General features: G+C 40.8%; 20 protein-coding genes and 1 pseudogene (2 of these 21 only partly in view). All 21 read left to right on the forward strand.

Annotation, left to right across the window (positions count from 1 at the left end; genetic code table 11):
• Window positions 1–955, forward strand: the 3' portion of a protein-coding gene (locus AC2TDL_RS15390) for an acyltransferase domain-containing protein (protein ID WP_484696953.1). It extends 62 nt beyond the left edge of the window; 955 of the gene's 1,017 nt are visible here — the last part of the coding sequence; its start codon lies off the left edge, out of view; its stop codon occupies window positions 953–955.
• Between the two features lie 70 nt (window positions 956–1,025).
• A complete protein-coding gene (locus AC2TDL_RS15395; RefSeq protein WP_484696954.1) occupies window positions 1,026–2,414 on the forward strand; it encodes an MATE family efflux transporter in 1,389 nt (462 codons plus the stop codon).
• A gap of 114 nt (window positions 2,415–2,528) precedes the next feature.
• Window positions 2,529–3,383 (forward strand): sugar phosphate isomerase/epimerase family protein, encoded by an 855-nt coding sequence (locus AC2TDL_RS15400; protein WP_484696955.1) that lies wholly within the window; start codon window positions 2,529–2,531, stop codon window positions 3,381–3,383.
• 15 nt (window positions 3,384–3,398) lie between these two features.
• Entirely contained in the window at window positions 3,399–4,064 is a 666-nt protein-coding gene (locus AC2TDL_RS15405; protein WP_484696956.1) for an O-methyltransferase, read from the forward strand.
• Between the two features lie 15 nt (window positions 4,065–4,079).
• On the forward strand, window positions 4,080–14,519 hold the full coding sequence (locus AC2TDL_RS15410) for an SDR family NAD(P)-dependent oxidoreductase (protein WP_484696957.1): 10,440 nt from the start codon (window positions 4,080–4,082) through the stop codon (window positions 14,517–14,519).
• The gene (locus AC2TDL_RS15415) at window positions 14,497–24,795 is read left to right on the forward strand and encodes an SDR family NAD(P)-dependent oxidoreductase (RefSeq protein WP_484696958.1); all 10,299 of its coding nucleotides are present in this window, start codon (window positions 14,497–14,499) and stop codon (window positions 24,793–24,795) included. The genes AC2TDL_RS15410 and AC2TDL_RS15415 overlap by 23 nt, the downstream gene beginning before the upstream one ends.
• A gap of 2 nt (window positions 24,796–24,797) precedes the next feature.
• Window positions 24,798–33,218 (forward strand): SDR family NAD(P)-dependent oxidoreductase, encoded by an 8,421-nt coding sequence (locus AC2TDL_RS15420; protein WP_484696959.1) that lies wholly within the window; start codon window positions 24,798–24,800, stop codon window positions 33,216–33,218.
• Window positions 33,215–40,594, forward strand: coding sequence for an amino acid adenylation domain-containing protein (locus AC2TDL_RS15425; protein ID WP_484696960.1), 7,380 nt, complete (start codon window positions 33,215–33,217; stop codon window positions 40,592–40,594). The genes AC2TDL_RS15420 and AC2TDL_RS15425 overlap by 4 nt, the downstream gene beginning before the upstream one ends.
• Window positions 40,581–44,519 carry a beta-ketoacyl synthase N-terminal-like domain-containing protein gene (locus AC2TDL_RS15430; RefSeq protein ID WP_484696961.1) on the forward strand — a complete coding sequence of 1,313 codons (3,939 nt, stop codon included), beginning with the start codon at window positions 40,581–40,583 and terminating at the stop codon, window positions 44,517–44,519. The genes AC2TDL_RS15425 and AC2TDL_RS15430 overlap by 14 nt, the downstream gene beginning before the upstream one ends.
• Before the next feature lie 185 nt (window positions 44,520–44,704).
• Complete coding sequence (locus AC2TDL_RS15435) at window positions 44,705–47,143, forward strand: excinuclease ABC subunit UvrA (RefSeq protein WP_484696962.1); 2,439 nt, start codon at window positions 44,705–44,707, stop codon at window positions 47,141–47,143.
• Between the two features lie 13 nt (window positions 47,144–47,156).
• Window positions 47,157–48,164 (forward strand): serine hydrolase domain-containing protein, encoded by a 1,008-nt coding sequence (locus AC2TDL_RS15440; protein WP_484696963.1) that lies wholly within the window; start codon window positions 47,157–47,159, stop codon window positions 48,162–48,164.
• A 16-nt stretch (window positions 48,165–48,180) separates the two neighbouring features.
• Window positions 48,181–49,020 (forward strand): annotated as a pseudogene (gene fabD, locus AC2TDL_RS15445) (ACP S-malonyltransferase); the annotation flags it as partial.
• A gap of 765 nt (window positions 49,021–49,785) precedes the next feature.
• Window positions 49,786–50,310, forward strand: coding sequence for a DUF420 domain-containing protein (locus AC2TDL_RS15450; RefSeq protein ID WP_484696964.1), 525 nt, complete (start codon window positions 49,786–49,788; stop codon window positions 50,308–50,310).
• A 177-nt stretch (window positions 50,311–50,487) separates the two neighbouring features.
• Window positions 50,488–51,840 carry a glucose-6-phosphate isomerase gene (locus AC2TDL_RS15455; protein WP_484696965.1) on the forward strand — a complete coding sequence of 451 codons (1,353 nt, stop codon included), beginning with the start codon at window positions 50,488–50,490 and terminating at the stop codon, window positions 51,838–51,840.
• A gap of 135 nt (window positions 51,841–51,975) precedes the next feature.
• The gene (locus AC2TDL_RS15460; protein WP_484696966.1) at window positions 51,976–52,608 is read left to right on the forward strand and encodes a YigZ family protein; all 633 of its coding nucleotides are present in this window, start codon (window positions 51,976–51,978) and stop codon (window positions 52,606–52,608) included.
• Between the two features lie 204 nt (window positions 52,609–52,812).
• On the forward strand, window positions 52,813–53,322 hold the full coding sequence (locus AC2TDL_RS15465; RefSeq protein WP_484696967.1) for an SH3 domain-containing protein: 510 nt from the start codon (window positions 52,813–52,815) through the stop codon (window positions 53,320–53,322).
• Window positions 53,319–54,008, forward strand: coding sequence for an AIM24 family protein (locus AC2TDL_RS15470; protein WP_484696968.1), 690 nt, complete (start codon window positions 53,319–53,321; stop codon window positions 54,006–54,008). The genes AC2TDL_RS15465 and AC2TDL_RS15470 overlap by 4 nt, the downstream gene beginning before the upstream one ends.
• A gap of 195 nt (window positions 54,009–54,203) precedes the next feature.
• Window positions 54,204–55,007: a molybdate ABC transporter permease subunit gene (gene modB / locus AC2TDL_RS15475; RefSeq protein ID WP_484696969.1), complete on the forward strand. Its 804-nt coding sequence runs from the start codon at window positions 54,204–54,206 to the stop codon at window positions 55,005–55,007.
• On the forward strand, window positions 55,007–55,804 hold the full coding sequence (locus AC2TDL_RS15480) for a sulfate ABC transporter permease subunit (protein ID WP_484701216.1): 798 nt from the start codon (window positions 55,007–55,009) through the stop codon (window positions 55,802–55,804). Before modB ends, AC2TDL_RS15480 begins: the two co-directional genes overlap by 1 nt.
• Before the next feature lie 3 nt (window positions 55,805–55,807).
• Window positions 55,808–56,872 (forward strand): sulfate/molybdate ABC transporter ATP-binding protein, encoded by a 1,065-nt coding sequence (locus tag AC2TDL_RS15485; RefSeq protein ID WP_484696970.1) that lies wholly within the window; start codon window positions 55,808–55,810, stop codon window positions 56,870–56,872.
• Window positions 56,873–56,926: 54 nt separating this feature from the next.
• Window positions 56,927–57,671: the 5' portion of a sulfate ABC transporter substrate-binding protein gene (locus AC2TDL_RS15490; protein WP_484696971.1), read on the forward strand. Its footprint extends 314 nt past the window's final position; 745 of the gene's 1,059 nt are visible here — the first part of the coding sequence; its start codon is at window positions 56,927–56,929; its stop codon lies off the right edge, out of view.

Raw genomic sequence — 57,671 nt, forward strand, 5'->3', positions numbered from 1 at the left:
AGTGTTTATGTTTGGCGGTCAAGGCTCGCAATATTATCAAATGGGCATTGAGCTTTATCGTACTAATTCTGTATTCCGATTTTGGATGCAACGTCTAGATAAGGTGTTATCTGAAATTGCTGGTATATCTGTACTAACTCATTTATATGACGAACGCAAAACGTACTTATTACCGTTCGATAACTTGACTTATTCCCATCCAGCGCTGTTTATTATCCAATATTCACTTGCCCAAACTTTGATTGAGCAGGAGATATATCCCGATATAGTGCTAGGTCTCAGTTTAGGCGAATATGTTGCCGCGGCTATAGCAGGAGCAGTTGAGCCAGAGGAGATGCTAGAATGCTTAACGTTTCAATCTCATTGGGTTCAAATGTATTGTGAGAAGGGAGGAATGATTACCATTTTGGCTCCGCTGGATGTTTATAGAAACTCGAAGGAGCTACAAACATTGTCAAATCTCGTTGCAACAAATTATGATGGACATTTTGTTGTAGCTGGAGTAGAGCCAGCCTTGTCTACAGTAGAACAATGGTTGAAAGATAATAATGTGTTGTACCAGCGATTGCCGATTACGTATCCTTTTCATTCAACAGAGATCGAGCCAATTAAAGATGTTTATTTGCATCATCTAAGTAAGTTAACATACAAAAAGCCTGCTATACCAAGTTTATCATGTTCAATAGCAGATTTTTATTATCAACTGACACCACTCCATCTTTGGCAAGTTACACGAGGTTCAATCCGCTTAGCAGATGCACTAGAAAAGTTGGATGAGAAGCGGGAATATACGTTTATCGATTTAAGTCCCTCTGGTACGATGATGGCATTATTAACAAACATTTGGAAAAATGTAGATAGAGAATTCCAGGTGTTTCCGATCATTACTAGATTTAATCGTGATTCTACTAATTTAAGCGCAGTTATCGATCAGTATCGAAGCATTCAACATTAATAGCTATGAGATTACTTTTCAGGATAAAGAGAGGTTATATTTGGAGAAACCTACTAGTGGAGGCGATTGAATGAAAGCACAAGCACAAATGCTGAATAGTATTTACGAAGGTCCGATTGTACCGATGTTGATTAGAATGGGACTTCCTATTCTTATTGGGAACTTAATGAACTATGTCTATCTGGTAATTGATACCTATTATATTGCAATGTTAGACCGTAATTCATCTGCGATTTTAGCTGGTACAGGATTGCTATTTCCATTGTTTTTTGTGTTTGAAGCGATTGCTTCTAGTTTAGCTGTCGGTCTCAGCACAGTGACAGGCAGATTAATTGGGGAGCGTAAATTTGAACAATGCCATAGTTTGGGCATCAGCGGTGTTATTGTTGCTTTAATTATCGGCATTCCATTTATTCTTTGCTGTTACTTATTTGGCACTGAGTTAATGAACTTGCTTGCTGGAAATGAGTTAAGTGCGGAAGCCAAAGGCTACGGACTAGAGTTTCTATATGCATTAGCGCCGGGCTTAATCTTTATGATATTAATCCAAGTTTATGGAGGAATTTTACTAGGAGAAGGTCTTACTCATGTTTTAGCAATCTCCTTAACGTTTATGACGGTTTTAAATCTAATCTTAGATCCTATTCTTATCTTTGCTTTAGATATGGGAGTTGCTGGAGCAGGCCTGGCAACAACGTTCGCAATGTTTTTTGCTTTGGTTTACGTCATTCGCTTTTTACAAAAAGGGAAATCTCGTATTCCATTATCTTTTAATATTTCTAAGTTTAATAAAAGAATTGTTAAGGAAGTTATTCGTATCGGCTTACCACAATTGCTTATGACCGTTTCAATCTATGCAATTACGATTGTTTACAATCGCATTATTACATCAAGCTTTAGTGAGCATACGATGAATGCATGGACATTAGTAGGCCGAATCGACCAAATACTTATAATTCCGGTTATAGCGGTTGCCGGAGCAACAACGATTTTTGTAGCGCAAAATTTCGGACGCAATCAATTAGAGCGGATAAGGCAAGCATTTAAGGTAAGTACTTCATTAGTATTTGCTATGTGTATCATTATTGCTGCTATTTATATTTTGATAGCTCCGTGGTTATTTGCTCAATTTACGAACATTGATGAAGTAATTAAGCTGGCGACACGTCAAGCACTTATTATTTCATTTACATTTGGATTTATGGCTGTTACATGGATATGCGGTTCATTTTTCCAGGCAACTGGTCGTCCGATGCCTGCGGTTAACATACTCTATATTAGAGTAATCTTAATAATCGCTTTATGCTGCACCTTAGTTTATGGGCTGAAGATGGGCGAAGATGGACTATTTATCGCAATGGCGACAGGAAATGTTCTCTCTTTACCAATAGCCTACTTATGGATTAAACGTCATTTGAGAAATGTAAAATTTATTTCTGTTTTTGATCAACAAGCCTAATAACAATGCTAAAGCCTATGCGTATACGTATAGGCTTTTTATTTTATATATTTTGAAAACTGTTTTCAAAAAGTAGAAGGGTATTCGTTTTAATCATACTGAGGAGGAAGGTATATGAAATTTAGTTTTTGTACAATCGCTTGGAGACATCGAACATTAAAGTTAGATGACATGATTCATATTATCGGATTGCTTGGCTACGATGGAATTGAAATTTGGAGCAAACATTTGTTTGAATATCAAGCTGCTTTGCCTGAATTAAAGCAGCTGCTTGAGCAAAGCAAGCTTAAAGTGCCTATGATTACCCCGTATTTTGATTTTACATCGTCACAAAAAAAATGGCGTGAAAGTATTTTAGAAGCTGAAACTTATATTCATTTGGCTAACGAAATTCATTGTCCGATTATTCGATGTTTTACTGGTCGAGTTGGCAGTGAATTTGCTACGCAGCGCGAGTGGGAAAATGGTGTAAAAGGTATACAAGTAATTGCTGATAAAGCTGCTGAATTTAATATAAAAATCGCAATTGAAACTCATGTGAATACTCTTGCGGATCGCCTGGATTCTATTCATAAGCTTTTAGCTGAGGTGAATCGTGATAATGTCGGTTTAGTGCTTGATTTTTATAACCTATATGAAAATGAAAAAGGAATTGATCCATTGTTGTTAATTGAAGAGTTATATCCATATACATTTCATGTGCATGCCAAAAATGCAGAAAGTAATTTAGGACTTATTACACCTTTCAATTATGTTATGGACAAAGATAGAAAAATCCAAGGAATTCGAAATTTGGATGATGGCGATTTGGATTATCGCTCCATCTTAAATGAACTATACCGTAGAGGCTATGAAGGCTTTGTTTCAATTGAATGTTTTGAAACGAATCGCAATCCGATTGTTGTAGCGATGGAGGAAATAAAATTTCTAAACGAAATTAAGCAGCGACAACTTCAATCAATTCAATAATAAAGGGTGGTATAGATGGGGAAAAGAGCACTGCAAGTAACAGATGAATTGTATGATTATATTTTATCAAATTCACTGCGAGAGCCATTAGTAGCACAGGAACTTAGAGAGCATACGAATCGTATGCTGATGTCTGCTATGCAAACTCCACCAGAGCAAGGGCAGTTTTTGGGCTTGCTTGTAGAATTATTGAATGCCAAAAGAATTTTAGAAGTCGGGACATTTACTGGCTATGGAACATTGTGGATGGCTTTATCTATGCCTGAGGGCGGGAAAATTATTACGCTCGACGTAGACCAAAAATGGTGTGAGATAGCAAGAAGCTATTGGAGAAAAGCAGGAGTTGAGGAAAAAATCGAGTTGCGCCTAGCTCCTGCAATCCAGTCTATGCGTGAGCTGCTGCGAGAAGAAAAGGCAAATACTTTCGACATCATTTTTATCGATGCAGATAAGGAAGGATATCTTGATTACTATGAACTTGCACTGAAGCTGGTGAAAATTGGCGGGTTAATACTCATTGATAATGTGCTATGGAACGGCAGTGTCATTAATGAACAAAACCAAGGACGCGATGTACGTGCAATTCGAGAAGTAAATCGCAGAGTGCATCTAGATGAACGAGTTACGATGAGCTTAATGCCAATCGGTGATGGTTTAACCTTTGCCATTCGTAGAGAATAAGGGAGGAACTGCGTGATGGAGTCTACCAAACTATTCAATAAGCTAGCAAACTCCAAAGTACATTTTGGAGTAGAAAAGAAATCTATATTTTTTGTTGGCACAAGTAATGGAAAAGAGTTAAGTAGTGAAATAAGCGATGAGCAAGCTGAAATTATAGCTTATTTGCAACATCATCAACTTTTACAATGGCCGAAATCCCTTTCTGATCATTTTACAGGCATGAGTAAAGGCGGAGGGGGCTTAGATTTTCTCTTCGTTGAGCAAGATTTTGCAGAGCTCTCTACAGAGTTATACCGCAGCTTTATGACTCCTTATGAAAAGACTCAAGCTACGTTTGTTCACTATATAAGCGTTTTGCTAGCTTTATTTATTCGCTATACCGATAGCGATGCCATGGTTTGGACAATAGCCTGCAATGGGAAGGAGTTGACACTTGATACGAGCAAGTGGTCAACGCAATCAACATTTGCCGAGCTTGCTAAGGACTTTACGGCATTATTACAAGATGTACATTCGATGATGGAAACGATTGAAAGTGTAAATCTAGCTCTTCATGATTACGAGTCAAAATCTGTCCTGCTAGCAATTCATTTGTCACTAAATAATGATAATGTGTGGGGGATGGTGAAATATCATTCTCAATTGATTGCAGGCAATACTATCGATCGTATCGTAGACCATTATTGCATATTTTGCCAAAGAGCAATCGCTAATTTGGAACAGCCAATTGCTTCCTATTCTTACTTATCTACAAGCGAAATAAGTCAGTTAAAACGTTGGGGAGGATCAAAGGCTCGATATGTCTTAAATAGAACAATATATGATTTATTTGAGCAGCAGGCTAACGAGACTCCAAACGAAATTGCTGTAATTTATGAGGATGGCAGTGACAATATCGCATATATCTCTTATCTTGATTTACTTTACTCCGTAGATAACCTTGCTCAAAAACTGTCAGTAAATGGAACTAAGCAAGTTATCGGTTATTATGGCGAGCGATCTATTTATACCGTTATTGCGATGCTTGCCGTTTGGAAGTCAGGAAATATTTATGTTCCGTTTGATATTTCATATTCAGAGGAGCATTTACAATTTATACTTGACGATGCACAGGTGCAAACGATTATTACAACAGAGCAGCATGTAAAAAAAGTATCGTGCGGTAAATCCATTGTGATGGATAGCAGTTACTTAATTGAGGCTGCTTACTCTAAAACCAAACTAACTGCAAGCAAAAGTTTGCTAGATCAGGATTGCTTAATTATGTACACATCGGGTTCAACAGGGAAGCCAAAAGGTGTTATTCATAAGCAATTACAATTATTGAATCGCTTTAATTGGCTTTGGTCAAAATATCCGTTTAAGTCAACATCATGTATGGGGCAACGTACGAGTATGAACTTTATGCCGTCTATGTGGGAGTTATTAGGCGGATTGTTAAAAGGTGTACCAACGGTCATAATGGCAGATGCTATAGTAAAAGATCCTAATCTATTAAATCGAGCGATTGCTCGCCATCAAATCACACATCTTACGGTAGTTCCTTCCTTGCTTAAGCGCATGTTAGAAGATCGTGCAGCTAAAGCAAACTTATCTACGCTTGAACTTTGCATTACGGCGGGGGAGCCGTTGACTGTAGAACTATGGCAGAATTTCCGAGAAATAGTTCCTAATTCCATACTATTAAATGACTTTGGTGCAACAGAGGTTAATGGCATTTTATATGCTGATTCTCGTAGCAATATTGACAAGCCAGATCGTCTGCCTGGATTTAAGCCGATTCGTAATATTAAAGTATATATTCTTGATTCCAACCTTAATTTCACAGGAATTGGCGTACCTGGAGAATTGTATGTTGGAGGAGTCGCCTTAGCAACTGGATATTTGCATGATGAGGAAAGTAATCGCAGCAAATTTATTAATAATCCATTCAGCGATAATGCAGGTTCTCGACTATATAAAATGGGGGATTACGCTCGTTATTTGCCTGATGGAACGATTGAGTTATTAGGTAGACGTGACAATCAAGTAAAAATAAGAGGAGTAAAGCTTGAGCTAACCGGCATTGAACAGACGATTGAGCAGCATGCAGCAATTCATGAAAGTGCAGTCTTTGTTAAAGAAATTCGTCAAGGGGTTAGCAGACTATACGCTGCGATCGTCTTGAAGGAAGGGCATACTGTCACTGACGAACAATTATATCAGTTTTTGAAAGCAAAGCTATCTGAATATATGATTCCTTCGGCATTTATTCGTGTAGATCAGTTGCCAAGAACACCAAATGGGAAAATAGCACGTCAAGCGCTACAAAGTCTTACAGAAGCTGTATCATTAGCTCCGGCGCAGCAAAGATCACAAATAGCACAAGCGCAGCAAAGCTCGCAAATTGTCTCGGAGCAGGAGATCAAGGATAAACTTATTTTTCTTGCTAGTCAAACGTTAGCAGTAGACTCATCACTTATTGAAAGTCATAAAAAGTTTTATGCGCTTGGCTTTGACTCTCTTACGATTGTCGATTTTTTAAACGCAGTCAAAAAAGTATTTGGCATTGAGCTTGCTGTGACAGATCTATATGACCATGCAAGTTTAGATGAGCTGACAATCTTCCTTCAAGCAAATGACTCGTCTCATACAAATTCATGTAAGGCAGTTAACAATGCAGCGTTTCAACCTGATCAAGCAGTCTTTTATGGAGCAGAGACAAGCAACGAAGTATTAAGCAAAGCAGAAACCGATCATTTAGTTGTTATGCAACATCAGCTAGCTATTATCGCAGCAGACGTGTTGCGTATAGACCGAGCATATATAGAATACGAGAAAAAATATTACGCTTTAGGCTTTGATTCGTTAACTATTGTAGATTTTCTTAATGAAGTGAATCGTCAATTTACGACTGATTTAATTGTAAGTGATTTGTACGATTATGCTAGCATTGCTGAGCTAAGTGAATTTCTTATAACAGTAAAAAAGGTGCTGCCTCAACAGGAAATCAATCAAGTGTCAACTGACAAGAAGCAGGAAATAACAGAGCAATCAGCGCCGTTTGCAACTGAGATTGTAGAACATGAAAAGAGCCAGAATCCGATAGCTGCAAACTTACAATTTAAAACAGAAGCGGTTAAAGAAAATCATTTGAAAAAAATAGCGATCATCGGCTTAAGCTGTAAATTTGGCGGTGCTAACAACGCTGATGAATATTGGCAGAATTTAAAAAATGGTGTTGATTCTGTAAAACTTGTTCCTGAGCACCGTTGGTCAGTGGAAAAATATTATGATCCTGATATGAAGGCCGACTATAAAACGACAAGCAAGTGGGGCGCATTTATTGAAAATATCGACCGTTTTGATGGCGACTTTTTCTCACTGACACCAATCGAAAGCGAGAATATGGATCCTCAGCAGCGTATTTGTCTTGAAGAATGTTATCATGCGCTGGAAGATGCGGGATATTCGGAGTCAGAGCTAAGTAATAAAAAGGTTGGCGTGTTTATTGGGGCAAGACCAGGAGATTATAACAATCTTATTCGAGAAAATGGGCATGCACCAGGGCCATATAGCTTGCTGGGCAATGATTTTGCGATTTTGGCTGCGCGAGTTGCCTATTTTCTTAATCTAAAAGGACCTGCTATAAGTATTGATACTGCCTGCTCCTCCTCATTAGTGGCAATCCATCTTGCTGCGGAAAGCCTACTAAAAGGAGAATGTGAAATGGCTATAGCAGGTGGAGTTAGTATTATGTCGACCCCTGATCTGTATTTGACCTCTACTAAGCTAGGTATGCTGTCACCTGACGGAAAATGTAAAGCCTTTGATAATCGAGCTAACGGTTTTGTTCCAGGCGAGGGAGTAGGAATTGTTGTGCTTAAGGAGCTGGAGCAAGCCATTGCAGATCAAGATCAGATTTATGGTGTGATTACGGCATCGGGAGTTAATCAGGATGGTAAAACAAATGGAATTACTGCACCTAGCGCACTTAGTCAATTAGAATTACTTCAATCAATCTATGAGGAGAACGGAATTGATCCTGCATCAATTGATTATGTAGAGACACATGGAACAGGAACAAAGCTTGGCGATCCGATTGAAATTAAGGCATTATCTGAAGCATTTGGAAAACATGTGCTGCCTAAGCAAGCTTGTCCAATTGGCTCGGTGAAGACCAATATTGGTCATACGATTGCTGCAGCTGGAGTAGCGGGATTAATTAAAGTTTTGCTGTCGATGAAGCATGAAGCTATTCCACCTACCCTGCATTTTGAACAGGCAAACGAGCATATAGACTTTGCCAATAGCCCATTCTATGTGAACACCCAATTGCAGGCATGGCATAAGAAACCGATGCCGAGAAGAGCAGCAGTAAGCTCATTTGGCTTTAGCGGAACGAATTGTCATCTCGTTGTGGAAGACTATGTTGCCAATAGCCCAGTAACGGTTACTGAGGAACCGTATTATTTAATCCCTTTATCTGCAAAGTCGAAAAATGCATTAAAAGAAAAAATTGAGCAGCTTGCAAGCTGGTTAGAGGGAGCTTCTAATTTCACGCTTCATGATATTGCCTTTACGCTAAGTGTTAGACGAAATCACTTCGATGAAAGATGTGCCTTTGTTGTAGCAAATAAAGAGCAATTAGCTGCAGAGCTTAACCGAGCACTGAGACATCATTTAATAGATTCTATTGCTGCAACGAAAGCTGGAGCAAGCAGTGATACATTGCTAACCCAATTGACGGAAGACTCCGTTGCAACTACGGAATATATGCAGCGATTAGAAGAATTGAAAGCTTGTTATATAAGAGGAGAGCAGATAAACTGGCGAAAATTATATGAACACCGTCCTAATCAAATGCTTTCTCTACCTGGTTATCCGTTTGAGAAAAGACGTTATTGGATTGAAGCAGCATATAAAACAAGCAGTACGCTGCCAAAACATGGACAACCTTCATTTTTTGACAGTGTTATTAGAGAAGGACAAACTGTTCACTATACGATTAACCTGACTAAGCAAAATAGACTGATTCAGGATCATATTATTAACGGTGAAGTGATTGTTCCAGCTGCATTTTATTTGGAAATGATTATGCGAGCAGTTCAAATGCAGCATATTGTTACAGGCACATTTGTTATTGAGCAACTAAGCTTGCTACACCCAATTAAATTGAGTGAGCATGCCATTAGCATCACATTGTCGCTAGATGTAAGCTCTTTACAATTTGTTATTTGCAGCGGAGATGTTGATGTGGTAAAAGGAGCTGTGTCTAGTGTAGCATCGTTCAATGTAGATGAACTATCATTGCAAAGCTTTGATCCTGAGCGGTTTATTCATAATGCACCAACTAGCTGCAATAAGCATGATATTTATTCACGTCATTTGAAATTAGGATGTCAGTACGGATATTCATATCAAGTAGTGGACTCGGTGCATATTACCTCTAATGGACATAAGTTGCTTGCGGCGCTTAACGGCACTGCTGTATCTGCTGTGGAAGTCGATACATTGCTCTATCCAATATTGCTTGATGGCGCTTTTCATGCTGTTATTGGCAGCGAGTTGCTAGGTTCCACGGAGCAACTATATTTGCCGCAATCCATTGGAAAATTCCATTTATATCGAGCTAATGTTGCGCCTTGTTGGTCGCAAATCGAAATCGTCGAACAGCATGATATAAATCAATTTATAAAATGTCATATTACGCTCTATGGCGGGGATGGCTTGGCAATTGCGCAAATTAACGATTTTGTACTAAAAGCAGTGCCAAACAGCGCTCCGCAGCAGTTGATATATACACCTCAGTGGGTGGCACGAGCAATTTCTGAAAACTCATTAACCGGTCAGGAAACGGTAATCTTATTTGATCGTGACGAGGTTACTTATGAAAAGTTAAGAAAGAATCATCCAACTCATCAGTTTATTCTAGTTTTACCAGGCACTCATTTTACAGTTAATCATCCAATCTATCAGATTGATTTTCATAGTGAACGAGATTATGCAGCGTTGTTTGAGCATTTTACCGCACATGGCATTGACTATCGGTATTTATTAGTAATTCCTTATTTTGCTGAGCGAAGCACTTCACCTTTGATAAGAGCAGAGCACGCAGTTCATCCAATGTTCGCGCTATGTAAAGCAATTGTTAAAAAAGTAGGTAATCAAAGCATACATTTGCTTGCAGTATTAGATGCTGGACTTTATGAATATTATCCGTATGTCGCTGCCCTTGCTCCAATGCTGCAAAGCATTAGTATGGAAAAGCCAAACTTAAGCTTACGCACATTAACTCACGAGTGGCCGCAGCTTGATAGTTCAAAGGTGCTGCTTGAACTATTCCATGAGACGTCTGCTACTGAGGTAAAGTATGAAGGAAGCGTAAGAATGGAGAAGGAATTACACGAGGTTGAGCTGGAAAATGACCAAGATGGAACTGATTTCAATGGCGTTTATCTAATTACGGGCGGCTTAGGTGGCATTGGACAAGCAGTTGCTCGCTGGTTCAAGCGTTATCCGCATGCTTATACGGTGCTGCTGGGCAGAGCTGAGTATGATGAAAATGTAGCACAAATATTAGCCTCTTTGTCTGCTGAACGGGTTGCCTATGAAAGTTGTGATCTTGGCGATGAAAATAATGTAAGACAGGTCATTTCGCGTATTAGGCAACATTATGGACCGATAAAGGGTGTTTTCCATTGTGCAGGTGTGATTAGAGACCGATTGTTTATCCACAAGGAATGGAACGATTATGAGCAAGTGATGAGAGCGAAGATTGCTGGCACAGTTTATTTGCATCGCTATATAGAGCAAGCGGATTTTATCGTTTATTTTTCATCAGTTACTTCTTCCTTTGGCAATCGTGGGCAAGCAGATTATGCATATGCCAATGGTTTTTTAGATCATTTCGCTAATTACTGCTCGGAAATGGCTCAACATGAGCCGCGGATAAGTAAGACAATTTCAATAAATTGGCCGCTCTGGAATTCAGGCGGAATGCAGCTTTCTGATGTGGAGAAAGAGCGCTTGAAAGCGGAAAAAGGTTGGGTCGGCATTCCTGATGAAGTAGGATTGAATGCGTTGTCAACCATTTTACAAAGCGGATTAACAAACGTTGGTGTGCTTTACGGTTCGCTGGCTAAGCTTCGCCAGCAATTAAGAAATACAGCTTTGCCTGTTCCTACGAGTGAACTGCGGCACGCGAAAACTTCGGTGCAACCATCTGGGCTAAATCAAGCGGGACAACCTCAATATAATATAGCAGCACAACCGCAAACCAAAGCAAAGGAATGGCAGTTAAGCAGAGTAAATCAAGCAACGCTTGATCGTGCTGCCGTTAAACAGGAAATTGCCAATATTATTGCTACTGTCACGAAAATGAGCTCTGCTCAAGTTATCAGTAAAAAAAGCTTTGAGCAATTTGATTTTAACTCCTTAATGATTATGGAAATGACTCGCTTGCTGGAGGATATGGTTGGTCGTCTGCCAAGCACATTGTTCTATGAATATCACACATTAGATGAGCTAGTTGATTATATGGTAGAAAGTCATCGCGAGGCATTATTAGCTAAGTTTTCCAGCAATGAAGCGTCTACGTACGATGGACAGGCTGAACTTTTAGCAAGCTCTTTAGAACAATTGTCGACTTATCCTAATCCTAGCAATGAAATACCTAACGAAGTGTCTTCTCATAGCGCAAAAAGAGTTGAAAAAGAGGAGCCCAATAATAGAAGAGAGGATATTGCTATTATCGGAATAGCTGGACGTTACTCTGGAGCAAGGGATCTCGATGCATTATGGAGTATGCTGCTTAATGGAGAAAGCGGCATCTCTGAAATTCCGCTTGAACGTTGGGATTGGAAATTCAATTACACAACCGATAAAAAAGCTTATGGCGGGATTTATACGAAATGGGGCGGCTTTATTAGTGATGTTGATAAATTTGATCCGCTTTTCTTCGGAATTTCGCCAAGAGAAGCAGAGCGAATGGATCCGCAAGAGAGATTATTTCTCGAAATCGCTTATGCCAGCATTGAGGATGCGGGATATACTCCTGATAAATTATGTCCATCAGGAAAGGTTGGAGTATTCGTTGGGGCGATGAATGCGGATTATGGGACTGGTGCCTCGTTCTGGTCGATCGCTAATCGGGTGTCTTATGTGCTGAATTTCCATGGTCCGAGCCTTGCGGTTGATACAGCATGTTCATCATCACTGACAGCGATTCATCTTGCAGTAGAAAGCTTACAAAATGGAACGAGCTATTGTGCAATTGCTGGCGGTGTTAATTTAATTTTAGATTCTTATCATTATGAGCGGCTATGCGGGCATACAATGTTGTCCTCTGGCAATAAGTGTAAAGCGTTTGGAAAAGACGCAGATGGCTTCGTAGATGGTGAAGGCGTAGGTGCTGTTGTGCTCAAGCCATTATCTGCTGCAGAGCGAGATGGCGATCATATTTATGGGGTCATTAAAGCGACGATGATTAACGCAGGAGGCAGAACAAACGGATATACTGTGCCAAATCCTAATTTGCAGCGTGAACTAATTAGTGAAACGTTGCGTCGTGCCAATATTGATCCGGTTACGATCAGCTATGTTGAAGCGCATGGTACGGGAACTGAGCTTGGTGATCCAATTGAGATCGCAGGACTCACTGGAGCTTTTACAGAGCAAACGAATAAGCGACAATATTGTGCAATCGGCTCGATAAAAACAAATATTGGGCATTGTGAAAGTGCGGCTGGTATTGCCGGTTTGACTAAGGTGCTATTGCAAATGAAGCATAAAACACTCGTTCCATCCTTGCATTCTCGCGAACTAAATCCACGGATAGATTTCATAAACACTCCTTTTATCGTCCAGCAAGAGGCGACAGAGTGGAAGCAGCCGATTGTTGGCGAGACTAGCTATCCACGCCGTGCTGGTCTATCATCGTTTGGTGCAGGTGGAGCGAATGCTCATCTTATTGTCGAGGAATATATACCAGTAGAGCAGAACAGTAAACATTGGCACTCCAGTTATAATTCTCCTTGGATAATTGTTTTATCTGCCAAAAGTGAAGTTCAGCTTCGTCAGCAAGCAGCTAATTTGCTATGGTGGCTAAACAGAAATGAGGTTAATGAACGAGAGCTAACTTCAATTTCCTATACATTACAGGTCGGACGTGTAGCTCATGAGGAAAGATTAGCAATGTTGATTAACTCTGTTGAGCAGTTGAAAAGTAAGCTGACCAGCTATATTGAACAAGGAGATGAGGATCAGGCAGTTTATCGCGGACATGTTACTGGAGAGCAATCTCTAGGAGCGATGTTTGGCAGTGATGAAGACATTTTACTTGCGATTCAAGCATGGATAAATAAAGGGAAATATGACAAGCTATTAAATTTATGGGTAACTGGATTTGATATAGATTGGAATTCACTGTATAGTGTGCAAAAGCCTAAACGCATTAGTTTGCCGACTTATCCGTTTGCCAGAGAGCGCTATTGGCTTACAAATGAAAAGAATAATAACGGGGGAGTTCCAGCTGACAAAGACTCACAATTAATGGCTGCCATACATCCGTTATTACACCGCAACACTTCGAATTTGGATAAACAGCGCTTTAGCAGCTTGTTCACCGGACGAGAATTTTTCCTTCGGGATCATATTGTACAAGGTGAACGAATGCTGCCAGGAGCAGCTTATATGGAAATGAGTCATTCCGCACTGCGGCAATCTGCACCGTGGTTAAACGAGAATAAAATTAGACTAAAACAGATGATGTGGTTAAAACCTTATACGATTCAGAGCACAAGCGCTGAGCTGCATATTGATCTTTACCCAGAAAATGAGCGGGAAATCGAATTTGAGATTTATAGTGAGGATGATCTGCAAAGCAGTGACGGAATCATTCATTGCCAAGGAAAAGCAATATTTATTCCAGAGGAAGCTATATCGATATCTAAAATCGATATTTTGGCACTTCAAGCAGAATGCAGCAAGCAAATCATTAGCGGTCAGCAATGTTATCAACAGTTTGAAGCAATGGGAATAGAATATGGCCCAGCTCATCAAGCGATCGAGTGCTTGTATATTGGTTCTGAAAAACTATTAGCGAAATTATCCTTACCTGAGATAATAGGTTCAACTTTAGACGATTATGTGCTTCATCCTAGTTTACTTGATTCTGCGATTCAATCAGTAATCGGCTTTAACATAGGAAGCAATAGCTTTATTGATGACAATTCTAGTTCACTTGCACTGCCTTTTGCAGTAGAAGAAATGCTTATTTTCGGAAGCTGCAGTAAGCAGATGTGGGCATTCGTTAGAGCAAGTGAAAATGTAACCAATGAAGACTCTATCAAAAAATATGACATTGACTTATATGATCAGGATGGAACACTTCAAATCAGTATGAGGAAGTTTGCATTCCGAGCAAGAGAAACGGAAAGAGAGGTTAAAGCATATGTTGGATCGAAGCGTGGATGATAAACAATTCGGCGATAATCTTTTTACAGAGCAACAGGCGGCGCTAAACCGCCTGTTGCTTTATCCTGTTTGGAAAAAATCTGAGCGAAGCGTTGCCAACATATCGTATGAACAGCATGAAATCATTGTATGCGAAGGAGAACGAGCTATCACACAGCAACTGCTAGAAACTAGCATCCAAGGAGCCAACTGTACAATTTTTCGCAGTGAGGCTAAGGAAGTCAACCTTCGCTATGTGCAGTATGCTAATCAATTGTTTACGCTTGTAAAGCACATGCTAAGTAATAAAGCCCGTGGTAATATTCTGATTCAGCTTGTGTTGTTCGCTTCTGGGGATCAAGAGTTGTTTCAAGGTTTGTGCGGGCTGTTAAAGACAGCTAGACTAGAAAACCCTAAGCTATTCTTTCAAATGATTGTGTTCCCTGCAGAAAGTAAGCCCGATGAAATTATATCTGCACTTAAGGCTGATAGTCTTTGTATTAATGACCAAGAAATTCGCTATATAGAAGGTGTTCGATATACAAAGCAATTAAGTGAGCTAAAGCAAAGCTTGCAGGCAGAGAGATTGGATAGACAGGTGTTACCTTGGCGAGAAGGTGGAATATACCTTATAACTGGCGGTGTAGGCGGTATTGGTTTAATCGTTGCTGAGGAAATTATTAGGCATATTACAAAAGGTGCTGTAATATTAGTTGGCCGTTCAGAGCTATCGGGAGAGAAGCGTCAGCGGCTAGCTGCTCTAAAGAGAAATCAAGTTACTATTAGTTATCATCAAGCGGATATAACTGAAGAAGGGCAAGTAAAGCAATTAATTGAAGAGATAATGACATCGTTTGGTTCGCTGCATGGCATTATTCATAGTGCAGGAATCATTAACGATCAATATATTATTCATAAAACAGAGCAAGCTTTTACAGAGGTGTTACATCCAAAAGTAACAGGCTTGCATTATCTTGATATGCATACAAAAGCGCTTAATCTCGATTTTATAATGCTGTTTTCGTCAGAAGCGGCGGAAATGGGGAATTTAGGTCAAGCAGATTATGCTGCAGCGAATGGATTTATGGATCGATATGCGGCATATCGAAATTGGTTGGCAGAAAAAGGAGAAAGAAGCGGAAAAACTGTTTCGATCAACTGGCCTTTATGGGCAGAGGGCGGCATGAGTGTTAATAAGGAAATTGAGCGGCGGATGCTGGAGCGAAGCGGCATGATTCCGTTAACGACAAAAACTGGCATTGCTACAATGTATGTTGCGCTTCATGAGTCGTACGATCAACTGATGGTGGTTGAGGGCGATTTGCAAAAGCTAAGTCAAACTTATTTAACCAAATCAACAACAAACGTTTACGAAAACCTGAAATTTACGGAAGCAGCAAGTACAAGCTCTAACTCTGCTGTCAATAATATTTCAGATGCTTTGCTGCAAGAGAAAGCGGAACACTATTTCAAGCAGCTGCTCGCTTCCGTTATTAAACTTGATGTCGATAGAATTCATGCTGATGCACCGCTAGAAAAGTACGGAATTGATTCTTTAGTCATTATGAAGATGAATGATGAGCTAGAGAAAAACTTTGGTGAACTTTCCAAAACGCTTTTTTTCGAATATCAAAATATTCGTTCAATCGCAGCGTATTTTCTCGAAGCACATCGGGATAAGCTGCTTGAGCAATTGGGCTTGCTCCATTCCGTGCAGCAGTCTGCACACAATACTGCTGTTCAAGTAAAGCCCGTACAGGTACAGCGGCCAACTAGAAGATCTCGGCGCAAAAGATTTATGGTCACAGAACAATACAGCTCCCCAGCAGCTACCAATTCAGATATTGCCATTATTGGTGTGGCGGGACGATACCCGCAAGCGAAAAATGTCGATGAATTTTGGCATAATTTATGTAGCGGTAGAGATTGTATTACGGAAATTCCGAAAGATCGCTGGGACCATAAGCAATTTCATAGTGATACAGAAGTCGATAGTAAATCTAATGCACGTTGGGGCGGTTTTCTAGACGATATTGATCGATTTGACCCGATGTTTTTTAATATTCCGCCGCGTGAAGCTGAATGGATGGACCCGCAAGAAAGACTGTTTCTGGAATGCGTTGTGGAATTGCTGGAAGATGCAGGATATACACGTCAGACGTTAAGTCGCTTGCAGGGAACCGGTATTGAAGGAAATGTCGGTGTTTATGTAGGGGTAATGTATGACGAGTATCAGCTTTATGGCGCTCAGGAGCAAGCAAAAGGAAGAATGATTGCTCTTAGCAGCATTACTTCATCGATCGCTAATCGAGTATCGTATTTTTGTAACTTTCACGGACCTAGCATTGGAGTTAATACGATGTGTTCCTCATCCTTAACAGCGATTCATCTTGCTTGTCAAAGCATTCGTCTAGGTGAATGTGAGCTAGCGATTGCTGGCGGCGTTAATGTGTCCATTCATCCAAATAAATATATATTGCTTGAACGCGGTCATTTTCTGTCAAGCAAAGGTAAATGTGAAAGCTTTGGCAAGGATGGCGATGGCTATGTACCAGGTGAAGGGGTAGGGGCAATTTTACTAAAGCCATTATCAAAAGCAATTGCAGATCAGGATCAAATCTATGGAGTTATTAAAGGTTCGGCAATTAATCATGGCGGTAAAACAAATGGATATACCGTACCAAATCCAAATGCACAAGCAAATTTGATTCGCAAAGCATTGAAAGACGCTGGGGTTGATGCTAGACATCTTAGCTATATTGAGGCACATGGAACAGGTACTGCGCTTGGTGATCCGATTGAAATAACTGCATTGACGAAAGCGTTTGAAGCCTATACGAATGAGAAACAGTTTTGCGCTATCGGTTCGGTAAAGAGCAATATCGGCCATTTGGAAAGTGCAGCAGGAATAGCAGGCGTAACAAAGGTGCTGCTGCAGATGAAGTATGGCAAGCTCGTTCCAAGCTTGCATGCTGAGACGCTAAATCCGAACATCAACTTTACAAAGACGCCATTTAAAGTGCAGCGATCACTGGAGGAGTGGCATAGACCTGTCACTGAAAAAGACGGGATAAAACAGCAATTGCCTAGAATTGCTGGTATTTCTGCTTTTGGTGCAGGAGGTTCGAATGCACATTTAGTTATTGAGGAATATCTCCCTCAGCAGACTGCGGCGGAACCTGTTGTTGGCGACTTAACAACATATATGATCGTCCTGTCAGCCAAACAGCAATCCAATCTTAGAGAACGAGTGAAGCAGCTGCTGCAGGTAATTGAGGAAGGGAAAATTACAGAGCAGGATTTACCGCATGTAGCATATACTTTGCAGGTTGGACGTGAACCAATGGAAGCTCGGCTTGCAATGACAGCGAAGTCGCTGCAAGAGCTTGAGCAAAAACTTAAAGCTTTCTTAAATGGACAAGAAGAGCAAGATTGGTATAGCGGCTTCATTTCTCGTGAGCAGGAAACATTGAGCTATGAAAATAATGATGCAAATGCGATTAAAGTAGATTCCTTGATAAGCGAAGGTAACTATAAGGAGCTTCTTCAATTGTGGGTGAACGGTCTAAATATTGATTGGGAGCGTTGTTATTCGCAATGGAAGCCGAAGCGGATAAGTTTGCCAACCTATCCTTTTTCCGAAGAACATTACTGGGTGCCAGGAGTGAAGCGAGGAGAAGGCTTCCGTGTAGGGGGGGCCGTTGCAGACATATCTAATTTTGCAGGCATAACTAATGCTGCAGATATAGCTAATGCTGCGGAAGCAATTGCTGAATCAATGTCAAGTTCAACACAGCAGCAGTCAATAAGCGAACATAAAGCAGATAATCTTCCAAAGGTAACGCAATCGATGTTAAAAGAGAAAACAATACATTATTTGAAATCAACACTATCTGCTGTAAGTGGCATCCCATTTGTGCGGATTGAAAACGATGCTTCGTTAGAAGGCTATGGGATTGATTCAGTAATGATAAAGCAGTTAGCTAGGGAACTAGAGAAGGTGTTAGGACAGTTTTCGCCAACAATATTTTTTGAGTACCAAACTATTCAAGCATTAGCGGAGTATTGTGTAATGAACTTCGAGGATAAGCTGATTGCATGGTTTGGGCTTGGGGATTGGGAAGCAGTAAGCGACCAAGTAGAAAGGCAAAGAGCGTCCGTCAACTGTAATGCTAATGAGCATTCGCAACCTAAGCAGCATAAAGAGACGATTGCTACGCTGAAGCAGGACAAGAAGCTAGAAGTGACAGAACCAAAAACTATTTATCCTTCCATGGATATTGCGATTATCGGTCTAGCAGGACGTTATCCAGGAGCGGACACTCTTGAGCAGTTTTGGAATAATTTACAGCAGGGAATGGATTGTATTGTAGAGGTTCCAAATGAGCGCTGGGATTATAAGCAATACTACAGTGCAGAAAAAGGGAAGCCTGGGAAAATAAATAGTAAATGGGGCGGGTTTATTAATGATGTTGATAAATTCGACCCATTATTTTTTAATATATCTCCTGATGATGCAGAACGTTTGGATCCTCAGGAACGTTTATTTTTGCAATGTGTGTATGAAACGATCGAGGATGCAGGATATACGAGAACATCATTATGTCCAAGCCAACCTGATGAGCTTAGCAATAATGTTGGCGTATTTGTCGGTGTAACTTTCCTCGACTATCAGCTGCTTGGTGTGGAGAAGCAAGTGCAAGGGAAGCCGCTTGCTTTATCTGGTATCGCTTCTTCCATTGCCAATCGCGTTTCATATTTTTGTAATTTTAATGGTCCAAGTATGACAATAGACAGTATGTGCTCCTCCTCCCTTACAGCATTGCATGTAGCGTGTGACAGTATCAAGCTGGGAAGATGCAAACTCGCTGTCGTAGGCGGGGTTAATCTTTGCTTGCATCCAAATAAGTATTTATTTTTAAGTCAATACCATTTCATGTCCAGCAAAGGGAAATGTGAAAGCTTTGGAAGCGGTGGAGATGGGTATGTGCCAGGTGAAGGAGTTGGAGCAGTACTCTTAAAGCCGCTCGCACAGGCTGTAGCAGACGGGGATCATATTTATGGGGTCATTAAAGCGACAAGCGCCAATCATGGCGGTAAAACAAATGGCTATTCGGTACCTAATCCTGCAGCACAGGCGCAAGTTATTCAACAGGCTTTAAAGGAAGGCGATATAAATCCACGAACAATAAGTTATATTGAAGCCCATGGCACAGGCACTTCGCTTGGTGATCCAATCGAAATTGCTGGACTGACAAAAGCATTTCAAACGTATACAAATGATTATAACTTTTGCTCGATTGGTTCTTTAAAAAGCAATATTGGTCACTTAGAGGCAGCAGCGGGCATAGCTGGGCTAACGAAGGTGCTCTTGCAGCTAAAGTATAAACAGCTTGTACCTAGTTTACATTCGCAAAAGCTGAATGAGCATATAGATTTTGAGCAAACTCCGTTTTATGTGCAACAGAAATTACAGGAATGGAAGCGCCCTGTAGTAGAAGTTGAAGGGAAGTTAGTAGAATTCCCAAGAATTGCAGGGGTATCTTCTTTTGGTGCAGGCGGTTCGAATAGCCACGTAATAATTGAGGAATATGTGGAAAATGAAAATGAGACATCACCTGTAATCGTAAATGCAGATCATCCGGCAATTATTGTATTGTCGGCTAAAAGAGAGTCGTTGTTAAAGGAGCAAGCGATTCGTTTACTTGAATTCATTAGACTAAGAGATCTAGGAGATGAACAGTTAGCGAATATCGCCTATACGCTGCAAATTGGCCGAGAAAGTATGGAATATCGTTTAGGTATTATTGTAAGCACAATGGAGGAGCTAACGAATAAGCTGGAGAGCTATATTCAAGGAAAAACAGATACAGCTGGCTTATATATGAGTCATGGCAGACAACAACGCAATGTATTTAGCTTATTTAAAGCTAGCGAGGAGCTGCAGGAGGTTCTGCAATTACTGCTAGAACGAAAAAAAGCGACGACGTTGCTCGAGTTGTGGATTGCAGGTGTTGAAATAGAATGGGAGAGCATGTACAAAGAGAGCAAACCGCAGCGAATGAGTTTGCCAACCTATCCATTTGCTCAAGAGCGATATTGGATACCAGATGTGCCGCTTGTAAGAGAAGTTGCACAAGAGAAGCCAGAGGAAGAAAACTTAGACAAAAATATGTCTGTCTCTATTCATTCAAAAACTGCTCAGATTGAGGCAATGCTAGTTCGTCCAATTTGGCAAAAGAGCGATTTAATTGATAATAACGGGGTTATTCCGCAATATTCGCAGCGCTTAGTGCTCCTTTGTGAAGGTGGACAGCAGATATCAGTTACTGATATCGAGGCTAGCCTTGCTGCTGGAAAATGTCGTCTTCTTCACAGTGATTCCACAGATTTACAGAGCAAATATGCCGATGTTGTCGTGCAACTATTTAAGGAAGTTCAAGAGATGCTGCAAGCTAAAAGGAGAGGGCAGCAACTCGTTCAACTAGTAGTCTTTAATGAGGATGGTTGGGAGCTTTACAGAGGGTTAGGAGGTTTGCTAAAAACTGCACAGCAAGAATATCCAAAGCTATCGATTCAAATCATTGGCTTGCCTGCAAAAAGCAGTACAGAGGAAATTATTGCAAAGCTGAGAGAAGAAAGCCTTGTTCCACACGAGCGGGAGATTAATTATATTGATGGTGTGAGATACACAAGAAGCTTTGCAGAAGAGCAACTGACTGACCAAAGCACAATGGATCAACTTCCTTGGCAAGAAGGCGGTACTTATCTGTTGAGCGGTGGAGCAGGGGGATTAGGTTTAATCTTTGCAGAAGAAATTTGTCGCACAACGAAGAATGTTCAGTTAATTCTTACAGGGCGCTCAGCTCTTTCAACCGAAAAAGGAGAGCGTTTGGAGCAATTAAGGAAATATGGAGCGAACATTCAATATAAGCGTCTTGATATTGCGGACTATGAGCAAGTTCAACAATTAATTACGGAGATCATAGCCAATTACGGTAAATTAAATGGAATATTCCATTGTGCCGGAGTAATTCAAGACAAGTTCATTATTAATAAATCAGCAGAGGAAATAGCTGAGGTGATTGCACCGAAGGTAGGCGGCTTGTTGAATTTAGATCAATGCACAAGCGGACTTGAGCTAGATTTTATGGTGCTCTTCTCGTCTGGAGCTGGACAGTTTGGTAATCCAGGACAAGCAGACTATGCTGCTGCTAATGCATTTTTAGATATTTATTCCGTTTACCGCAATAAGCTAGTTGCCAAGGGTGAGCGCAGTGGAAAAACTGTGTCCATCAATTGGCCGTTATGGAAGCATGGCGGTATGCAAATTAATCAAGTACTTGAGCAGGGGATGTTTGCTCGTTTAGGCATGATTGCCATGAATACGGATACTGGCATTAAGGCGTTATATCAAGCATTGCAGCAGAAGGACGATCAGTTGCTAGTTTTTGAGGGGGATCTTAATAAAATTAGAGCTAACGTTCTGCAAACAGAGCCTGTCGTTGCCTCCGAACGAGAAAGCGAGTTAATGGAAGAGGTAAATTTAGAGCAACTAACTGTAATGAGCGTGCAAAAATTAAAGAACATGTTTGGCGAAAGCATAAAACTGCCAAGCGAGCAAATTAATGAGCAAGATACTTTCGATATTTACGGGGCTGATTCAGTTAAGTTAACCTTGCTTAGCCAGCAGCTAGCTGAATACTTTGAAGAAATATCGAATACGATTTTCTTTGAATATCGTACGATTGCTGAGCTGGCTTCTTATTTAGCAGCTGAATTTCCATACGAATGCAGAAAGTGGATTGGTGATAGCTGGCCGAGAAAAGAAGTCGAACAATCTCAGCAAATGTTAGAGCAACAGCCTATTTTAGAGAAAAAGTCTATTTTAGAGCAAAAACTTATTAATGACAGTCCGTCACATGCTGTGTTATCGCCGTCAGCAAGCTTAAAGCCAATTCGTTCAACTGATAATAAACGTTATCGCAATGAAAACGAAGCTGGGCAGGATGAGCAAAGCCAGAAGGATATCGATGAGAATGCGATCGCAATTATCGGCGTAAGTGCGCAATTTCCAATGGCAAACAATATCGAGCAGTTTTGGGAAAATATAAAGTCTGCGAAAAATTGCATAACGGAAGTTTCGAAAGAGCGCTGGCCGCTAGAGAATTTTTATAATCCCGACCGAGAAGAAGCCATAAACAGAAAGCAAAGCTGCAGCAAATGGGGCGGTTTTCTTGAGGAATATGCGAATTTTGACCCGCTATTTTTCAATATTGCTCCTGCAGATGCAGAGCGAATGGATCCTCAAGAGCGATTGTTCCTTGAGCAATGCTGGAAAGCGATTGAAGATGCAGGAATTGTTCCATCCCAGCTTGAGAAAAATGAACGCAGTCAAATTGGTGTTTTTGGGGCAGCAACAAAGACAGGCTTTAATTTATGGAATACAGCTGAACATTCCTTTTATACAACATCTTTCTCTGCAATGGTTAATCGCTTCTCGTACTTTGCTGATTTCCAAGGTATGAGCATTCCGATTGATACGATGTGCTCTTCCTCCTTGACGGCACTTCATCAGGCTTGTGAGGCGATTAGACGCGGAGAAATTACGACAGCAGTAGTCGGTGCAGTCAATCTCTATACTCATCCGACCAATTATACAAGTCTTACCCAAGGAGGATTGCTTTCTGACAGCTCAAGTAGCACTGTACTTGGCAAGGGAGGCAATGGCTTTATTCCTTCTGAAGGTGTAGGAGCAGTAGTTTTGAAATCATTATCTGCTGCGAAACGAGATAACAATCATATATGGGCAATTATTAAGGGAACTGCTATTGCTCATAGCGGAAGAACGAATGGTTATAGTGTGCCTGATCCTGCAAAGCAAGCAGCAGTAATTCGTAAAGCGCTTGAAGCAGCAAAGCTTCAACCAGAAACGATTCAGCATATCGAAGCAGCAGCAAGCGGATCAGAGCTTGTTGATTCGATGGAAATGTCCGCCATTAGACAAGTATTTGGCAACGTCAACAATAACCAAGGCGGCTATACACTTGGCTCGCTAAAAGCGATATTAGGACATGGAGAAGCCGTATCTGGCATGGCGCAGTTAATTAAAGCTATTTTACAGTTAAAGCATAAGATAATTACGCCAATTCCGTTACCTAAGCAGCTTAATCCGCATATTCCATTTGATAAAATTCCATTCAAGGTAGTGACGGAGCTGCAAGCTTGGTCAAAATTAGAGCTTAACGGAGAAAAAGTTCCACGGCGAATTGGCATTAACAGCTTTGGTGCAGGCGGCGTTTATAGCCATGTCATTGTTGAGGAATATGAGTCGGCAGTAGAGCAAGAAGCTAAGCGGGAAGAAAACAGCATATATGATAGCGAGCAGGAAATCAGCGTATTCCTTTTCTCTGCTAAGACTAAGCAAGCACTTAGAAGCTATATGGAGTTATGGAAGCAATATGTAGAGCAGCATCCTGAGCTTGATTTACAAAGACTTGCCTATGTGCTGCAAATGAATCGTGAGCATTTCAAATGCAGATTTGCTGTAATCGCACAAAACAGACAAGCTTTGCTTAAGGGTATAACGCAATATTTACAGCAGGAAGAAGCATTGCTTGACCAGCTTGAGCCGTTATCGTCTGTGCAAATTGAACAGCTTATTGCTAACAGGGATTGGTTAGCGTTAGCTCAGTTATGGCAATCTGGGGTGAATATTTCTTGGGAGAAGTTAAAGCGTAATCGTTCACTGCAGCATATGCCGCTGCTTCCAACTTATCCGTTTAGTCGAAAAAGATTTTGGCCATATGTAGCAAGCTCAGCAAACTCTCCTTCTGAGCAAAATGGCAGTGAAGCGTCATTTATTTCAATAGATTCAATTGTTGAAGCAGATTTCAAAATAGCGCCTGAAAATGGCATCACAATGCCGATCCAAAGTGCTGTCCATTCCACTATAGCGACACAAAATGCCGCTGCTTTAACTTTGGAACCTGGTGCTCGGGCGCAATCGCAAGCTGCAGTGCTTGTTGAAGAAGACAAAAAATTCAGTCGAGCAGAAATTGAGCAATGCATCAAAGAAGTTTTAATTGACCTATTATACCTTGAAGAATTTGATGAATTCGCTGAAACTGACTTTACAGAATTAGGTTTGGATTCAATTAGAGTTACTAGATTTATTAAAGAGATAAATTGTCGACTAAATATATCTTTAAGCGAGACTGTAATTTACGATTATGTGTCCGTATCTAGCCTTACAACATATATCGCTGAACATTTGAATCCAAGGAGGGAAACGTAACGATGACTCATTTACATCACCATAATAAGTTGTTGCTTGCAGCTGAAAAGCAGCTTTTTCCTGATATCCGCTTCGAGTCTCAGTTGAAAAGCGGTTTGTTTCGTGAGGAATATATGGTCGAGCGTGATTACCGAATTCGCTTAGCGTTGCCTAGTGATATTAATGAATTAATGGAGATTGAGCGCCAATGTTGGGCAGCACCTTTGCAGACCGACAGAGCGGAGATTGAGCAGCGCCTAGTTGATCCTGCCTGCTTTACTTTTGTCTTGGAGAACTGCGGTGTTGTAAGAGGCGTAATATATACTCAGCGTATTTATAAGGAAAGCATTAAGGAAATTACATCTGCAACGCTAGCTTCTTTTCGTCAACTAAATGGTAATTGCGTTCAGTTTATTGCCCTCAATATAGCGACGGATTGGCAAGATAAAGGCTGGGGAAATGAGCTGCTAGAGTTTGTGCTACAATATTTCTCTTTGCACCCTGAAATTGACCATATTTATGCGGTTACACGTTGTCGTGATGTTGCTAGATCTGGTTACTCAACAATTCAAGAGTATTTGAAACAGATTTACAAAAATGGTCTGTTTGACGATCCAATTTTGAAATTTCATCAGTTGCACGGAGCGAAAGTATTAGGCTTGCTGACGAACTATCGGCCTAAAGATATTGAAAATTCAGGTTACGGTGTACTTATTGAATATGATATTAATCATCGTGTTTGGGGCGATATCGTTTCTGTACAAAATCAGCAAGGAAAAGACAATAAGCAGGCTGCAGAAAATGATCAGAGCGGAGATAAGCAGCTGTTAGAATTAGTATATCGAAAACTGGCAGTCGATTATCTTGATGAACGGCAAAATCTATCAACTCTTGGCCTAGATTCCTTAGACTTAGGTGAAATTGTTACCTTTTTACACAATCAATTGGGATTGTCGCTTTCCTTAGGCGATTTGAATAGATATAGTCTTGGCGAGTTGCTGCAACTATGCAGAAGCGGGGAGCAGCAACAAGTTGCAATAGCCAAAAATAAAACGGAGCAACCTAGCGAGCAGCAAGAGCAGTCTGCAAGATCACAGCAACCTATTTTAATGCAGGAGCACGTGCAGCAATTATCATCGCAATCTTTAAAGCAGCGACTGCGTCATACGATTCGAAACTATCCTGAAGTTGTTCCATTATATACAGATGGCGATGGCCCAATTACATTTTGGATTCATCCATTGTCTGGAGATGTTGGTGTCTACAATCAAATTGCTAGTTTGGCGGATGGTGCATTTAAGCTTATAGCTATTAAAGCTCGCGGCTTTCTTTCCTCCCAGTCACGCCCGCTTGCCTCAGTTCAGGAGTTAGCTAAGTATTATTGCGAAATCGTGACGTCAATACAGCCAAAGGGACCATATCATTTAGCTGGATTTTCATTCGGCGGAACAGTAGCATACGAGATGGCTCGACAATTGCAGCTGAATGGGGAGCGCGTAGATTCATTAGTATTAGTAGAGTCTCCATTGCTGTCGGATGCTGCAGGAGCTTGGTTTGCTACGAATCCGCGCAATAATTTGCTGATGAATGCTAATTTTCTCTTGTTATCGCTATTAAATCGTGACAGTGCTCAGCTACGAAACGATGCTCGCGATGAGATTGATTGGCAGCAATATCAAATAACAGAAGAGGAAGTTTCACACGTTCCTGATGATCGATTGGCATTATATCTTGTTTTTCTTTGTAAGCAAAAAGGAGTGAAACAAGCCGAGAACGAGCTGTTGTTTAAGCTGCAATCGATGGCAGAGGTACATCAGGCTAATTTACATGCAATCAGTAAATATCGGGCACAGCCGCTACCTATGCCGCAGCAGCTTAAATCGGTGTTGTTTCACACACAATCAGCAAAAGCAGTATCGCAAACGTTACGCAATCCGGATTACTTAGAGCGCATACAGCAAGAACTAGGCTCTCTACTGCCGTTGCTAGAAGGCTGGAGCGAACTGTTGCCTAATATGCAAACTATCATTTTGGCTGGAGATAATCATCTAGATCTATTGCAGCAAGAAGCTCTAGTTCAGCAGTTTTATAATCATTGTAAGACAATATTTACGAGTGATTGTTTAGATAATAGTAAATTAGCTGTCAATGATAAGGCTCCTTCTAAACCGCTTGATAAGGAAAATAGAGAAGCAGTTGAACAAGCGCAGCACTTAAGTACAATAAGCGAGAAACAAGAGCATTACCCGGCAGTAGCGATCATTGGGATGTCTGGTATATTTCCAGACGCGGACAATGTACATCAATTGTGGGAAAATCTGCGTAATGGACGAAGCAGTGTAAAGGAAGCTCCGAAAGATCGGGGCTGGGATATAGAGGATTATTACGATCCTAATCCAAAAACTGCTGGAAAAACGTATTCCAAGTGGGGCGGATTTTTAGCCGATATTGATAAATTTGATCCGCTCTTTTTCAAAATTTCCCCTCGTGATGCTCAATTTATGGATCCGAGTGAGCGTTTGTTTATTCAGGAGGCGTGGCGGGCAATTGAAGATGCAGGCTACGATCCACAGCAATTAAGCGGTAAACCTTGGGGCGTTTATTGCTTGGCTAAAGGGGATTATAGTAATACAATTCAACAGGAAATTGCAGGCTATTATGTTCCTACTGATTCATATCCAGCGGGCAGACTATCATATTTGCTTAATTTTACAGGTCCGGCTATGTCAATTGACACTGCCTGCTCCTCTACGTTAACGGTAGTAGCAGAGGCTTGCAATCATCTCGTAATGGGCAACTGCGAGGTTGCAATTGCCGGAGGCGGTTCTGTATATACAACTCCTAGCATTCTTGTCGGGTCAAGTCAATCTTTGCTATTCTCACCTGATGGTGTATGCTACTCATTTGATGAACGGGCAAACGGTACTGTTGTAGCTGAGGCAATTGGTGTAGTTGTTTTGAAGCTGCTTGATAAGGCAATTGCCGATAACGATCATATTTATGGAGTTATCCGCGGTTGGGGGATTAATCAAGACGGTAAAACGAATGGAATAACGGCTCCTAGCAAATTATCTCAAATTCGCCTGCAAACTAGTGTTTATGAGAAGTTTGGCATTGATCCACGAAATATTACAATGATTGAAGCCCATGGCACTGGTACGAAGTTAGGCGATGCTATTGAATATGAAGCACTGACTGAATCGTTCAGACAGTTTACGACCCAGAGCGGTTATTGTGCGCTAGGATCGTTAAAAAGTAATATTGGACATGCGTTTTTTGGTGCTGGTATAGCGGGACTTATCAAAGTATTGTTATCACTTAAGCACCGACAAATTCCTCCAACATTAAATTACGAGCATGGCAATTCCAGTGTTGATGAAAGAAACAGCCCATTTTTTGTTAATACGGAGTTAATTCCTTGGGAAACGACAGAAAACAAACCGCGTTGTGCCGCAATTAATTCTTTTGGAGCAACAGGCACCAATGTGCATCTTGTTGTCGAGGAATATATTGGATCATGCAAGGAGAAAGGACAAGCTGGAAGAGATAGCAATACCAGAGACACTCAGCTTTTTGTATTGTCGGCAAAGGATGAAAACAGATTAAATGAATATGTCAGTCGATTTATTAAAGCATTAGACAGCGGAGAGTATATTGAACAGGATTTGCCACGAATTGCTTATACGTTGCAAGTTAGCCGTTCCAGCATGAGCGCACGCATAGCGTTCACGGCAAGCTCACTTGCAGAGCTACGCTTAAAGCTGCTAAGTGTATATGAACATGATAGAAATGATGCTTATATTTCTGATTTAATCATTTATCGCAGCTCAAGCAAAACAGCTAATGGTAGTGCATTGCGTTCAATATCGGATAAAGATAAACAAGAGGCGATCGATCACTGGATAAAGTATCGTGATGGAAATTTATTATTGCAATTATGGGTTAATGGTGCCGAAATTAATTGGTACCAGCTTTACGATAACGCGACGCCACAGCGTATTTCACTGCCAACTTATCCATTTGCGAAGGAGCGGTGTTGGATTAGCAGCAATGACGATAACCTTAACACTAACGGAAGTTCGGCTAAAAAGGATTTAGTCAAGCAGAATGCGTTATCTTATCGCGGATCTAATAACGCAGAGCATGTTGCATCAATCGTAGAGCCAACGGTTAGTACAAATGCTCTGTTAAACAGTTTATCCGATCTGATGTTGTTTACAGAGGATTGGGTAAACACACCGTTATCCAATAAAAATCAGCCTTCGCCAAATACAGTCGTATGTTTGTTGTCAAATCCAGCTAACCAAGCATTATTTAAAAGCCAATTACAAGCGATTCATCCGCAAGCAAAAATAGTTTTTTTGTCTAGAGACTGTGTGAAAGTGGAATCAGACAGAAATGTTTATTATCTGGCAGGCAATGAAAAAGAAGATTATGAAAAAGCATTTCATCGTATAAAAAATGAGGTAGGAGAGGTCTCTGCTATTGTCTATATGTGGGCATATGAGGAGCGAGATTTACTCCAGGATTATCGCGTCATTGTCCATATTTTGCAGGGAATTTCCTCGGCAAAACTTGAGCCATCTTTACTACTTTTAGGCTCGTATTATCAAAATCAATATGAACGTTGCTATCTTGAATCATGGATTGGCTTTGAGCGTTCAATTGGTCCGATGGTTTCTAAGACGTCGGTTAAAGCGGTTATTCAGCAAGCAGAGCAAAAGCTGCAGACTGGTCAGTTAAACGCGGAAATGGCTCGGCAATTATGTATGGAGCTGGATATTTCAAGTAAGTCGCATAGCGTGCTTTATAAAAAAGATAGCAGATATGAACTCAAATTGCGAGAGACAGACTTTACTCCTGGGTATGCTCCACTAAAAACAGGCGGGACATATTGGATTACGGGCGGCTTTGGAAAATTAGGCATGATTGTAGCGTGTCATCTAGCTAAGCAATACAGAGCGAAACTTATAATTAACGGTCGTTCTCCATTTGATGAGCAAAAACAGAGACTTGCTCGCAAGCTTGAGCAATTAGGAGGGCGTGTTTACTATATTCAGGCTGATATCGTTGATACCAAAGCTCTTAGCAGCGGGTTAGCAGCGGCTAGATTGCAATTTGGCGCAATTAACGGAGTGATTCACGCAGCAGGTTTAGTTGATCCGCAAAGTATTTTGCATAAGGATTATAGCAATTTTGAAGCCGTGATTGCTCCAAAAATACACGGCACACTTATTTTGGATGAGCTTTTAAAGGAAGACGAGCTTGACTTTACTTGTTATTTTTCGTCCTCTGCAGCAATATTGGGCGATTTTGGCACTTGTGATTATGCTATCGGCAATCGCTTTTTAATGGCCTATGCTTACTATAAAAACTTAAAAGAGGCGGAGCAGGAATTATTAGGCAGAACAGTTGTTATCAATTGGCCGCTATGGCGTAATGGCGGTATGGGATTGGAAGATAACAATGAAAAGTATTTGACAGCTAGTGGTCAGCGATATTTAGAAAGCGAGGAAGGAATGCTTATCTTTGAGCAGCTGCTTTCTCAGCCGCGCTCACAGCATCTCGTTTTGCTAGGAGAACGCAAGAAAGTACAGCAGTTTCTAAACAGGTTGGAGGCTGAACCAAATCATTTAGCAGATAATGATTCGCTTAAGCTCAACTCAAACGTTATACAAATATCGACACAATATTACGAAAATTCAGACAACAAAAACCCGAGTGATGTTTTGTTACCGTTAGTAGTACAAGATTTGAAGGAAGCAATTAGCAGTCAGCATCATCTTCCAATTGAGAAGCTGGATGAGAATGGGCATTTAACAGAGTATGGCTTTGATTCGATTAATTTGTTTGAATTTGCTGATAAGATTTCAAACTTGTACGGAGTAGCTGTAACAACATCGTCTTTACTTGGATATGCAACGATTAAAAAAATTGCTCAATTTTTAATTGATGAGCACCAAGCACTTGTTGCACAGGCATATCATGGACAACTGCAAAAAGAGACAGACGTTGCGACAGATGCAAACACCAGTGCAAGTGAGACGATTGAGCGAAGCTTATCAATAGAAAAGACACAGGGACAAACTGAGATGGAACAGATTGAGCAGCGACAAATAAATGTGAGTGAACGGAACGAGCGGCATCTTGTTCCACCTAGGGAGAAACAGCAAAATATAGCCGTCAAAGAGTTCACATATACCGAAAAATTGACTGAACCAATTGCCATAATCGGAATGAGCGGTAGGTTTCCGGGAGCAGACTCGATAGATGAGCTATGGCACAATTTAAGTCAACGGAAAGAAAGTATTACGGAACTGCCCTCTGATCGTTGGTATTGGAAGATGAATGCGGGAGCTGCTGCAAATGCCGTTGACAGCTATTCTTCACGAGGAGGATTTCTTAAGGATATTGATTGCTTCGATCCGCTATTTTTCAAAATTTCGCCTAAAGAAGCACATATGATGGATCCATGTCAACGTTTGTTTTTAGAGGAAGCTTGGCGTGCGCTTGAGGATGCTGGCTACATGGGCGAGCGAATTAAGGGAACATCATGCGGCGTGTATGTTGGTATCGAAGAAGGAGAGTATGGCTTTATCGCTAAGCAGCAAGGGAAATTATACAGTAATCAAAATGCTGTTTTGTCTGCGCGAATTGCTTATTTACTCGATCTGAAAGGTCCTAATTTGTCAGTTACTGCTTCCTGCTCCTCAAGTTTGGTCGCTTTACATCAAGCCTGCCAAGCATTGCGACAGGATGATTGTGAAATGGCGCTAGTTGGAGGCATTAATTTATTCCTATCTCCAACAGCGTTTATAGGGATGGAAATGCTTGACTTGTTATCTCCTACGGGAAATTGCTATGTATTCGATGAACGTGCTGAAGGGATGGTGCCAAGTGAGGCTGTTGTAGCAGTTTTGCTTAAACCGTTATCAAAAGCACTGCGAGATAACGATCATATTTACGGCTGTATTAAAGCGAGCGGCGTAAATTATAACGGAAGAGGTCACGGCATGATGACCCCTAATCCTGTTCGTCAGGCAGAATTAATTCGTAATACATTGAGCAAATACGATATTGATCCTGCTGCAGTTCAATATATACTTGCCCACAGTGTTGGCACAAAACTTGGCGATGCTGCAGAAATTGAAGGCTTGCGAAAAGTTTTTGGCAGCTACGCAGCACAAGGTCCGCTTGGTTACATTAGCTCAGTTAAGCCTTTAATCGGGCATACCTTTGCTGCATCTGGACTTGTCAGCTTAGTGACAATGGTAAAAGCGATGAACGCTAAAACGATGCTTGGCTTGCATCATTTTCAAGCTGCCAATTCTGATATAGACTTTGCCAGCGCACCATTTATTGCATGCAGTGAAAATCAAGAATGGATAACCCGCAACAACATGCCAAGACTTGGAGCAATTAGTACATCGGCGAATAGCGGAACCAACGCATTTGCTGTTATTGAGGAATTTAATGAAGAGACAAGCAAGCTAGAGCCGATGGAAGGAGATAAACCGTATCTATTTATCTTTTCCGCAGTGGATCACGCGCAGCTGCATAAATTGGTGGACAGAATGCGGAATGATATTGCTGAAAAAGAGCTTGCTCTTGCAGATCTTGCCTACACATTACAGGTAGGAAGAGAAGAGATGGAGGATAGACTAGCCATCGTAGCGAGAACGAAGGAGCAATTACTTGATGGCTTAACACATTATTTGCAATACGGTGTAAATGCATCGCAGCATAGCTGTACTGTGCCAGTAATTTATGGCAGCCTTGACAATGGATTAGGGGCTATAAACACTAATGCTGCTCTAATAGCAAACGATAATGATTTGCTCATTAGTCTAGCAACACAATGGGTACAAGGAAAGAAAATAGATTGGGAGCTTGTTTTAGGCAAGGAACGTGGAAAAATTGTTCCGCTAGCTACTTATCCATTTAAGAAGGAGCGCTATTGGCTTGCTGCAAATTCCGCTAGTGAACCAACTAACCAATCTGTAACTGTTTTGACCGATAGTAACGAAGTTGAAGCTAATGCCTCTGTTAAGAAGCTGCAGCAGTATATTATTGAATTTTTTGCTGATAAGCTAGAAATTCCAATCTCAGCTATTTCTCCGAATCGTGAGCTGTATGATTTAGGAGCAGATTCAATTTTAATGAAAAAATTTATTCGTGATGTCCAGCAGCGATTTGCTTTGCAGCTTTCCAGTCGAGAGCTTTATGAATACAGCACGATTAACGCTATCTCTACTTACTTATCAGCTAAGCTTATGCATAATCCTGATGGCGGTACTAAGGCGGTAAGCAGTGATGACAATGAGTTAGTAAAGCTGCAGCCGCAAGTATATCAAGATAAGGAAGTAATTGAAGCACTTGAGAAGTTTGTTCATGGTGACATTAAACTTGATCAACTGGAACAATTGATAGGAGTAGATAGATGATGATAGTTAATGAGCTGTTGCAAAAGTATAAGGATGGAAAAATATCAACAAGCGAGCTTAGTCAAAAGCTGCAAGAAATGAAGAAGCAAGCAATGAGCAAGAAGCCGCTTTCTGAAGGGCAGAAAGGGATCTGGCTGCTAGAAAAGCTTGCTCCAGGCAATAGTGCCTATCATTTGCCAATTTGCTTTTGGATACGTAAGCAATTAGATATTAAGCTATTTCAGCAAGCACTTCTCCATGTACTGGAGCAGCATCCAATCTTAAAAAGCGTCATTATTGAAGAGGATGGTGTTCCTTTTCGCATTGTTCAGCAAAATCAGCGTTTAGCATTTAAGCTTCATAATATTGCTGAGCTAGATCGAGAGGAAATCTTGCCATTCGTTCAACGGGCGGCACATGAACCTTTCTCCTTGCAGGAAGGTCCATTAATTCGCACGGATATATATCAAAGAGCAGATAATGAGTATCTGGTGCTAATCAACGTTCATCATATTATTTCAGATGGAGGCTCATTGGTAACTTTAGTACAGGGGTTGCTAGACAGTTATCTTGCATTGTTGAAGGGGCATTCTTTGGCAAATGTCCCTCTTTCCGCTCAATATGATGAGTTTGTTGAATGGGAGCAGGAGATATTAGCAAGTGAAAAAGGAGAAGCCCAGCGAAATTATTGGAAACAGCAGCTTTCTGGAGAATTGCCGCTGCTAGAGCTGGCGACAGACTATCCTCGCCATCAGGCAAATGCATTTCAAGGGGCAGTACATCGCAAAATTGTTCATCAAGAGCTCCTTGAGCAACTTAGAGCATTAAGCAAATCGCTGCGCATTAGTATGACCGCTTTATTTCTATCATTATTTAATGTACTGCTCTATCAATATTCAAATCAGCGCGAGTTGATTGTTGGTATGGCGAGTATGGGGAGACCTAATGAGCGATTTGATAATAGTATTGGCTACTTTATTAATATGATTCCGATCCGCAGTCACTTCAATGCTGAGATGAGTTTTGCTGAGCTTGCAAAACAAATTCAGCTAACGATGCTGGAAGGAATAGACCACGGAGATTATCCGTTTCCACTAATAGTAAAGGAGCTAAATTTAAAGCGCTCATTAACGATTTCACCAATTTTCCAAGTTGGCTTTTTCTATCAAAATTTCATTTCTGGCAGTCAGCTTCGTCAGCTTGAAGCCAATCATCGTGAATTTGCTTTTGAGCTAGTAACAGAAATCGGTCAGCAAGGAGAATATGAGCTTGCTCTGGAAGTATCAGAAAACGATCACAGTTTACACTTGAATATGAAGTATAATCCGCAGCTTTTTGAATCGGCAACAATTGAGCGAATGACTGAACAGCTAGTGCGTTTGGCAGAAGAAGCTATTTATAAAGCAGAGGGGAAGCTCGGGGATTATCGTTTACTTTCCCCTCAGGAAGAGCAATTAATCATCAAGAATTGGAATAAAACAGAAATTCCTTATGCAAAAGATAAATGCGTATATGAGTTGTTTGAGGAGCAAGCGAGAAAAACACCTGAATCAATCGCTGTCGTTTTTGAAAATGAAAAGCTTACCTATCGTGAGCTGGACGAGCGAAGTACAGCATTAGCTATTTATTTGCAGCAGCAAGGAGTGAGGCCAGGCAGTCTAATTGGAATAAGCGTCGAGCGGTCATTGAACTTGCTTATAGGTTTGCTTGGCATTATGAAGTCAGGCGGGGCTTATGTGCCACTAGACCCTAATTATCCTATTGAGCGCTTAAGTTATATGATTCAAGACAGTAAAATTTCCATTGTTATTAGTCAATCCTCATTAAAGGACAAACTTAATAAGTTACTTGAAAACGGGGCAATGTTTGTTTCCCTAGATAGCGATTGGCACAGTATTGAACAAAGTGCGGTAAGCGCAAAGAAGCTGCAACGATACGATGACACAGGGCGTTTAGCTTATGTAATGTATACTTCTGGCAGCACGGGAAATCCGAAAGGGGTAATGATCCGACATTTCTCCTTAACGAATTTCTTACAGTCGATGGAGCAGGAGCCGGGCATAAAAGCAGGGGATTCTTTGCTTGCAGTTACAACCTTCTGTTTTGACATTTCTGGTCTGGAATTGTATTTGCCATTGATTTGTGGCGCTACATGCTATATTTGTGAAACAAATAAAATAAAAAATGTTGAGCAATTGCTTCGTGAAATTCAAGTTGTTCGACCAACTTTAATGCAAGCGACACCAGCGACATGGATGGCGCTTTTTCTGTATGGCTGGCGAAATGAGGAGAAGGTAAAAATTTTGTGCGGCGGTGAAGCTCTTCCTGTCAGATTAAAGCAATATTTTGCGGAAACAGAAAGTGAAGCGTGGAATTTATTTGGACCAACGGAGACTACGATTTGGTCGACGATTAAGCAGATTAGGCATAATGAACGGATTACGATTGGTAAACCAATTGCTAATACACAAATCTATATTCTAAACGAGAAAATGCAGCCTGTGCCAATTGGTGTTCCAGGAGAGCTATATATTGGCGGTGACGGCATAGCTCAAGGTTATTTAAACAGAGCTGAGTTAACGGCAGAACGCTTTATTGCTAATCCTTTTCAACAAGGAACGAAAATGTATCGCACTGGGGATTCGGCAAGATGGCTAGCAAACGGGGAAATTGAATATTTGGGGCGTATTGACGGGCAAGTAAAGCTAAATGGTTATCGCATCGAAACAGGGGAGATCGAGGCTAGACTGAATATGTATCCAACCATTAGAGAGAGTGCTGTAGTTATCCATAATCATCAAGGTCACGCGCAGTTAAGAGCATTTTATGTTCGTCACGAACATGCTCGTCATAACAAGCTTGATCTAAAAGATTTGCGCCTTTATATGAAAAAGTGGCTTCCAGCCCATATGATACCAGCAGTGTATACCGAACTGGATGAGATTCCTCTGACTCCAAACGGGAAAGTCAATAAGCTGGAACTGGCTAAACGGACAGAGCATCTTTCCAAAAGTGAAACGGTCTCCTCGATGTCAGCCCGGGAAACGGAAACGAAAATTATTGCAATTTGGAAAGAGGTTATCGGAACGGAAGAAATTGATCCAGATGATGGCTTTTTTGAAGCGGGTGGAGATTCATTTACAGCAGTGACGGCTGCAGCAAGAATTAGTAAGGAGTTTAGCTGTGAAGTTACGGTGACAAATCTTTTCGAGCATTCTAATGTTAAAGAGCTATGCAGCTTTATTATGGAATTGAAAACTAAAGAGAAGGAGCAGGACGACGAAAAGCATACAGCAGAGGAATTAACAGAACAATTAGCAGCAAGTATGAATGAGATAAAACATGATAATGAGAGGAAACAGTTACCTAGCTATATTCAAGATAGTGTTGCAATTATCGGTATCTCGTGTCATTTCCCTGATGCTAACGGCTATCGTCAATTTTGGGAAAACTTGCGTGAAGGTAAAGAAAGTGTACGGTTACTATCTGATGAGGAGCTAGCCTCATTGAATATCTCTGGAAAATTAATGCAAAATCCAGCTTATGTCCCAATTCAATCAACGATAGAAGGCAAAGAATGGTTTGATCCCGAGTTTTTCAATCTTTCACCAAAGGATGCCGAGCGAATGGATCCGCAAATGCGGCTACTGCTGATGCATTCGTGGAAAGCAGTAGAGGATGCTGGTTATTGCGTGAAGGAAGTGCAAAACACAGCTGTTTTTATGTCTTCAAGCAATAATTATTACCAATCCTCTGAACAGAGTGAAACGGTTCAAATTATGGATAATCCAGATGATTATGTAGCTTGGCTATTAAGTCAAAGCGGAACAATCCCAACGATGATCTCCTATCAACTTGGCTTAAAAGGACCTAGCTTTTCTGTTCATTCCAACTGCTCATCGTCTTTGGCTGGTCTGTATGCTGCGTACCAAGCTATCTGCAATGGAGACAGTGACTATGCATTAGTAGGAGCAGCAACGCTTCATAGTGCAACAAGTGCTGGCTATGTTCACATGCCGGGCTTAAATTTTTCGAGTGATGGGCATTTAAAAGCATTTGATGAGACGGCAGATGGGATGGTTGGCGGCGAAGGTGTTGCGGTTATTATGCTGAAGCGCGCGAGTCAAGCGATTGCGGACGGGGATCATATTTATGCGTTGTTGCGCGGGATTAAAGTAAACAACGATGGGGGAGATAAGGTAGGCTTTTATGCTCCTAGCGTTAAGGGGCAAGCAGATGTTATCGAGCGTGTGCTTAAAGCGACAAAGATTGACCCGCGCAGCATTAGCTATATTGAAGCACATGGCACTGGAACGAAGCTGGGCGATCCGATTGAAATCGCAGCACTTAGTCAAATCTATCAAAAATATACGAGTGAGCGACAATTTTGCGGCATCGGATCCGTGAAGACAAATATTGGACATTTAGATACGGCTGCTGGTTTAGCTGGCTGTATTAAGCTTTCACTAAGCCTATATCATAATCAAATTCCTGCATCGTTAAATTATAAAAAAGGAAATCGTGAGATTAACTTTCAAGAAACCCCTTTTTATGTCGTTGATCAATTGCAAACTTTGGAAGCCAAAGCTGTTCCGCATCGCGCAGCGCTTAGCTCTTTTGGAATCGGCGGAACGAATGGACATGCTATTTTCGAACAATACATTGATAGAAGAAGGTCTCTGCGCAAGGATAATTCAGCGGGAGGCAGAAGCTTGTTAATCCCATTGTCAGCTCGCAATGAGCAACGTTTAATCGCGTATGCCGATGAGCTGCTGCAATATATGAATAGTGAGTTTGCTCATCCATGGCTGGAGGATATTGCATATACATTGCAAGTTGGCAGAGAAGCTATGAGCAGTCGGGTCGTATTTATAGTGAAGGATTCGGCAGAGCTAATTAGCAAATTGACAGCCTATGTTAATGGTGAACCGAGTAACGGTCGTTGGCACGAGAATAAGCAAGGAATGTCGGAATCGTTAAATTATTGGCTAATGCAGGATGAAGATTTAAACGAACTTATTGACAGATGGATTGCAAAAGATAGAAAGGAGAAGCTGGCAGAGCTATGGGTAAGAGGCTATCAATTAGATTGGAAGTTGCTCTATACGCATTTGCCATTTCGTGTTAGTTTACCTACTTATCCGTTTGCAAAGGAAAAGTATTGGAAAGCTAAAGTTAACAAGCCGGAGGCATCGACAATAATAAATGATGTAAAGCCTTCATACGCTCAACTGCACCCGCTAATTGACCGTAACATTTCTGATTTTACGTCCCAGCAATATGTCACAATGTTGCGAGGAAATGAGTTTTATGTAGCGGATCATGTCATTAATGGCAAAAAGGTGCTGCCAGGTGTGGCATATGTTGAGATGAGCAGAGCAGCAGGTGAGCTTGCTGCAGGGCGCAAAGTACGCAAAATAAAGCAAATCGTTTGGTCTAGTCCAATCGTTGTTGAAAGAGAGCGGGAGGTAACAATTCAGCTTCGTCCGCTTGAGCAGGAAGCTGCTTTCCAAGTGTATACAAATGATTTTGGACAACGTATGATTCATGCGCAAGGAAAGCTTGAGTTTTACACTGCGGAGGAACTATCAGAGGAGAGAGAGGTTCAACAAATTTTCGATATTGCAGGCTGTCTGGCAAGATGTGAAGGAGTAATTAGTCACTCTGAGTTTTACGAGGCGGAGGGAGCTTCCACTGTTTATCAATACGGTGCAGCTTTTCGTCCGATCCAGACGCTGCATTTTAACAGCTCTGAAGCATTGTCACAAATCGTATTGCCGCAAGGACAAGAAGCTGCCTTCGATAAATTTGTGTTGCATCCATCGCTATTGGAAGGATGTTTGCAAACCGTTGTGGGACTTATGCAGGGGCGCGATATTGCTCCATTTATGCCGTTTGCTATTGACGAGATTGAGTTGATCCGTCCATTTCCGAAGCAATGCTTTGTCCATGCTGTCCGCTCTCTAGATTTAGCGTCTGATAGGAGTCCAACCTCAAAATTTAATATGACGCTAATCGATAATGAAGGACGAACAGTAGCGTTTATTCGAAATTATTCGATTCGCGCGATAAATGCAGCGACAGAGACTATGACTAGAGAGATGGGCGATGTCATTACGGATAGTATAGCGGACAGAACATCGGTTAATACAGCAACGTTATATTATTATAGCGATTGGGTGAAGGATGAATGGAAGCAGCAAGTGACAGCAATCAATGAACCGTTGCTGTTATTTACTAACGATGTGCAAGCGCGTGAGCGTTATGCCTCTAACTCAGTAATTACTATCGTTAAGTATGGCCAGCGGTTTGAAAATTGCGGCAATAATACGTACGTGATTCATCCGGGAAAAAAAGAAGACTATCTAAGACTACTAGATGAGCTTAAGCAGCAAGGACTTGAACCGTTAAACATTGTTCATCAATGGTCATGCGATTGCTCAAACGAACATATTGAGGAGAGCATGCAGCATGGCATTTATTCATTGTTTTACTTAACGCAAGCATTAGCAGAGAGTGCACCGCGACAGCTAGTGAAGCTGCTTCATTTTTATTATGAGGACAAAAGTGTTGCTGCAGCACTTAGTGGAGCGCTAAGTGGATTTATGAAAACTGTCCGTTTAGAGCATCCAAAATATGTTTATAAAGTGATCGGCATTCAATCCGAGGAGATACGACCTGAGCATATTGCGGCTACAGAATTTATTAACGACGATGAGGTTGAGGTGCTTTATCGTAATAAAGCACGATATGTAAAACGACTAAAAGAGACAGAAGCTCCGCAACAAGCCGGCAGCAATATGCCATTCCGTAACGATGGGGTTTACTTAATTACAGGTGGTATGGGAGGTATAGGTTACGTTTTAGCGCTGCATCTTTCAAGCTCGATTCAATCGAAAATAGTGCTAATTGGACGCTCTGATTTAGATGAAGGAAAACGGGCTGCATTAGCAGAGCTTGAAAAGCTTGGTTCCGAGGTTATGTACATTAAAGCTGATATAAGCGTACGCGAGGAGGCAATGTATGCCTTAGAGCAAGTTCGCAGCCGCTTTGGCAAGCTTCACGGTATATTACATTGCGCCGGCATACTTAACGACAAGCTGCTCGTGAACAAAACGTATGATGAAGTGAAATCAGTGCTGGCGGCAAAAGTTAATGGCACGATTTGGTTAGATGAAGCGACTAGAGATGAAGAGCTTGATTTCTTTGTATTATTCTCCTCTATATCACAGCTTGGTAATGTTGGACAAGCTGATTATGCCTACGCTAATAGCTTTCTAAATAGTTTTGCAGATTATCGTGAAGCGATGAGAGTTCAAGGTCTTCGTTCAGGCAAGATACTTAGTATAAATTGGCCATATTGGGAAGAAGGTGAATTGCGAAATGCGGTTAAGTGACGAAGTTATTCAATTTCTAAAGCAAACAAAAGGGATTCATCCGATTACACCGGATATCGGAATTCAAGCACTGGAAAAGGCGTTACAGCAAGAGAAAAATCATGTGATGGTCTATCATGGCGAGCCTGCTAAAATTAGACAAAGCAATGAGGCGCAGCATGCCGTTGCAGCTAGAAAGCCAAGCCCAGCTAAGCGCCCGGGAGGCGTTCTAGACCGAACGAATTTAAATGAGCAGGTAAAGCGCAAGCTAATAGAGATCGCTTGTGAGATGCTTAAACAGCCAAATATCGAGATTAATCAAGATTTGATGCAGTATGGTTTCGATTCAATTAGCATTACGCTCTATACGAATAAAATTAATGAACTTTTTCAGTTAAATATGATGCCGACAGTTATTTTTGAGCTTGAGCTGCCGACCATCGCTAATCTTACTAAGTATTTATGTGATAATTATCTAGAGTCTTTACAACAGTATTATGGATATAACGACAGCGAATTACTGGAAGCTGAAGTAATAGACGATAGTGAGCCAGTTCATAAGGCGGAGTCGAATTCTACCTCATTATCTCAAATAGCTAAGGATCGCTTTTCTTCATTGTCAACATCAACTATATCTCGATCGCCTGAGGAACTATCCTCGGGCGATTTTGCCAATGATGGACAAATAGGAGGAAGTGTGCAAAGGAGTAAAGTATACGCGGATGAGCAGATTGCGATTATCGGTATGCATGGTATCTTTCCGCAATCTAAAGATTTAGAGGAGTTTTGGAATCATCTTATTGAGCAGCGTAATCTCATTACCGAAATTCCTGACGATCGGTTTGACTGGCGCAAATTTACTGACCCAAGAATGAAATGGGGAGGTTTTATGAAGGAGGTCGATAAATTTGATGCCTCCTTCTTTGGTATTTCTCCTCGTGAGGCAGAAGTAATGGATCCGCAACATAGACTTTTCCTGGAAGTTGCTTGGAGTGCAATTGAAGATGCAGGCTACAAGCCATCTGATCTTTCAGGAACTGATACTGGGATTTTTGTTGGAATTGGCACACAGGATTATGGACAGTTGCTTGATCAGCACTTAACTGAATCGAACCCATATGTACTAACAGGCAGAACGCCTTTTATGCTAGTAAATCGTATTTCTTCTTTATTAAATTTACACGGCCCGAGCGAACCGGTTGATACTGCATGCTCTAGCTCACTTGTTGCTGTCCATAAAGCGGTGGAAGCTATTCGTAGCGGTGCTTGTAAAATGGCAATTGCAGGAGGAGTAAATATAATCCTTACTCCTACCGTTCATCTCGCATTTAGTGAAGCTGGAATGTTAAGTGATAATGGAGAGTGCAATGTATTTGCTGCAAACGCTAATGGCACGGTGCGAAGTGAAGGAGTAGGGGCAATTTTGCTAAAAAAATTGAGTGATGCGATTGCTGATGGAGATCATATTCACGCGCTTATTCGCGGTTCAGCTGCGAAGCATAAGGGGAAAAGCGCTTCTTTAACTGCTCCGAATGCCAGTGCACAAGCAGCTTTATTGATAGATGTGTATGAGAAAGCGGGTGTAGATCCAAGAACGATTACTTATATTGAAACTCACAGCACAGGAACTAGACTTGGTGACCCAATTGAAATTAACGGACTTAAACAAGCTTTCACAGAATTGTATAACCGCAAAGGGATTAATGAAGTTCAGCCGCATTGTACATTAGGCTCTCTGAAAAGCAATATTGGACATTTAGAGGCTGCTGCAGGGATTGGTGCTGTAATCAAAGTGCTTCTTGCAATGAGAAATAAGATGATTCCAGGAATACCTAGCGTTAAGGAAATGAATCCTTATATTAATTTTGAAAATAGCCCGTTCTATATTCAGAGCAAAAATCAGCCATGGCAGCGAATCCAAGCGGATATTCCACGAAGAGCTGGTGTAAGCGCATTTGGATTTGGCGGAGTAAATGCTCATATTTTACTTGAAGAATATATGACGGAGAACGCTGAACATAAATCGGGTACACAATCACTATTGCCCGTAATCATCGTTTTATCTGCGAAGAATGAAGAGCGTTTAGGCGAACAAGCTATGCGATTGCTAAAAGCTTTAGAAAAACGCGAAATGAAGGATGAAGAGCTAATAAATATAGCTTATACCCTTCAGGTAGGACGCGAAGCGCTGGAAGAAAGACTTGCTTTTGTTGCTGCTTCAATGCAGGAACTTAAGGACAAGCTTAAAGCTTGGTGCGCTGGAGATCAAGCATACAGCCAAGCGGTTTATTGCGGACGAGTTAATAAGCATGACGATATTGTTGCATTATTTGCAGAAGACGAAGGGCTTGAAGAAATTGTCGAGTCATGGGCTAATAAGGGTGAATTCCATAAAATTATAAGTCTATGGGTAAAAGGTTTGGCAGTTGACTGGAAAAAGCTATTCTATCAAGGCTTTAAGCCGCGTCGTATCCCGCTTCCAACCTATCCATTTGAACGGCAGCGCCATTGGATTCCTATAAAAAATGAAAAGAAAGATCAGGCGGTAACCACCAACGGATTTGCCCAAGTATTATCGGAGTCTGCTTCTCTATCAGCACAACGAGAGAATATTAACAGCGAGTTTGATGTGAGCTCGGGACAATCTTTATCACATGCCGCGATAAGTGAAAAAATCATTGCTATGCTTGCTTCGTTTTTAGCTATTTCCTCCTCAGAGGTTACTTTATCTAGCACTCTAGCAGATCTAGCAGTTGATTCAATTATTTTGACGCAAGCGCTGCAACAATTGCAAATGATAAACCCTGATCTTGATTTTGAAGCATTATATCAATGTATAACTGTGCAAGATATGGTAGAGCTTGTTGCTGCCTCAAACCAATCTAGTGAAGGAAATAACAGCGGGAATGAGCAAACGACACGACTGCAACTAACAAGTGAACAGTTAATGAGTCAGCAAGCAATTATGCAGCAAGTACAGCAAGTAAATAGTACTGCCTTTATTAATAAAGCGTCTGGTGAACGGATTCGTTATCCAGAGTTAGTTAGATTAAATAAAGCTAGTGAGAAGCAGCCGATTTTTTGGTTTCATGGTGGCTTTGGCGGAGTAGAAGTATATCGTTTTATTGCTCATCATATTGAACGTCCATTCTATGGTATACAGGCAAAAGGGTATATGAATGACGAGGAGCCCATTGAAGGCATAGAGGCGATGGCAGAATATTATGTGCAAATGATTCAATCTGTACAGCCGCAAGGCCCATATGATCTTGGCGGTTTATCATTAGGCGGCATGATTGCTTATGAAGTTGCTCGTCAACTTCAAATGCAAGGAGAAACTGTTAACTCTATCATTATGCTGGAATCGATTTATGCAGATGATGAAATGCGTCAGCATTGGCTTTCCCTTCCGCCACATCACTTGAAGAAAGACCGCATGCTAAGATCGGTTAACTTGCTGTTAGCTTTTTCAGCAAATGAAGAGTTAACCTTAATTGCCGACCAGGAAGTTGAGCTTGAACAGTCAGATGAGGCGTTTCTTGAGCAGCTTATTACGCTGGCAATTCAGAAAGATGCTGCGAAATCTCCTGAACAGTTGCGTAAGTCTGTACTGCAGCTAGAGAAAATTTTAGATACGCTTGATCGGAGTACAGCTATCTACGAAGTGCCTTCTTTACCTAATCCGCAGCAAACCGCTTGCTACTATTTTTGTAATGCGATAAGTAGCTTATTTGGAGAACAGGAATCGTATTTCCGGCTAATCGATAAAGGGACGGTCTACGATTATATAAGTTTCGCTGAACGTTGGAAGGAAAAGTTGCCAACGTTAACTGTTCATAAGGTGGAGGCATCAAATCATTTAACATTGTTGACAGAGGCTAAGTCGCAGCAAGTGATTTTGAGCTTCTGTAAGCAGCTTTATGATGGTGTTCCGGTAACGCAGTAATGGATTACTCTCATGCACGGATGAAAGAGCAGCCCGTTCACAAATGCAAATAGATTTTAATACATTTTTTATGCATTGAACGAAATGGGCGCTCTTTCAAAAAAACTTTTAAAATCTAGTTGATTCCTATTTTAGTATAAGTTATACAGAAATAGTAAGAAATTTACATTTAGGAGTGAACGTCGATGAAGAGCATTTCAATTACTGGAGCACGAATTCACAATCTTAAAAATATTGATATTACCATCCCAAAAAATAAGCTTATTGTAGCAACTGGTGTCAGCGGATCGGGCAAGTCCAGTCTTATGTTCGATATTATTTTTGAGGAAGGGCGCAAGCAATATCTTCAGTCAATTGGCATGTACGCAGGCTTGGAAGACGAGCGGAAGTTTGATAGTATTGCTGGAATTGGTCCAACTGTTGCTGTGAAACAAAGCATTATCCGCCAAAGCAACCCTCGCTCAACGGTTGGATCAAGAACTCATTTATTAGGCTTGCTTTCGCTGCTTTATTCTAGCGAAGGCCGTATACAATGCTCGGATTGCGGAGAGTTAATTGAAGAAGGTCTTACTTGCAACAGCTGCGGCAATGAAGAGGAAAAACTTGAGCTTAGCTATTTTTCCTATAATCATGCGAATGGAATGTGCATGAAATGCTCTGGTCGCGGTGCGTACTATCATGTCCATATGGAAAAGTTAGTGCCCAATGAGCAAACGACGGTACGCGAAATTTTTCAGTCTGTTGGCGTAACTCCAGGGATTGGCAGAGTAATTGAACGCAATTTGAAATCGTATATGGATATGCCATACTCGCAATTACCTGAGGAAATAAAAGAAGAAGTGATTAATGGTCACTATACGAATAGCAACAGCGCTAATCAAAGCTTTTGCTTGTCTCGCATATTACAGATTCGCCATAAGAAGGGTGAATATGTTAACGACTATTATTCTTTAGTAGCTTGTCCTGAATGCGAAGGATTTCGCATTGGTGAAGAGGCACGTCGTGTATTTATTCACGGTAAACATATTGGAGAAGTTGGCAAAATGACGCTCGAAGAGCTTGAGCAGTTCGTAAGCTCTGCATTAAAGACAGAAACTTTCACCGAAGCGGGAAAAAATTTAGTAGAAGATATTTTACGTAAAACAAAATCGTTACTTTCCGCAAGACTAGGTCATTTATCGCTCTATAGAGAAATGTCCACTTTAAGCGGCGGGGAAATTCAACGATTGTTTTTGAATTCTCATTTGGAGTCAAAAATGGAATCGCTCATCTATGTGCTTGATGAGCCGACAGTAGGATTGCATGAATCGGAAAAGGCAGAAATATTAAACGCTATTGTTGCCCTGAAAGAACTTGGCAACACCGTTATTGTGGTAGAGCATGACAAGAGTACGATTAAGCTGGCAGAGCATATTATTGACATTGGACCTAAAGCGGGAGTTGAAGGCGGACAGGTGGTTTATGAAGGAAGCTACGAAGGCTTGCTCCAATGTGAAAATTCGCTCACAGGTCAATATTTGTCAGAAAGAATTAAGATGCCAACACGCTCATTGAAGCAAGATATTCAGCATTTTTCTACGCCGCGCTTAACGATTCGCAATGCGCAAACGAATAATTTGAAAAATGTAACGGCATCGTTCCCATTAGGTGCAATTGTCGGGATCGCAGGTGTTTCTGGCTGTGGCAAAAGCTCGCTTATTTCTGACACCCTTGTGCCAATGCTGCGCAATTATTTCCGCGAACAATCTAATCGTCGGTTTGTCAATATCGAAGATGGCAGCAATGAGCTTGAGGATGATTTTACACTTATTGAGACAAAGGCGGAGAGCTTAGAAGGAGTAGAGTATTTGTCGGGGTTTGCAGAAGTGTCGCAGGCGCCAATTGGCAGAAATATTAACTCTACACCAATTACATTCACAAAAATTTGGGATAAGGTTCGCAAAATATTTGCCGATCAAGAGGAAGCAAAGGAATTGAATTTAACAGCAGGGCATTTTTCCTTTAACTCTGAGGGAGCTTGTTCAGAATGCGGCGGCAGCGGTCGCGTTGCAATTTTCCCAAACACTAGCATGAAAATTTATACGACATGCGGTTTGTGTAAAGGTAAACGATACAATGAGGAAGCGCTAATGGTTCGCTATAAAGGGAAGACCATTGCAGATGTTCTTGATATGCCTATTTCCGAAGCAGTTACATTTTTTGCAGAGCATAAAGCGATCGTCTCGACACTTGAAGTTATGGAACGAATTGGCATGGGATATATTACGTTAGGTCAGCCGACCTCGACGATGAGTGGAGGAGAGACACAGAGACTTAAACTTGCAAAAGAAATTGGCAAGCAAAGAAAGGGAAATATCCTCTATATCTTGGATGAACCGACAACTGGTTTAAGTTTACATGACACCGCACAATTAATTAAATTGTTGAGTGAACTCGTTGAAAACGGAAATTCAGTTATTGTGATTGAGCATAATCACGAGGTGCTGGAGATTTGTGACTGGATTATTGAGCTAGGACCTGAAGGAGGAGAACGAGGCGGTCGAATTATCGCTGAAGGAACACCGCAAGATTTAAAGTACAATCCGAATTCGATCACTGGTCAATATTTGGAGCTTCATAATTAAGGGGGAATGTAGGATGAGCACGGTATTAGAGTGGGAGAATGTAGAAGCAGAAAAGGTCGGGCTTTCTTCTAATATGTTAAAAGAGCTGGATAATGCATTGAACTTCCAGCTAGGGTTTATTCATGGCGTTGTTGTTGCTAGAAAGGGATCTATTGCTTATGAGAAATATTTTCAGGGCTATGGTCCAAACGATCGTCAAGATTTAACTTCAGTGACGCACGCCATTATGTCTGCTTTAATTGGAATCGCTATTGATAAAGGCTATATTGCTGGCGTGGATCAAAAAGTAATTGATTATTTTCCAGAGGCAGCAGCAAAAGCCAGTGATCTGTTAAAGCGCACATTAACGATTAAACATCTATTAACGATGACTGCCCCATATCCTTGGAAAGGAAGAGATCCTCTAGATCGCATTAGAAGGCAGAAAAACTGGACGATGTTTATTTTAGAAATGATCGGAAAAAAAGGAAAGCTTGGAGATTTTCATTTCAGCTTATTCGGACCGCATTTACTGTCTGTCATTTTAACAAGAAGCACAGGAATGTCTACGCGTGAATTTGCCAATGAGCATTTATTTCGTCCGCTAGGCATTCAAGAATTTCCTGATCAAACGATGAAATCTTTCTCTAAGGATGATGTTTTAGGAAAAGGAGTAACTGGCTGGATTAAAGATCCGCAAGATTACAATATTGGCGGCTGGGGGTTAACGTTAACTCCGAGAGAGCTTGCTCGCTTTGGCATGTTATATGTAAATCGAGGCAAATGGGAGGATAAGCAAATTATCCCAGAGCAATGGATCGATGAATCGCTGTTCCAACATCTTGAAGACTATGGTTATCTATGGTGGCTGCGGCAGGATGGAGATCTGGTTACTAATTTAGCAGTTGGCATTGGAGGAACGTATCTCTATTGTATTCCTCAAAAAGAGCTTGTCGTTGCTGTTGTGTCGAAGGTAGATAAGATGATTATCGATCGCTGGGAGCTTATGCGAGATTATATTATTCCGGCTTTAGTGGACTAAGGAGAGGAGGGTTAATATGAGAACTTATGTATTTCCTGGACAAGGCTCGCAAGTGAGAGGCATGGGAGAAGGATTATTTGAGCAATTTCCTGAAATAACGAGGAAAGCAGACGAAATACTAGGGTATTCGATTCAAACCCTTTGTCTAGACGATCCTGAAGGTAAGCTTCGCTTGACTCAATATACCCAGCCTGCGTTATATGTTGTAAATGCATTAACCTATATGAAGCAGCAAAGAGACGGCAGTCCTCCTCCAGATTATGTTGCAGGTCATAGCTTAGGCGAATATAACGCATTGCTTGCCGCAGGCGGTTTTGACTTTGAAACAGGATTAAGACTTGTGAAAAAACGTGGCGAGTTAATGAGCAAAGCTTCCGGTGGGGCAATGGCTGCAGTAGTAGGATTGAATGTAGAGCAAATCGAGAAAGTGCTGCAAAACAATGGGCTAGATGCGATCGATATTGCAAACTTGAATACAGCGAAGCAAATTGTTATTTCAGGCAATAAAAATGATATAGATCGAGCAAGGGATTATTTTGAACGTGAAGGAGCCGATTATATTCCGCTCAATGTGAGCGCTGCTTTTCATTCTCGTTATATGCAGCAAGCAAAGGAGGAGTATGAGCAGTACTTGCGTAGCTTCACATACTCTAGTCTGAAAATACCTGTAATTGCAAATGTGACAGCTCGTCCTTATGAGCCTGATGATTTCCTGCCTATTTTAGCCGAGCAATTGAGCTCATCAGTAAAATGGAGGGATAGCATCTATTATTTGTTAAAACAAGGCGAAATGGAATTTATCGAGCTTGGACCAGGTAAAGTGTTAACGAGAATGATTGCTAAAATTCAGGAAGAGTTTCGCAATTCTGCTAAAACAGAGAATAGGAATGTCTCACTTAAAGAACTCTCAGCTCAAGCAAGAAATTGGCGAGAGACTTCGCAATCCAAAGAAGTAGGCTTACGTGAAAAGACAGTATTTCAGCAAAAAATAGAGGTAGCCGCTAAACGAATAGAAGAATGGAATAAAAAATACCCGATTGGAACACGGGTTAAATGCAAGGATAATGAGCAAGTACTCACAACAAGAACTGAGGCAATGTTGCTTTTTGGTCATAGAGCAGCGGTATATGTAGAAAATTATAATGGATATTTTGCTCTAGAGGAGCTAATTGTTATTGACTCAAACGAAACCAATAGAGCAGTATAATCAACTCCTATTCATTTTGTATGTAAAAGGCAACTCATTTTTGATTACCTGGGAAATAAGTTCATTTTGCAACCTAAAACAACATAAGTAATATTGAAGTTGAAGGGCAGCTTTTTTTCACTCAAATGGAAGAAAGCTGCCTTTTTATATGTCGATGTGCTTGCGAGTAATGCACGCTTAAAGGTTAATGATGTATATAATTGCCAAATAAATGTTATTCTAACAACTACGTGATTGCAGACGATTTCCATTGTTCAATAAGTAATCACAAGTAGTAGCGACTTTTACAAAAACTTCGTTTTTCTGTTGCAAAAGTGTCATGATTCGGTTGGTAATGAGATTTAATATACGATAAAGTATGAGATAGTGGGATATCCGCAGCTATTTCTTATTCTATAAGGAGGTACATATTAAATGAAAGAAAGAAACTATACACCGCTCGTAATGACGCTGACATTTATTATCGTCGCTCTAGTAACGATTTTGTTTTTCCTGCCAGCGTATGATGGAGAAATAGGTTTTGATGTGACAATATTGCCGATGTTAAATGCGATATTCAATAGCATCACCTTTATTGCCTTAGTTGTAGCTTTAGTAGCTATAAAAAAGAAAAACATTAAAATGCATAAGACGTTTATTGGACTGGCTTTTACGACAACAACATTATTTCTTGTTTCCTATGTCACCTACCACTACTTAACAGAATCTACTTCCTACGGTGGTGAAGGGGTTTTACGTTATATTTATTTCTTTGTGCTTATTACCCACATCGTATTAGCTGCTGTGGTTGTTCCTTTTGCTCTTTTCTCAGCAATTAGAGGGTTAACTAATCAAGTAGCGAAACACCGTAAAGTTTCTCGCTGGACAATGCCGATTTGGTTGTATGTAAGTTTGTCCGGGGTAGTGGTGTATTTAATGATCTCACCATACTACACATAGCTCTTGGCTTTGATGACGATGCGTTGCGCGCTCATATAAAACTAATTTGTAGATGACCTAAAGACTTATTATACCTATTATACTTGTGTTTATTAGGTAAATTAGCTATTCTTAATTAAAAGCTTATTTTCAATGAAGCGATAATTTCTTTCTGAAATGTTGGAGGTCTTGAAAATTATGGTAAAAACTGTACAGTTTGACTACAGCAAAGCACTTGGCTTTGTAGGTCAACATGAAATCGATTATTTTGCAGAGCAAGTTCGTATTGCACATGAGCAGCTTCACAATGGAACAGGAGCAGGTGCTGATTATCGCGGTTGGATTAATTTGCCAACTGAATATGATAAAGAAGAATTTGCACGTATTAAGCAAGCAGCTAATAAAATTCAAAACGATTCTGATGTTTTGGTTGTAATTGGTATTGGTGGTTCTTATCTTGGGGCTAGAGCTGCAATTGAGATGCTATCCAATTCATTCTATAATTTACAAAGCAAAGAACAACGCAAAACTCCGCAAGTCTTTTTTGCAGGTAACAATATTAGCTCTACATATGTTAAGCACTTACTTCAATTGCTTGAAGGTCGTGACTGGTCTATTAATGTTATTTCTAAATCAGGTACGACAACTGAGCCGGCAATTGCTTTCCGTATTTTCCGCGCTGAACTTGAGAAAAAATATGGTAAAGAAGAAGCACGTAAACGTATTTATGCAACTACAGATAAAGCAAGAGGTGCTCTTAAATCTCTAGCAACTGCTGAAGGTTACGAATCTTTCGTAATTCCTGATGATGTTGGCGGCCGCTACTCTGTACTTACAGCTGTAGGTTTGTTGCCAATTGCTGTTGCAGGTATTGATATTGATGCAATGATGAAAGGTGCAGCAGATGCTTCTGCAGTTTACAGCAATCCAAATCTGGCGGAAAATGAAGCTTATCAATATGCTGCTGTGCGTAATAGCTTGTACCGCAAAGGGAAAGTAACAGAAATTCTAGTAAACTATGAGCCAAACCTTCACTTTGTATCTGAATGGTGGAAACAACTGTTCGGTGAATCTGAAGGTAAAGATTATAAAGGTATTTATCCTGCTTCTGTAGATTTCTCTACTGATCTTCACTCTATGGGTCAATTCATCCAAGAAGGTAACCGCAATATTTTTGAAACAGTTATCCAAGTGGATGAAGTTCCAGAGCATATTACAATCGAAGCTGATGAAGATGATCTTGACGGATTGAACTTCCTAGCTGGCAAAACAATGGATTTCGTTAACAAAAAAGCGTTCCAAGGTACATTGCTAGCTCATACTGATGGACAAGTTCCAAATCTTATTGTCAACCTAAAAGATATGTCTCCATACACATTCGGTTACATGGTTTACTTCTTCGAGAAAGCTTGTGCAATGAGCGGCTATCTATTGGGTGTAAATCCATTTGACCAACCAGGTGTTGAAGCTTATAAAACAAATATGTTTGCTTTGCTTGGTAAACCAGGCTACGAGAAACAAAAAGCTGAGCTTGAAGCACGTCTAAAATAAGCTAAGCGCTAAAGCTATAAAAGGCAGTCAACGTTGCGGCTGTAACTGCCTAAGAAGATAAAGCCTGTACAATCCTGCACGCTGCGCGTAAGCGTTGTGCAGGATTGTTTGATTTTTGAGCGGGGAGGGGTTTATGTGCTGCAGAGATATCGAACAGTGCGTAAAGATGGATGTAAGGAAATAGTCATCAAAAAGTCTCGTTTTATTGGTTACGCTCGGCCTGTTGAGACAGAAGAAGAAGCGATCGCTTTTATCGAAGAAATCAAACGTCTTCACCGCCAAGCAACGCATAACTGCTCTGCCTATATTGTAGGAGAGCGTGATCAGTTTCAAAAAGCGTCCGATGATGGTGAACCGAGCGGCACAGCAGGTAAGCCGATATTAGAAGCAATTAAAAATAAAGGGCTGAAAAATGTTGCAGTCGTCGTTACACGCTATTTTGGCGGAATTATGCTTGGAGCAGGCGGACTTGTTCGAGCTTATACGGATGGCGCTGTAGCAGGGATAGAAGCGGCAGAGGAAATTGTATATGTTCTGCATCGAGAAGTCTTTATTGAAGTCGATTATACGTGGTACGGTAAGCTGGAAAATGAATTGCACCTGCGCGGAACAAGATTAGGCAATATTGAGTTTACCGATAAAGTTACAGTTTGCTGTTTGCCAGAAGCTGATCAGGCAGAGCAATTTATAGCATGGTTAACAGACGTTACACAAGGTAAAGGCAAGATTACAGTTGGAGAAGATCGATATTATATTGAAAATGAGTAAGGAAATAAGGATCGTTGTTTCCTGCTCAATTATGAAGCTGAGGCTACTTAGTTAAAACGTCAGTACGAATTGACGAACTAAGTAGCCTTTTTAATAAGAAAGAATAATATCATTTCATCAAAATTCGACAGTATATGACATATTTATGTTAGAATAGGTGATAGTAGCCCATAAATGACAACTAAGTTGAAGCAGGTGATTATAATGAAGGCTATTCTAAAGTATACTGCGATCTCTGCTATCATTTTAATTTTTACAGCATTAACTACGTCGACTGCACAAGCAAGCTTTTTTGATCGAGCAAAAGAGATATACAATATTCCTGAACAGTTTGAGGAAATTCAGCAGGAGTACGATGCAGCTACAAAAAAAATGAAAGAGGAACTTGCAGAGCAACGAGAGCAATTGGAAGATGCTCGCAATCAAGCCGATGAACTGTTACGTAAGCAAGAACAATTGCAGCAAAGTAACGAGTATTTTCGCAAGCAAAATGAGCAATATCGTGAGCAAACAGACCAACTAATTGCTGAAAATCAAAATCTTCTGATAAAAATTGAGAAAATTGAGCAGGAGCGTAAAAGTTTTTATTATAAACTAGCAACGATTATAGGTGTACTCATTGGATTATGTTTACTATATACATTATCTGTTCGAATTTGGCGGTTCTGCGTATGGCGCAAGCAAAAAAATAGTCGGGGTGTATACTTGCCATGAATATTATTACACCGCCACCGATTGGACATGTAAGTATAAGGCTTGAAGCAGAAGAAGTTTTACATGTTCTTCATTCCAAGGGGATTATTGCTTATCAAGGTTCACCTTCACTGCGGGAAGATAAATTATTAGGCCTTGGCGGCGTTTATCGCAAAAAGAAATGGATTCGTTCACGTATGCAGGGCCCTTGCTCATTTATATTAGGAATACCTGCAGGCTTTTCCATCGAAACAGTAGAGATAGCAGCAGACAGCAATTTGCTTTTTGATTTTCGCCATGTTTTGTTTTATACAGATGAAATGAGCTATACTAGCAAAATTTTAAAGCTAAAGACGGCTTTAATAACGAAGGAATTGCTTCGAATTAAATTTTCTGGTCCTGGTAAACTAGGTATTATTACTAGCGGTAATCTGGCATCAATACAGCTTGATCCAGAAATTCCGCTGTTTGTTGATAAAGATGCTTTGGTTGCCTATCCTGATGATGCATCTATAGCTTTATCCGTATATGGAAATTCGTTAGCAAGTCAAAGTATGAAGGTGCAGTGGGAGCTGCGCGGCACTGGTCCTGTGCTAATCGATACAGGCTCCCATGATCGTCAACTAGAAATGAAACTTTCAGAGGACGGTTGGATTAAACGGCTGTTACGCGAAGTATTGCCGTTTGGAAGTGTATATATTAAGTAAAAAGCTGTTTAGCTTGTCGGTTTAAGCCTGACTAGCTGAACAGCTTTTTTAATTTCACTTACAAGAAATGTGTATTTATAGGGAATTATTGAAAATCTGCGAAAAACTAATTGACTAGAGTAAGGCCGTAATGATACATTGTAAATACCTAGTATTCAAGTGGGATTAATTATTAATTTATGGAGGCAGAGTAAGTTGAACTCACTTTTTCGTGGAAAAGGATGGAGCTACAGTTTTCGTTCTATCGTATTTATTTATTTTATCGGTCTAATTATTGTACCTATTGTTGGCATTTACACCCAATCTTTTTCCCAGGGGTTATTTAGTTTTATCGACAACTTGTCTGATCCATTAGCGTGGAAGGCAGTATTGCTTACAGTAAAGCTTGCAGCTATTGCTACTTTAATCAATATCGTCATTGGCACGATGATTGGTTGGGTATTAGCCCGTTATCAATTTGCTGGAAAAAGTTTAATTAATAGCGTAATCGATTTGCCTTTTGCATTGCCAACTGCTGTAGCAGGTTTTATTTTGCTATTGCTGGTTGGGCCTAGCAGCTTATTTTATGAATGGTTCGGACTAGATCTTGTTTTTCATGAGCCAGCGATTGTCATTGCTATGGTATTTGTAACCTTTCCATTTGTTATTCGCGGGTTACAACCATTGCTTGAGGAGCTTGATCCATCAGAAGAGGAAGCAGCGTATACATTAGGCTCATCTAAACTTCGTACGTTTTTTCAAGTGATACTGCCGACGATGCTGCCAGGTATTTTAAGTGGAGCGATGCTTGCTTTTTCGCGTGCAATTGCTGAGTTTGGAGCAGTTGTTTTAATTGCTGGAAACATTCCTGAAAAAACGTTGGTTGCGTCAGTTTATATTTTTGGCGAAATTGAGAGCAATAATCCACATGGAGCAACTGCTGTATCAGTTTTGTTACTTACCATTTCTTTCCTAATTCTATGGTTTATTCATAAGCTAGGTCGTGGAGGTCAGTCATGATTAGAAGGCTTTGGATTACATTAACGTACGTTGTTGTAGCACTTTTGTTAATTTTACCTTTATATAAAATTTTTACAGGTGCCTGGGCTGATGGCTTTACAGGATTTAAGGATGCTATTTTGCGTACACAATCACTGCATGCATTAAAAATGACAGGTTTAATAGTTGTTATTGTGACGCTTATTAATACGATATTTGGAGTAATGCTTTCGCTATATCTTGTACGAGGAGGATGGCTGCCTCCGGTTGTAAAGCGATTATGTAATAGCATTGTTGATTTACCGTTTGCTGTTTCACCAGTTATCGGCGGTTTAATGATCGTTTTATTATTAGGTCCAAATACGGTGCTTGGCACGATGTTTAACAATTTGGGAGTATCGATCGTTTATGCCTTGCCTGGGATGGTGCTTGCTACATTATTCGTTACTTTTCCCATTATGGTTCGTGAAGTTATGCCAGTGCTAAAGGAAATAGGGGATCAGCAAGAGCAGGCTGCAACAACGCTTGGTGCTTATTCATGGTATACCTTTTGGAAGGTAACATGGCCGAATATTCGTTTTGCAGTTATGTACGGGGTTGTATTGACGGTGGCGCGCTCACTTGGTGAATTTGGAGCTGTGCTTGTTGTTTCTGGAAATATTATTAACAAAACGCAAACTGCAACAACGCTAGTTTATCAGGATGTGGAAAACTTTAATGTCGTTTCGGCTAATGGAATTGCACTTGTGTTAGCGGCATTTTCCATTATGTTGCTTCTCCTCATGGAGTGGACGAAGAAAAGAAAGGAAGTGCATTAAACGATGCATATTGAGGTTAAAAACTTAAATAAAGAGTTTGGCAACTTCCATGCTGTTAAGGATGTTAGCTTTGAAATCGAAAAAGGGAAGCTAATCGGCTTTCTAGGTCCAAGTGGTGGCGGGAAAACATCTATTTTGCGGATGCTTGCTGGGCTGGAAACACCAACTTCAGGCGATATTTATTTCCATGGCAAGCGGGTAAATGATCTTCCTCCGCAGGAGCGCGGAATTGGCTTTGTGTTTCAGAACTATGCGTTATTTAAGCATATGACCGTATTTGACAATATTGCATTTGGTTTAAAGGTAAAAAAGCAACCGAAAGCCGTAATTAAAGAGCGTGTTCAGTATTTAGTGGAGCTTACGGGCTTAAAGGGATTTGAGCATCGTTATCCACATCAGCTATCAGGCGGACAACGCCAGCGTGTTGCATTTGCTAGAGCACTTGCTCCTGAGCCGCAACTGCTGCTGCTTGATGAGCCGTTTGCAGCGATTGATGCCAAAATACGCACGGAACTTCGTACTTGGCTTAGAGATATGATTAATGAGCTTGGCATCACTTCGATTTTCGTCACTCATGATCAGGAAGAGGCAATTGAAGTTGCAGATGAAATTATGATTATTAGTAAAGGGAAGCTAGAACAAAAAGGAACGCCATGGGATATTTATAAAAATCCGCAAACGCCGTTTGTCGCTAGCTTTATCGGTGAATCATCATTAGTTGAAAATATCCAATCATTTAGAGGCTTTGAAGAAGTGGCGAAAGATGAGGGGATTAAAGCGTTAATTCGTCCTGAGTATATTGAGGTAGGCAAACAAGGAGAAATTGTTATTGCCTCCGCTACGATGGATGCAACAGTTAAACATTTGCATTTCCGCGGCAGTGAATGGATGATAGAGCTGGAGGCTAATGGACAGAAGTTAGTTACTTATCGTTCATTAGAAAAAGAGGTGCTGCATCCAGGTGAACAAGTAAAAATACTTGTGCATCGTGCTTATCTCTTTAATGATGAGAAAAGCTGGATTATGGAAAATCCATTAAAGGTCGATCCGTTGCCAATCTATATTTAATGATCCGTCTATCTTTTAATAAAAAAAGCATAGACGAGAAGGTGTGTGGACTACTTGTTTAAGGGAAAAGGTCTTACTATTTATTATAGATTAATACTAGGGTTGCTTATTGTAGGGTTACTTGCTGGTTGTAGCAGTAACGCTGCTGCGCCAAATTCCTCACAGCGTGAGCATGGTGAAGCTACATTAGTCATTGGTGCTTATTCTGTTGCTAAGGATGCCATCCAGGAGCTCCTACCACTTTTTAAAGAGAAGTGGAGAGCAGAAACTGGGCAAGAGCTTCATGTTGAGGAGTCATATGAGGCATCTGGAACGCAAGCGCGAGCTATTATCGGTGGTTTTGAAGCAGACATTGCAATTTTGGCAATGGAGGGTGATATTGATCTGATTGAAGAGGCAGGCTTTATTACTCATAACTGGAAAGATAATGAAACTAGCGGCATGGTGACTCGCTCGATTGTCGTGCTTGGTACGCGAGAAGGGAATCCGTTAAAAATTCAAGACTGGGATGATTTAACGAAGACTGGGGTACGGGTGCTATATCCTAATCCAAAAACTTCTGGCGGAGCTCAATGGGATATTAATGCGATGTATGGTGCAGGTTTAAAACAAGCTGAGCTAGAGCTAGGTACGCCAGATCCAGAATATGCAAAGAGCTATTTGAAAAAAATCCATGCAAATGTCGAATCGTTAGATAAAAGCGGTCGGGCATCGATGGCTGCATTTGAGTATGGAGTCGGCGATGTAATTGTAACCTATGAAAATGAATTGCTTGCCCGAATTGCCAAAGGGGTTAACT

This window comes from Paenibacillus sp. plas6 (assembly GCF_057221655.1).

Bases quoted from the DNA above. Each gene is read 5' to 3' on its own strand.
- AC2TDL_RS15395 (WP_484696954.1), top strand. From the start codon at position 1,026: ATGAAAGCACAAGCACAAATGCTGAATAGTATTTACGAAGGTCCGATT.
- AC2TDL_RS15400 (WP_484696955.1), top strand. From the start codon at position 2,529: ATGAAATTTAGTTTTTGTACAATCGCTTGGAGACATCGAACATTAAAG.
- AC2TDL_RS15405 (WP_484696956.1), top strand. From the start codon at position 3,399: ATGGGGAAAAGAGCACTGCAAGTAACAGATGAATTGTATGATTATATT.
- AC2TDL_RS15410 (WP_484696957.1), top strand. From the start codon at position 4,080: ATGGAGTCTACCAAACTATTCAATAAGCTAGCAAACTCCAAAGTACAT.
- AC2TDL_RS15415 (WP_484696958.1), top strand. From the start codon at position 14,497: ATGTTGGATCGAAGCGTGGATGATAAACAATTCGGCGATAATCTTTTT.
- AC2TDL_RS15420 (WP_484696959.1), top strand. From the start codon at position 24,798: ATGACTCATTTACATCACCATAATAAGTTGTTGCTTGCAGCTGAAAAG.
- AC2TDL_RS15425 (WP_484696960.1), top strand. From the start codon at position 33,215: ATGATGATAGTTAATGAGCTGTTGCAAAAGTATAAGGATGGAAAAATA.
- AC2TDL_RS15430 (WP_484696961.1), top strand. From the start codon at position 40,581: ATGCGGTTAAGTGACGAAGTTATTCAATTTCTAAAGCAAACAAAAGGG.
- AC2TDL_RS15435 (WP_484696962.1), top strand. From the start codon at position 44,705: ATGAAGAGCATTTCAATTACTGGAGCACGAATTCACAATCTTAAAAAT.
- AC2TDL_RS15440 (WP_484696963.1), top strand. From the start codon at position 47,157: ATGAGCACGGTATTAGAGTGGGAGAATGTAGAAGCAGAAAAGGTCGGG.
- AC2TDL_RS15450 (WP_484696964.1), top strand. From the start codon at position 49,786: ATGAAAGAAAGAAACTATACACCGCTCGTAATGACGCTGACATTTATT.
- AC2TDL_RS15455 (WP_484696965.1), top strand. From the start codon at position 50,488: ATGGTAAAAACTGTACAGTTTGACTACAGCAAAGCACTTGGCTTTGTA.
- AC2TDL_RS15465 (WP_484696967.1), top strand. From the start codon at position 52,813: ATGAAGGCTATTCTAAAGTATACTGCGATCTCTGCTATCATTTTAATT.
- AC2TDL_RS15470 (WP_484696968.1), top strand. From the start codon at position 53,319: ATGAATATTATTACACCGCCACCGATTGGACATGTAAGTATAAGGCTT.
- AC2TDL_RS15485 (WP_484696970.1), top strand. From the start codon at position 55,808: ATGCATATTGAGGTTAAAAACTTAAATAAAGAGTTTGGCAACTTCCAT.